Source organism: uncultured Streptomyces sp. (genome assembly GCF_947488945.1).
GTDB lineage: Bacteria > Actinomycetota > Actinomycetes > Streptomycetales > Streptomycetaceae > Streptomyces.
In genome coordinates this window covers 286,879-343,076 of record NZ_CANLBS010000008.1, presented here as the reverse complement: position 1 = coordinate 343,076, position 56,198 = coordinate 286,879, and the positions used below count along the sequence as shown (strand labels likewise).

56 protein-coding genes (2 of these 56 only partly in view) are annotated in these 56,198 nt (G+C 72.0%); 37 read left to right on the top strand and 19 right to left on the bottom strand.

The features are described from left to right. Nucleotides 1–1,921, top strand: partial view of a PQQ-dependent sugar dehydrogenase gene (locus Q0994_RS16040; protein WP_299534822.1) — the 3' portion only. Its footprint begins 1,325 nt before the window's first position; the window shows 1,921 of its 3,246 coding nt (coding positions 1,326–3,246); its start codon lies beyond the left edge, outside the window; its stop codon occupies nt 1,919–1,921. A gap of 135 nt (nt 1,922–2,056) precedes the next feature. On the opposite strand, the gene Q0994_RS16035 is transcribed toward Q0994_RS16040, so the two are convergent. Next, a complete protein-coding gene (locus tag Q0994_RS16035; RefSeq protein WP_299534820.1) occupies nt 2,057–3,316 on the bottom strand; it encodes an ROK family protein in 1,260 nt (419 codons plus the stop codon). Nucleotides 3,317–3,425: 109 nt separating this feature from the next. On the opposite strand from Q0994_RS16035, the gene Q0994_RS16030 reads away from it, so the two are divergent. After that, on the top strand, nt 3,426–4,397 hold the full coding sequence (locus Q0994_RS16030) for a phospholipid scramblase-related protein (protein WP_299534818.1): 972 nt from the start codon (nt 3,426–3,428) through the stop codon (nt 4,395–4,397). 161 nt (nt 4,398–4,558) lie between these two features. Here the strand turns inward: Q0994_RS16030 and Q0994_RS16025 are convergent, their stop codons facing one another. Then, nucleotides 4,559–5,407: a helix-turn-helix transcriptional regulator gene (locus tag Q0994_RS16025; protein ID WP_299534815.1), complete on the bottom strand. Its 849-nt coding sequence runs from the start codon at nt 5,405–5,407 to the stop codon at nt 4,559–4,561. Between the two features lie 129 nt (nt 5,408–5,536). On the opposite strand from Q0994_RS16025, the gene Q0994_RS16020 reads away from it, so the two are divergent. The 3 genes from Q0994_RS16020 (at nt 5,537) to Q0994_RS16010 (ending at nt 8,856) form a co-directional block, all read left to right on the top strand. Beyond that, a complete protein-coding gene (locus Q0994_RS16020; protein WP_299534813.1) occupies nt 5,537–6,532 on the top strand; it encodes an aldo/keto reductase in 996 nt (331 codons plus the stop codon). A 123-nt stretch (nt 6,533–6,655) separates the two neighbouring features. After that, on the top strand, nt 6,656–8,353 hold the full coding sequence (locus Q0994_RS16015; protein ID WP_299534811.1) for an FUSC family protein: 1,698 nt from the start codon (nt 6,656–6,658) through the stop codon (nt 8,351–8,353). Next, nucleotides 8,350–8,856, top strand: coding sequence for a MarR family winged helix-turn-helix transcriptional regulator (locus Q0994_RS16010; protein ID WP_299534809.1), 507 nt, complete (start codon nt 8,350–8,352; stop codon nt 8,854–8,856). Before Q0994_RS16015 ends, Q0994_RS16010 begins: the two co-directional genes overlap by 4 nt. A 120-nt stretch (nt 8,857–8,976) precedes the next feature. On the opposite strand, the gene Q0994_RS16005 is transcribed toward Q0994_RS16010, so the two are convergent. Then, nucleotides 8,977–9,741 carry an IclR family transcriptional regulator gene (locus Q0994_RS16005; RefSeq protein ID WP_299534807.1) on the bottom strand — a complete coding sequence of 255 codons (765 nt, stop codon included), beginning with the start codon at nt 9,739–9,741 and terminating at the stop codon, nt 8,977–8,979. 624 nt (nt 9,742–10,365) lie between these two features. On the opposite strand from Q0994_RS16005, the gene Q0994_RS16000 reads away from it, so the two are divergent. The 6 genes from Q0994_RS16000 (at nt 10,366) to Q0994_RS15975 (ending at nt 16,363) form a co-directional block, all read left to right on the top strand. Beyond that, a complete protein-coding gene (locus tag Q0994_RS16000) occupies nt 10,366–12,003 on the top strand; it encodes a sensor histidine kinase KdpD (protein ID WP_299534805.1) in 1,638 nt (545 codons plus the stop codon). Continuing rightward, nucleotides 12,000–12,407, top strand: coding sequence for a roadblock/LC7 domain-containing protein (locus Q0994_RS15995; protein WP_299534802.1), 408 nt, complete (start codon nt 12,000–12,002; stop codon nt 12,405–12,407). Before Q0994_RS16000 ends, Q0994_RS15995 begins: the two co-directional genes overlap by 4 nt. Then, complete coding sequence (locus Q0994_RS15990; protein ID WP_299534799.1) at nt 12,404–12,775, top strand: DUF742 domain-containing protein; 372 nt, start codon at nt 12,404–12,406, stop codon at nt 12,773–12,775. The genes Q0994_RS15995 and Q0994_RS15990 overlap by 4 nt, the downstream gene beginning before the upstream one ends. Continuing rightward, nucleotides 12,756–13,370: an ATP/GTP-binding protein gene (locus tag Q0994_RS15985; RefSeq protein ID WP_299534796.1), complete on the top strand. Its 615-nt coding sequence runs from the start codon at nt 12,756–12,758 to the stop codon at nt 13,368–13,370. Before Q0994_RS15990 ends, Q0994_RS15985 begins: the two co-directional genes overlap by 20 nt. A 62-nt stretch (nt 13,371–13,432) precedes the next feature. Beyond that, nucleotides 13,433–14,923, top strand: coding sequence for a cytochrome P450 (locus tag Q0994_RS15980; protein ID WP_299534793.1), 1,491 nt, complete (start codon nt 13,433–13,435; stop codon nt 14,921–14,923). 93 nt (nt 14,924–15,016) lie between these two features. Beyond that, nucleotides 15,017–16,363, top strand: a complete 1,347-nt coding sequence (locus tag Q0994_RS15975; RefSeq protein WP_299534791.1) for a 6-phospho-beta-glucosidase — start codon at nt 15,017–15,019, stop codon at nt 16,361–16,363. 10 nt (nt 16,364–16,373) lie between these two features. On the opposite strand, the gene Q0994_RS15970 is transcribed toward Q0994_RS15975, so the two are convergent. Both Q0994_RS15970 and Q0994_RS15965 read right to left on the bottom strand, forming a co-directional pair. Next, on the bottom strand, nt 16,374–16,808 hold the full coding sequence (locus Q0994_RS15970) for a hypothetical protein (RefSeq protein WP_299534789.1): 435 nt from the start codon (nt 16,806–16,808) through the stop codon (nt 16,374–16,376). Further along, nucleotides 16,802–17,260, bottom strand: a complete 459-nt coding sequence (locus tag Q0994_RS15965; protein WP_299534787.1) for an anti-sigma regulatory factor — start codon at nt 17,258–17,260, stop codon at nt 16,802–16,804. Before Q0994_RS15965 ends, Q0994_RS15970 begins: the two co-directional genes overlap by 7 nt. A gap of 206 nt (nt 17,261–17,466) precedes the next feature. Here Q0994_RS15965 and Q0994_RS15960 point away from each other — a divergent pair, with 206 nt between their 5' ends. The 3 genes from Q0994_RS15960 (at nt 17,467) to Q0994_RS15950 (ending at nt 19,467) form a co-directional block, all read left to right on the top strand. Further along, on the top strand, nt 17,467–18,327 hold the full coding sequence (locus tag Q0994_RS15960) for a helix-turn-helix transcriptional regulator (protein ID WP_299534785.1): 861 nt from the start codon (nt 17,467–17,469) through the stop codon (nt 18,325–18,327). Continuing rightward, a complete protein-coding gene (locus tag Q0994_RS15955; protein WP_299534783.1) occupies nt 18,327–18,563 on the top strand; it encodes a DUF397 domain-containing protein in 237 nt (78 codons plus the stop codon). Before Q0994_RS15960 ends, Q0994_RS15955 begins: the two co-directional genes overlap by 1 nt. Before the next feature lie 94 nt (nt 18,564–18,657). Then, a complete protein-coding gene (locus Q0994_RS15950; RefSeq protein ID WP_299534781.1) occupies nt 18,658–19,467 on the top strand; it encodes an SAM-dependent methyltransferase in 810 nt (269 codons plus the stop codon). A 28-nt stretch (nt 19,468–19,495) separates the two neighbouring features. Here the strand turns inward: Q0994_RS15950 and Q0994_RS15945 are convergent, their stop codons facing one another. Further along, nucleotides 19,496–20,983, bottom strand: a complete 1,488-nt coding sequence (locus Q0994_RS15945; protein ID WP_299534778.1) for a membrane-associated oxidoreductase — start codon at nt 20,981–20,983, stop codon at nt 19,496–19,498. Nucleotides 20,984–21,133: 150 nt separating this feature from the next. Here Q0994_RS15945 and Q0994_RS15940 point away from each other — a divergent pair, with 150 nt between their 5' ends. Continuing rightward, nucleotides 21,134–21,580, top strand: a complete 447-nt coding sequence (locus Q0994_RS15940) for a YchJ family protein (RefSeq protein ID WP_299534775.1) — start codon at nt 21,134–21,136, stop codon at nt 21,578–21,580. A gap of 43 nt (nt 21,581–21,623) precedes the next feature. Then, a complete protein-coding gene (locus Q0994_RS15935; RefSeq protein WP_299534773.1) occupies nt 21,624–22,259 on the top strand; it encodes a GNAT family N-acetyltransferase in 636 nt (211 codons plus the stop codon). A gap of 18 nt (nt 22,260–22,277) precedes the next feature. Here the strand turns inward: Q0994_RS15935 and Q0994_RS15930 are convergent, their stop codons facing one another. Continuing rightward, nucleotides 22,278–24,371 (bottom strand): MDR family MFS transporter, encoded by a 2,094-nt coding sequence (locus tag Q0994_RS15930; protein ID WP_299534771.1) that lies wholly within the window; start codon nt 24,369–24,371, stop codon nt 22,278–22,280. Nucleotides 24,372–24,426: 55 nt separating this feature from the next. Further along, nucleotides 24,427–25,260: a hypothetical protein gene (locus Q0994_RS15925; RefSeq protein WP_299534769.1), complete on the bottom strand. Its 834-nt coding sequence runs from the start codon at nt 25,258–25,260 to the stop codon at nt 24,427–24,429. Nucleotides 25,261–25,674: 414 nt separating this feature from the next. Between Q0994_RS15925 and Q0994_RS15920 the strand changes: the two genes are divergently transcribed. The 3 genes from Q0994_RS15920 to Q0994_RS15910 all read left to right on the top strand — a co-directional run bounded on the left by Q0994_RS15920 (nt 25,675) and on the right by Q0994_RS15910 (nt 27,934). Then, nucleotides 25,675–25,839: a hypothetical protein gene (locus Q0994_RS15920; RefSeq protein WP_299534767.1), complete on the top strand. Its 165-nt coding sequence runs from the start codon at nt 25,675–25,677 to the stop codon at nt 25,837–25,839. Nucleotides 25,840–26,440: 601 nt separating this feature from the next. Further along, a complete protein-coding gene (locus Q0994_RS15915) occupies nt 26,441–27,451 on the top strand; it encodes an aldo/keto reductase (RefSeq protein WP_299534765.1) in 1,011 nt (336 codons plus the stop codon). A 69-nt stretch (nt 27,452–27,520) separates the two neighbouring features. Beyond that, nucleotides 27,521–27,934, top strand: a complete 414-nt coding sequence (locus tag Q0994_RS15910) for an SRPBCC family protein (protein ID WP_299534762.1) — start codon at nt 27,521–27,523, stop codon at nt 27,932–27,934. Nucleotides 27,935–28,010: 76 nt separating this feature from the next. On the opposite strand, the gene Q0994_RS15905 is transcribed toward Q0994_RS15910, so the two are convergent. Beyond that, complete coding sequence (locus tag Q0994_RS15905) at nt 28,011–30,224, bottom strand: ATP-binding domain-containing protein (protein ID WP_299534875.1); 2,214 nt, start codon at nt 30,222–30,224, stop codon at nt 28,011–28,013. A gap of 209 nt (nt 30,225–30,433) precedes the next feature. On the opposite strand from Q0994_RS15905, the gene Q0994_RS15900 reads away from it, so the two are divergent. Then, nucleotides 30,434–31,294, top strand: a complete 861-nt coding sequence (locus Q0994_RS15900) for a DUF4097 family beta strand repeat-containing protein (protein WP_299534760.1) — start codon at nt 30,434–30,436, stop codon at nt 31,292–31,294. 127 nt (nt 31,295–31,421) lie between these two features. Further along, nucleotides 31,422–31,682 (top strand): hypothetical protein, encoded by a 261-nt coding sequence (locus Q0994_RS15895; RefSeq protein WP_299534757.1) that lies wholly within the window; start codon nt 31,422–31,424, stop codon nt 31,680–31,682. 364 nt (nt 31,683–32,046) lie between these two features. Here the strand turns inward: Q0994_RS15895 and Q0994_RS15890 are convergent, their stop codons facing one another. The 3 genes from Q0994_RS15890 to Q0994_RS15880 all read right to left on the bottom strand — a co-directional run bounded on the left by Q0994_RS15890 (nt 32,047) and on the right by Q0994_RS15880 (nt 33,312). Continuing rightward, nucleotides 32,047–32,361 carry a hypothetical protein gene (locus tag Q0994_RS15890; protein WP_299534754.1) on the bottom strand — a complete coding sequence of 105 codons (315 nt, stop codon included), beginning with the start codon at nt 32,359–32,361 and terminating at the stop codon, nt 32,047–32,049. 524 nt (nt 32,362–32,885) lie between these two features. Next, nucleotides 32,886–33,074: a hypothetical protein gene (locus Q0994_RS15885; protein ID WP_299534751.1), complete on the bottom strand. Its 189-nt coding sequence runs from the start codon at nt 33,072–33,074 to the stop codon at nt 32,886–32,888. A gap of 115 nt (nt 33,075–33,189) precedes the next feature. Further along, nucleotides 33,190–33,312 (bottom strand): hypothetical protein, encoded by a 123-nt coding sequence (locus Q0994_RS15880; protein ID WP_299534749.1) that lies wholly within the window; start codon nt 33,310–33,312, stop codon nt 33,190–33,192. A gap of 66 nt (nt 33,313–33,378) precedes the next feature. On the opposite strand from Q0994_RS15880, the gene Q0994_RS15875 reads away from it, so the two are divergent. From Q0994_RS15875 to Q0994_RS15865, 3 genes are all read left to right on the top strand, one after another. Continuing rightward, entirely contained in the window at nt 33,379–34,689 is a 1,311-nt protein-coding gene (locus Q0994_RS15875) for a hypothetical protein (RefSeq protein ID WP_299534747.1), read from the top strand. Nucleotides 34,690–34,878: 189 nt separating this feature from the next. Beyond that, nucleotides 34,879–35,196, top strand: coding sequence for a hypothetical protein (locus Q0994_RS15870; protein WP_299534745.1), 318 nt, complete (start codon nt 34,879–34,881; stop codon nt 35,194–35,196). 92 nt (nt 35,197–35,288) lie between these two features. Continuing rightward, on the top strand, nt 35,289–35,936 hold the full coding sequence (locus tag Q0994_RS15865) for an HAD family hydrolase (RefSeq protein WP_299534743.1): 648 nt from the start codon (nt 35,289–35,291) through the stop codon (nt 35,934–35,936). A gap of 280 nt (nt 35,937–36,216) precedes the next feature. On the opposite strand, the gene Q0994_RS15860 is transcribed toward Q0994_RS15865, so the two are convergent. The 5 genes from Q0994_RS15860 to Q0994_RS15840 form a co-directional block, all read right to left on the bottom strand. Continuing rightward, nucleotides 36,217–36,765, bottom strand: coding sequence for a flavoprotein (locus Q0994_RS15860; RefSeq protein ID WP_299534741.1), 549 nt, complete (start codon nt 36,763–36,765; stop codon nt 36,217–36,219). 136 nt (nt 36,766–36,901) lie between these two features. Then, nucleotides 36,902–38,128 (bottom strand): acyl-CoA dehydrogenase family protein, encoded by a 1,227-nt coding sequence (locus Q0994_RS15855; RefSeq protein WP_299534738.1) that lies wholly within the window; start codon nt 38,126–38,128, stop codon nt 36,902–36,904. A gap of 9 nt (nt 38,129–38,137) precedes the next feature. Next, the gene (locus Q0994_RS15850; RefSeq protein WP_299534736.1) at nt 38,138–38,611 is read right to left on the bottom strand and encodes an SCP2 sterol-binding domain-containing protein; all 474 of its coding nucleotides are present in this window, start codon (nt 38,609–38,611) and stop codon (nt 38,138–38,140) included. 110 nt (nt 38,612–38,721) lie between these two features. Continuing rightward, the gene (locus Q0994_RS15845) at nt 38,722–38,985 is read right to left on the bottom strand and encodes a hypothetical protein (RefSeq protein WP_299534733.1); all 264 of its coding nucleotides are present in this window, start codon (nt 38,983–38,985) and stop codon (nt 38,722–38,724) included. Between the two features lie 196 nt (nt 38,986–39,181). After that, on the bottom strand, nt 39,182–40,399 hold the full coding sequence (locus tag Q0994_RS15840; protein WP_299534730.1) for a helix-turn-helix domain-containing protein: 1,218 nt from the start codon (nt 40,397–40,399) through the stop codon (nt 39,182–39,184). 775 nt (nt 40,400–41,174) lie between these two features. On the opposite strand from Q0994_RS15840, the gene Q0994_RS15835 reads away from it, so the two are divergent. Further along, nucleotides 41,175–41,753 carry a hypothetical protein gene (locus Q0994_RS15835; RefSeq protein WP_299534728.1) on the top strand — a complete coding sequence of 193 codons (579 nt, stop codon included), beginning with the start codon at nt 41,175–41,177 and terminating at the stop codon, nt 41,751–41,753. 260 nt (nt 41,754–42,013) lie between these two features. Here the strand turns inward: Q0994_RS15835 and Q0994_RS15830 are convergent, their stop codons facing one another. Next, nucleotides 42,014–42,190 (bottom strand): hypothetical protein, encoded by a 177-nt coding sequence (locus tag Q0994_RS15830; RefSeq protein WP_299534726.1) that lies wholly within the window; start codon nt 42,188–42,190, stop codon nt 42,014–42,016. Between Q0994_RS15830 and Q0994_RS15825 the strand changes: the two genes are divergently transcribed. Beyond that, nucleotides 42,189–42,464, top strand: coding sequence for a hypothetical protein (locus Q0994_RS15825; RefSeq protein ID WP_299534724.1), 276 nt, complete (start codon nt 42,189–42,191; stop codon nt 42,462–42,464). The two genes, Q0994_RS15830 and Q0994_RS15825, sit on opposite strands and share 2 nt — an antisense overlap. Nucleotides 42,465–42,585: 121 nt before the next feature. After that, nucleotides 42,586–44,127 carry a hypothetical protein gene (locus Q0994_RS15820; protein WP_299534722.1) on the top strand — a complete coding sequence of 514 codons (1,542 nt, stop codon included), beginning with the start codon at nt 42,586–42,588 and terminating at the stop codon, nt 44,125–44,127. 214 nt (nt 44,128–44,341) lie between these two features. On the opposite strand, the gene Q0994_RS15815 is transcribed toward Q0994_RS15820, so the two are convergent. After that, nucleotides 44,342–45,274 (bottom strand): hypothetical protein, encoded by a 933-nt coding sequence (locus Q0994_RS15815; protein ID WP_299534720.1) that lies wholly within the window; start codon nt 45,272–45,274, stop codon nt 44,342–44,344. A 1,004-nt stretch (nt 45,275–46,278) separates the two neighbouring features. Here Q0994_RS15815 and Q0994_RS15810 point away from each other — a divergent pair. The 10 genes in view from Q0994_RS15810 to Q0994_RS15765 are tightly spaced (at most 3 nt apart) and all read left to right on the top strand, a layout consistent with a single transcriptional unit that may run on beyond the window. Beyond that, nucleotides 46,279–47,259 (top strand): ABC transporter ATP-binding protein, encoded by a 981-nt coding sequence (locus Q0994_RS15810; RefSeq protein WP_299534718.1) that lies wholly within the window; start codon nt 46,279–46,281, stop codon nt 47,257–47,259. Next, entirely contained in the window at nt 47,256–48,116 is an 861-nt protein-coding gene (locus Q0994_RS15805) for an ABC transporter permease (RefSeq protein WP_299534716.1), read from the top strand. The genes Q0994_RS15810 and Q0994_RS15805 overlap by 4 nt, the downstream gene beginning before the upstream one ends. Nucleotides 48,117–48,119: 3 nt before the next feature. After that, nucleotides 48,120–48,923, top strand: a complete 804-nt coding sequence (locus Q0994_RS15800) for an ABC transporter permease (protein ID WP_299534714.1) — start codon at nt 48,120–48,122, stop codon at nt 48,921–48,923. Next, nucleotides 48,923–50,263, top strand: a complete 1,341-nt coding sequence (locus Q0994_RS15795) for an MCE family protein (protein WP_299534712.1) — start codon at nt 48,923–48,925, stop codon at nt 50,261–50,263. The genes Q0994_RS15800 and Q0994_RS15795 overlap by 1 nt, the downstream gene beginning before the upstream one ends. After that, the gene (locus tag Q0994_RS15790) at nt 50,260–51,291 is read left to right on the top strand and encodes an MCE family protein (protein WP_299534709.1); all 1,032 of its coding nucleotides are present in this window, start codon (nt 50,260–50,262) and stop codon (nt 51,289–51,291) included. Before Q0994_RS15795 ends, Q0994_RS15790 begins: the two co-directional genes overlap by 4 nt. Further along, nucleotides 51,288–52,307: an MCE family protein gene (locus Q0994_RS15785; RefSeq protein ID WP_299534706.1), complete on the top strand. Its 1,020-nt coding sequence runs from the start codon at nt 51,288–51,290 to the stop codon at nt 52,305–52,307. Before Q0994_RS15790 ends, Q0994_RS15785 begins: the two co-directional genes overlap by 4 nt. A 1-nt stretch (nt 52,308) precedes the next feature. Further along, the gene (locus Q0994_RS15780) at nt 52,309–53,448 is read left to right on the top strand and encodes an MCE family protein (protein ID WP_299534703.1); all 1,140 of its coding nucleotides are present in this window, start codon (nt 52,309–52,311) and stop codon (nt 53,446–53,448) included. Beyond that, nucleotides 53,445–54,614 (top strand): MCE family protein, encoded by a 1,170-nt coding sequence (locus Q0994_RS15775; protein WP_299534701.1) that lies wholly within the window; start codon nt 53,445–53,447, stop codon nt 54,612–54,614. Before Q0994_RS15780 ends, Q0994_RS15775 begins: the two co-directional genes overlap by 4 nt. Beyond that, nucleotides 54,611–55,843 carry an MCE family protein gene (locus Q0994_RS15770; protein WP_299534699.1) on the top strand — a complete coding sequence of 411 codons (1,233 nt, stop codon included), beginning with the start codon at nt 54,611–54,613 and terminating at the stop codon, nt 55,841–55,843. Before Q0994_RS15775 ends, Q0994_RS15770 begins: the two co-directional genes overlap by 4 nt. Beyond that, nucleotides 55,840–56,198, top strand: partial view of a hypothetical protein gene (locus tag Q0994_RS15765; protein WP_299534697.1) — the 5' portion only. The gene runs 163 nt beyond the window's last position; only the first 359 of its 522 coding nucleotides appear in the window; it begins with the start codon at nt 55,840–55,842; its stop codon lies off the right edge, out of view. Before Q0994_RS15770 ends, Q0994_RS15765 begins: the two co-directional genes overlap by 4 nt.

Below are 56,198 nucleotides of genomic sequence, written 5' to 3'. Positions count from 1 at the left end.
GAACGTGCTGCCCAACAGCGAGCGGTCGGAGAACGGCATCCCGCCGTGGGACAACCCCATGGACATGGAGTTCGGCCCGGACGGCGCGCTCTACGTGCTCGACTACGGCGACGGCTTCTTCCGGCAGAACCCCGACGCGGGGCTCTACCGGATCGACTACGCCGAGGGCAACAAGGCCCCCACCGCCGTGATCAAGGCGTCGCCGTCCTCCGGTCAGTCCCCGCTCCGGGTCACCTTCGACGCCTCGGCCTCCACCGACCCGGAGGGCGGCGTCCTCACCTACCAGTGGGACCTCGACGGTGACGGGACCTTCGACGCCACCGGCCCCACCGCCACCCGCACCTACACCGACAACGGCCAGGTCCAGGCGCGGCTCAAGGTCACCGACCCCCAGGGCAAGTCAGGACTGACGGCCCGCCAGATCACCACCGGCAACACCGCGCCGACGGTCGAGATCACCTCCCCGCCCGACGGCGGGTTCTTCCAGTGGGGCGACGCGGTGCCGTTCGCCATCGACGTGGACGACCCCGAGGACGGCGGTGCCGTCGACTGCGCCAAGGCCGCCTGGACCTTCGGCCTCGGCCACAACCAGCACGGCCACCCGGTCAACAGCGGCACCGGCTGCACCGGCGCCGTCACCACCCCGGCCGACGCCGGACACGGCGACACCGAGAACGTCTTCGGCGTCCTCGGCATCACCTACACCGACAAGGGCGCCAACGGCGTGCCCGCCGCGACCGGCGACGCCCAGGTCGTCCTCAACCCCTCGCTCATGCAGGCCGAGCACTACGACCTCGCCGAGGGCGTCACCGTCACCGACGACGCCACCGCCTCCGGGCAGCGCTCCCTGACCTCCTTCGACGCCTCCGACTTCCTCGCCTACGACCCGGTGTCGTTCGCCGGCGTCACCGGGGTGCAGACCCGGGCGACCGGCGCGGGCACCCTGTCGCTGCGGTGGAACGCCGCCGATGCGGCGCCGTTCGCCACCGTCCAGGTACCGGCCGGTGAAGGCTGGCAGACGGTGACCACCTCGCTCGCCGGAGCGCCCCCGGGCACCGGCCGGCTCTACGTCACCTCGTCGGGCGGCGTGACGCTGGACGCCCTGACCTTCCAGGGCAAGGGCGTCGCCGACACCCAGGCCCCGAAGGCCACCGCGACCCTCAACCCGGCCCAGCCCACCGGCGGCAACGGCTGGTACACCGGGCCGGTCCAGCTCACCGTGTCGGCCACCGACAACGGAACGGTCAGCAGCCGCCAGTACTCCCTCGACGGCGGCACCACCTGGCTGTCGGCGAACACCGCGGTCACCCTGACGGCCGAGGGATTCACCACCGTCCGCTACCGGGCGACCGACAGCGGCGGCAACGTCTCCGCCGTCGGCTCGATCCCCGTACGCATCGACCGCACCGGGCCCGCGGTGACCGTCACCGGGCTCGACGACGGCGCGGAGTACGGCGACTCGGAGCGGCTGACCCCGGTGGTGAAGGCGACCGACACCGTCTCCGGCGGCGCCACCGCCACCACCACCCTGGACGGCGCACCGCTCACCACCAGCGTGCCGGTCGACCTGTGGCGGCTCCCGCTGGGCGGCCACGACCTCAAGGTCACCGCACGGGACGCGGCGGGCAACACCACCGTCCGGACGGTGCACTTCACCACCGGGACGTCGTTCGCCGAACTCGGTGAGCTGATCACCGTGCTGCGGGCGGACGGCGCGGTGTCGGCGCAGGGCGAGCAGCGGCTGAACGTGCGGCTGAAGCAGGCCCTCGACCACGCGGAGGCGGGACGCGCCAAGCAGGCGGGCGCGGTCCTCGACTCGTTCGCCGCGTACGCGGGCGACGCCGCCCTGGTGCCGGACGCGGCGGCCCGCACGGCGCTGGCCAGGGACGCGGCAGCGGTGAAGGGGGGACTCACCGGCTGACCCGGCCGGCACGCGGGGGAGGGGCCGGACCGTTGCGGCGGGCCGGCCCCGACGCCGTGTAGGCACCGCGCGGGCGGGAGTCGCGCACCGGTGCGGGGGCCGTGGCTCCGGCGTGCGGCCGGCCGGGGCGGGCGGTCAGCCGCGGACGGGCTCCGCGTACGCCGCCGGGTCGGCCAGTACGTCCCGGACCACCAGGGCCGCCGCCCCGCGGGCCGCGTCGCCGGCCACCGACGAGGCACGGAGCCGCCCGTCGCCACTGGTCCACAGGCCGGAGACCACCCGCGCGGTGAGCTCCGCGTCGGCGTGCGGAGCCAGCCAGGGCATCAGCCCCCGGTAGATCCCGCCCAGCACCACCGCGTCCGGGTCGACCAGGTTGACGGCCCCGGACAGTACCTGCCCCAGCATCCGGCCCGCCTCGGCGACGGCCGCCACCGCCCGTTTGTCCCCGGCCCGCACCAGGCGCTCCAGCTCGGCCACCCCCGTTCCGGCCGTCCCACCCGCTCCGTCCGGACCCAGCACCCCGGCCGCGCGCAGCAGCGCCGACTGCCCGGCGTACTGCTCCAGGCACCCGCGCGAACCGCACCGGCACTCCGGGCCGGCCGGATCCACCACCACGTGGCCGATCTCCCCGGCGAACCCGTGGGCGCCGCGCAGCAGTTCGCCGTCGATGACCAGGGCGCCGCCGACACCGATCTCACCGGTCAGGTAGAGGAAGCTGCGGACGTCGTCGAGCCCGCCGAACCAGAGTTCCGCCAGCGCGGCGAGATTGGCCTCGTTCTCCGAGCCCACCGGCAGCGGCCCCAGGTCCGGCGCCAGCGCACCGAGCGCATCGGCGAACACCTGCTCGACCGGGATCCGGTTCCAGCCCAGGTTGGGCGCCTGGCGCACCGACCCGCCCGAGACCAGACCGGGCAGGGCCAGCGCCGCGCCGACCGGGCGCAGTCCCTGCTCCCGTGCCGAGTCCAGGGTGCGGGCAGCGATCCGGGCGGCGCGGGCGAGCACCTCGTCCGGCGGGGCGCCGCGGTTGTCCAGGTGTTCGGTCTGGCGGACCCGGCCGGTGCCGGAGAGGTCCACCACGCACACCGACACGTAGTCGATGTTGACCTCCACGCCGATCCCGGCGGGTCCGGTGCGTGCCACCTTCAGCGCGGTGCCGGGGCGGCCGGCCTGGCCGCTGAAGGTCTTGCCGGACTCGGTCAGGAAGCCGCCTTCCAGCAACTGCTCGACCAGCGAGGAGACCGCGGCGCGGGTGAGGCCCACCCGCGAGGCCACCCCGGCGCGGGTCGCCTCACCGTTGCCCTCCTCGCTCACCGCGCGCAGGACCAGACTCAGGTTGTGGCGTCGCACGGAGTCCTTGTCGGCCTTCGGCCCGAGCGGCGTGGCGTTGCTCTTCATATCGACGTCGAGCCTATGTGATGAGCGGTCCGCACCACCCCCGTGAGGTGCGGACACCTCCCCCGTGAGAGGGATCCGTGCGCGGGGGAGGCCGGGATAGTGTGGGCCCGTGACGACGCAATCGAACATACCTGCGGGCTGGTTTCCCGACCCCCACGGCGCGGCCTCGCTGCTCCGCTACTGGGACGGTGCGCAGTGGACCGAGCACACGCACCCCGCCGCGGGAGCCCCCGCGCAGGGCACGCAGACCGCTCCGGCCCAGGCCGCCGCCCCGCAGCCGGCCGTGCCCCACCAGACCCACCCGCCGCAGCAGGCCGCGGGGCAGTCGTACGGGACGCAGCGGCAGCCCGCCGGAGAGTCGTACGGGACGCGGCCGCAGCAGGCTCCGCAGCAGTTCGCGCCTCAGTCGGCGCCGCAGGCCCCGGCCCAGCCGCAGTTCGCGCCGCAGCACGGCGGAGGTCAGCAAGGCCCCATGAGCGCCGGAACGCTCTTCGACCAGCAGGTCCTGGTGGTCAGTCAGAAGGCCAAACTGATCGAGGTCACCAACGAGTACCGCGTCTTCGACCAGCAGGGCGCCACCGTCGGATCGGTCGTCCAGGTCGGGCAGAGCGCGCTGCGCAAGGTGCTGCGCTTCGTCTCCAGCGTCGACCAGTACCTCACCCACCGGCTGGAGATCCGCGACGCGCACGGACGCCCGCAGCTCCTGCTGACCCGCCCCGCGAAGTTCATCAAGTCCCGCGTGATCGTGCAGCGCCCGGACGGACAGCCGGTGGGTGAGATCGTCCAGCAGAACGCCATCGGGAAGATCAACTTCGCGATCATGGCCGACGGCCGGCAGATCGGCGCGATCAAGGCCGAGAACTGGCGGGCCTGGAACTTCGCCATCGTCGACCACAACGACGCGGAGATCGCCCGGATCACCAAGAAGTGGGAGGGCCTGGCGAAGACGCTGTTCACCACCGCGGACAACTACGTCCTCCAGATCCACTACCAACTCCCCGAGCCCCTGCTGAGCCTGGTCGTCGCCACCGCCCTCACCGTCGACACCGCCCTCAAGCAGGACGCCCGCGGCCTCGGCTGACAGGCCGGGGCCGGTACCACGGGCCGCATCGGGCGGGGCGGGCCTGATTGCACGGCGGCAGGACCGGTTGCAGGGCGGAGCCGCGGACTGTGCGGCCCGGCCGCTCAGTGTCTCGCGCGGCCGTCCGGCACCCGCGCCGCCGCCGCCGCTCCGGCGGTCTCCTACGGGGACGGCTGCGGGGACAGTTCCTGCACGCCGATCACCCGCAGCAGCTCCAGCCGCTCGCGGGTTTCCGCGTCGGCCGGGGTGAGCACCAGCAGCAACTGTCCCTGGTCGGGGGTGACGAGGGTTTCGCAGTCCATCACCAGCGGGCCGACCCGCGGATGCACCAGGGTCTTGCGGTCCGCGCGCCGGACCGCCACCTCGTGCTCCGCCCAGAGCCCGCGGAACTCGGCGCTGGCCGTCCGCAGCCGCTCGACCAGCCCGGTCACCTCCGGGTCGCCGGCCCGCCGGCCGGCGGTGGCGCGCAGGTCCGCGACCAGTTGCCGGGTGCGCTGTTCGTCCTCCTCGGGAGACAGGGTGCCCCGGGCGCCGGCCTCGGTGAACCAGCGGTACACCAGGTAGCGCCGGTCGCCCGAGAACCGCTCGTGATCGCCCATCAGCAGCATCGAGGTCCGGTTCTGGGCCAGTACCTCACCCAGGTCGGACATCACCAGGGCGGGGGTGTCGCCGAGCAGGTCGAGCATCCGCACCAGTCCGGCGCGGGCGAGCCGGGCCACCTCCACGGCCGGCGGCGGAGCGTGGCCCGCCAGGTGGAACAGATGGGCGCGCTCGTCCTCGGACAACCGCAGCGCCCGGGACAGCGCACCGAGCATCTGGAGGGAGGGCCGGCTGCTGCGCCCCTGTTCCAGCCGCACGACGTAGTCCACCGACATGCCGGCGATCATCGCGACCTCCTCCCGGCGCAGACCGCGGGTGCGGCGGCGGGGGCCGTCGGTGATGCCGACCTCGGCCGGCCGGATCGCCTCGCGGCGGCCGCGCAGGAAATCGGCGAGCTCTTCACGTTCCATGGCTTCCATGGTCCTGCACGGCGCACGGGCGATCCAGGGAGCACCGCTCCCACGATGAACGCTCCGCTCCCGCTCACGGCGGTCCGGGCGCAGGGTGGTGGCAGAGCCCGACCGACGAAGGAGAACACCATGAGGACGCGAACCCTGGGCGCCACCGGACCCGCCGTCTCCCTGCTGGGCCTGGGGGCGATGGGAATGTCGGGGGCGTACGGCGCGGCCGACCGCACCGAGTCCATCGCCACCGTGCACGCCGCGCTGGACGCGGGGGTGACGCTGATCGACACCGGCGACTTCTACGCGATGGGCCACAACGAGCTGCTGCTCGCCGAGGCGCTGCGCGGCCGGGACCGGGACGGCTATCTGCTGAGCGTGAAGTTCGGCATGCTGGGCGCCCCCGGCGCCGCGTTCGGGGGGCCGGACTGCCGTCCGGAGGCGGTGAAGAACTTCCTGGCCCATTCACTGACCCGGCTCGGCGTCGACCACATCGACGTCTACCGCCCCGCCCGGCTGGACCCGGCGGTCCCCGTCGAGGAGACGGTGGGCGCGGTCAAGGAGATGATCGACGCCGGTTACGTCCGCCACCTCGGCCTCTCCGAGGTCGACGCCGCGACGGTCCGCCGGGCGCACGCCGTGCATCCGGTGGCCGATCTGCAGATCGAGTACTCGCTGATCTCCCGCGCCGTGGAGGCGGAGGTGCTGCCCACGCTCCGGGAGCTGGGCATCGGGATGACCGCGTACGGAGTCCTCGGCCGCGGGCTGATCTCCGGGCACTGGGCGCCCGGCCGCAGCGGCGGGGAGGGCGACCTGCGCGGCCACAGCCCGCGGTTCTCGGCCGGCAACGTGGAGCACAACCTGGCCTTCGTGGAGGCGCTGCGCAAGGTTGCCGCGGAGAAGGGCCGGACCGTCGCCCAGCTCGCCATCGCCTGGGTGGCCGCGCAGGGCGAGGACATCGTGCCGCTGGTGGGCGCGCGCACGCGGGAGCGGCTGGCCGAGGCGCTGCCCGCGGCGGAGACCGTGCTCACCGCGGACGACCTGGCGGCGATCGAGCGGGCGGTGCCGGCCGGCTCGGCGCGCGGCGACCGCTACCCGGCTGCGTTCATGGCGGGCCTCGGCGTCGGGAACTGAGCCTCTGAGCCCCGGTACCGGCCCACGCGGGCCGGGGCCGGAGCAGGGTCGGGGGACGGGCGGCGGCGGAGGACCGCTCGGCGAGAAGTCTTTCACGGGTGTAATACCTGTTAATCTATATCGGTGAGCGATACAACCACCCTTCCCTCCCCGTCCCGGCACCGCCCCGTCCGCAGACTCCCCCTGAAGGCGGCGCTGCGCCTCGGCCGCCCTTCCGACACCTGGTTCAAACCCGCCCTGAGCGTGGTCGTCGCCTCCCTCGTGCCCAACCTGATCCTGCTGTCCCTGGACCGGCTCGACCTCGTGATGTACACGATGGCCGGTTCGCTCTGCGCCCTGTACGGGCACCACCTGCCGTACGCCCGCCGCGCCGGGACCGTCGCCCGTGTGGTGCTCGGCATGCTCGCGGGCCTGGCGGTGGCACTGATCACCGCGTCGCTCACCGACTCGACGGCGATCCTCATCGCGGTCGGCGCCCTGCTGGCCGCCGCGCAGAAGGCGCTGGTCGACGCCTCCCGCGTCGGACCCCCGGCCCACGTCATCTTCACCTTCGTCACCTCCGCCGCCCTTTTCGCGCCGCAGCAGCTCGACCAGGTCCCCGGCCACCTGGCCCTCACCCTGGCGGTCGGCGCGTTCTCCTGGTGCGTCACCGTCGGACCGGCCCTGCTGCGCCGCGAGGGCCCCGAGCGCCGGGCCACCGCCCGCGCGCTGGACGCCGCGGCCGCCTACACCGCAGACCCCGACCCGCGCAGCCGGCACACCGCCGCGACCGCGGTGCACTCGGCCTGGCAGACGCTGCTCGCCGCCGGCCGGCCCAGCCCCGAGCGGCGTGCCCTGGAACGGCTGGTGGTGACCGCCGAGGCCGCGTTCGCCGGCCGCGGCGACGCCCCGGCCGCCGTCACCGACCCGGCGCGGCTGCGCGCCTGGGCCGCACGGACCCGCGCCCGCGGGCCGGTGCCCGTCGCACCCGACGTCCCCGGCGCCACCGCCGAACTCTTCGGCATCGACGCCGAACGCGCCGGCCGCTCCCGCCGGGACGCCCGCCGCACCATGCTGCGCGCCCTCGGCCCCGGCTCGCCCCTGCTGCCGATCGCCGTCCGCACCCTCATCGGCTGCGCGCTCGCAGGCTACGTCTGCATGGCGCTCGGCGTCGGCCGCCCCTACTGGGCGATCGTCACCGCCGCCTCGCTCTACCAGGCCAACGTCACCCTCACCTGGAACCGGGCGCTCCAGCGCACCCTGGGCAACCTCGTCGGCGTGCTGGTCTTCGCCGCCATCCTCCCGCTCAGCCGGATCGGCGGGCTCGCCCTGGTCCTGTGCTGCCTGTTCTTCAACTTCGCCGCCGAGGCGCTGATCACCCGCAACTACTGGCTCGGCTCCGTCGCGGTGACGCCCATGGCGCTGCTGGTGCTGGAGTTCGGCGGCGCCCACCCGGCGGGCGAACTCATCGGCGACCGGGTCCTGGACACCCTGGTCGGCGCCGCCGTCGGCTTCCTCGTCACCGTGGCGGTCACCAACAAGCGGGCCACCGGACGGGTCGAGCGGGCGCTGGCCGCCGTCGAAGCCGTCCGCGCCGACTCCGTACGGGTCCTCGCGCAGTCCGCTCCGGCCCCCGCCGCCCTCGACGCGTCCCGCCGCCGGCTGACCGCGGCCCTCGTCGAACTGCGCGAAGCCGGCGACACCGCGGCCGGCGAGTGGTGGCAGCGCGCCCTGCCCGAGGAGGAACTGCTCGCGGCCGAACGCGCGGCACACCGTACGCTCGCCGCTACAGCACGACGTCAGGGACTGATCTTTCCGACCCCGGAGAACGGAGCGGTGTGACCGACGACATCGTCGCCAGAGTGGTACGGCAGTGGCAGGCCGTCAGCCCCGGACTCGACACCGGCCCGATGGAGTTGATCGGCCGCATCAACCGCTGCGCCGCGCTGCTCCAGCAGGCCGAGGACGCCCCGCTGCGCACCGCGGGACTCAACCGGGCCGAGTTCGACCTGCTCGGAGCCGTACGGCGGACCGACCGCGAGCTCACCCCCGGCGAGCTGGCCCGGGAGACGTTCTCCTCCGGGGCCGCCGTCACCAAGCGGCTGCGGAGCCTCCAGGAGCGCGGGCTGGTCGAACGCCGCGGCGACGACCGCGACCGCAGGGTCGCGCACGTCCGGCTCACCGAGGACGGCCGGGCGCTGGTCGACCGGCTGCTGCCGGAGCAGCTCGCCTACGAGAACGCGGTGCTCTCCGGACTCGACGGGGCGACCCGCGAGCGGCTCAGCGGCCAGCTCGGCGAACTGCTCGTCCAGTTGGAGGGCAGGCTCGGCGCGGCCCGGCGCTGAACACGGCTCGGGCGCGGGCCCTCCCGGCCGGGGGAGGGCCCGCGCCCGCGTGCCGGGGCGGGTAGGCGTCCGGAGCTACCGCACGGACGCGGACCCGCCTTGGGTGGCTCAGGGGATGGCTCAAGGGGCGGGGCGCGGAGTGAGCAGGGCACCCGCCAGCCGCAGCCCGGCGGCCCGGTCGAGGAGCGCCGGCGGCGCGGCGCGGCCGGCGGGGGCGCAGGCCACCAGAGCGAGCGGATCGCGGCGGCCCGTGCCGGACAGCGGCACGGCGACGGAGTGCATGCCGGGCACCGACTCGCCCAGACCGACGGCGAGTCCGGCGGTGCGGACCGTCGCCAGCTCCGCGAGGAGCGCGGTGCGGGTGGGCAGCGTGTCGGGGGTGACCGGCGCCAGTTCCTCGTCCGGGAAGAGGGTGCGGACCTGGTCGTCGGTCATGGCGGACAGCAGCACCTTGCCGCCCGAGGTGGCGTACGCGGGGTACGTCCGGCCGCGCTCCAGCACCACCCGCACCGGGTGGTCCGACTCGCGTCCGTCGGTGACGAGGGCCTGGTCGCCGATCAGGGCCACGGTCTGCACGGTCTCGCCGGTGAGCCGCAGGGCCTCGTCCAGGACCGCGCCGAGCCGGGCCCGGACGTCCGGGGCGAACCCGGCGGGGCGTCCCAGGCGTACCAGCTCGGGGCCGGGGGCGTACCCCCGTCCCGAGGCGTCGCGGACCGCGAAGCCGCGCGCCTCCAGGGTGGTGAGCACCCGGTGCGCGGTGGACCGGCCGACGTCCAGCGCCTCGGCGGCCCCGGTCACGGTCAGGGTGTCGTGCGTCAGGAAGAGCTGGAGCACCCGCAGTCCGGTGTCCAGCGACTCGATGATGTAACCCCGTGCCGTCGTCATGGTGTCCCCGCTCCCGCCGCTTCCGTCCAGGGCCGACCCCCTCCGGGCCGCCCGCCGGTCCGTCCCGGCCCGACGATGATGACGTGCCGTGACCGGGTGCCCGGTCCCCGGGGCGGCCCTCCGCGGCGTCTGACGGGCGGACCGCGGGACCTCCGTCCGGGGCCGTCAGCATCGCTCCGCGCGCCATCACCCTCGCGCGGAGCGCGAATGTGTTCCTTTCGATCAGGTTCGCTCACATGTGCGCCTGTTCCCCAGGGTGGTACACACGCCCGAGGGAGCTGCTTCATCACAGCAGCTGCGCAGCGGCTGAGCAGCACATAAGGCCAAAAGGGCGGTCGGGGAAGAAGGCATCCGTCCCGCCCCGTGGGACGGATGGGGGGTGGAGTATGCCTCCGGACTGCTCCGTCACTCCCCGCGCACGCTCGGAAGCCGAGCGTGCAAAACAGGCGAGTGTATTACCCCGGACGTGCTCGCGCAGGGGGTTGGGTGAATATGCCGAAGCACTGATCTGATCTGGCTAAGCTCACGCGCAGTGAAGTCGAGTTACCGCCCGTTCGCGCACTTGTTCGCGGTTCTCCCCACACCTGCGCATACATCCCGGAATCAACCGCCAGAGGGTTTTAGATGGTCCGTGTCGAATCACCGCCGACCGAACGGAAGATCCCCGTGGTCCGCGTCCTCCTGCTGCCCCTCGTGCTGCTCGTCGGCACGACCGCAGCCGGCGTATCGCTGGTCACCCAGGCCGCGCGGATACCAGTCGCCGTGTCCGGTGCGCTCGCCACGATCGTGGTCTCCGTGCTCGCCGTCGCACTCCACCGCAAGGGACGCGAACTCCGCGTCCAGAGGGCCCGCTACGAACAGCGCGTCACCCACCTGGAACGGCGCATCGCCGCCCACGACGACGAGACGGTCCGACTCACCAGGGACCTGATGCCGACCGCGATCAGGACCCTGCGCTCCGGCAACTCGCCGGACGAGGTCATGCGCGACGTCGTGGACGCCGACCCGGCCTTCCGCAACCTGCCCAGGGCCCTGCGCCACCTCCTCCTCGTCGTCCTGAAGATCATCGACGACGAGGAAGCACGCCGTGACTCCGCGCAGCGCGCGTTCGTCAGCGTCGCCCGGCGCGTCCAGGCGATCGTGCACCGCCAGGCCAGCGAACTCCGCGAGATGGAGGACCACTACGGGCGCAACCCCGAGGTCTTCGACGACCTGCTGCGCATCGACCACGGCACCGCCCTGATCGGCCGCCTCGCCGACTCGATCGCCGTCCTCGGCGGCGCCAGGCCCAGCCGCCAGTGGCCCAAGCCCGTGCCGCTGTTCAGCGTGCTGCGCGGCGCGATGTCCCGCATCCTCGAATACCAGCGCGTCGACCTGCACTCGATCTCCAAGGTCGCCATCGTCGGCACCGCCGTCGAACCGCTCATCCACGCCTGCGCCGAGCTGCTCGACAACGCGACCCGCTACTCGCCGCCGCAGACCCGGGTGCACGTCACCGCGGTCGAGGTGCAGACCGGCATCGCCATCGAGATCGAGGACGGCGGCGTCAGCCTCAGCGAGGAGGCCCGCGCGCGGGCCGAGAACATGCTCGCCCAGGCCCAGGCCGGCATCAACATGAACGACCTCGGCGAGTCCCCCCGCCTCGGCATGGCCGTCGTCGGCCGGCTCGCCCGCATGTACCAGCTCCAGGTGTCGCTGCGTCAGTCGGCCTACGGCGGCGTCCGCGCCGTCCTCATCGTGCCCCGCGAGATGATCACCACCGGCCCCGCACCCGGCATCGCGCACGGCATCGGCGCCACCTCGCGGCCCACCAGCTCGCTGGACATGTCCCAGCTCCAGCACGTCGTGCCGCCGGCCGGCAAGCGCAAGGCCCGCACCGCGGCGACCGGACCGGTGCCCTCCGCCGTCACCGCACCCGCCGCCCGCCCCCCGGTGCCCGCCCCGGCGGCCATGGAGGACGAAGCACCGGTGGTCACCGAATGGACCGAGAACGGTCTGCCGCAACGCCGCAGCCGGGGCCGCGCCCCGCTCGGCTCGCACAACCTTCCCCAGCAGGCCCCGGCCCCGGCCGGAGCGGGCGGAGGCGGCACGCACCCGGGCGGCGGCGGCCAGGACGGCGGCCGGGCCACCGGCTCCTCCGGCGGGGAGAAGCCCCCCGGGCTGTGGCTCGAGGCCTTCACCAAGGCCGTCAACGGCGTGCCGCAGGACCGCAAGAACGGCGAAGACTCTGACGACGCGTGGGACAAGGGAGACCTGAAGTGATCCAGCAACGGGGAAACATGGACTGGATGCTCAAGGAACTGGCCGAGGACGTGCCGAGCATCCACCAGATCGTGGTGCTCTCCTCGGACGGGCTGCGCATCGCCATGCACGGCGGCGACCCCGACGTCGCCGACCGCCTCGCGGCGGCGTGCGCCGGGCTGCAGAGCCTGGCCGCCGCGGTCGCCACCGAGATCCCCTACAGCGACGGCCTGATGAAGCTCGTCGTCATCGAGGTCACCGGCGGATTCTTCTACCTGATGGCCGCCGGCACGGGCGCCTACCTCGCGGTGCTCGCCGGTGAGACCGTCGACGCCGGACTCGTCGGCGCCCGCATGCGGGACATGGTGGTCCGCATCGGCGCCCACCTGACCAGTCCGCCGCGACACGACGGGCAGGCCGGATGAACGCTCCCCGGAGGGAGCGCCGCTCTGCCGATCCCGCCCTGAACGACCCGGAACGGCTGTACGTGATCACCGGTGACCTGGAGGGCAGCGAGCGCGCGGCGCTCGACCTGGTCACCATGGTCGTGGCCCACGCGGAGCCCTCCCCGACCTTCCAGCCGGAACAGGCGGCAATCCTGAAGCTCTGTCAGGCGCCGTTGTCCGTGGCCGAGATCTCGGCGTACCTCGGCCTCCCCTTCAGCGTGGTCACCTCGCTGCTGACCGAATTACTCGCGTCCGACCTGATCGAGTCCCGGGCGCCCATCGTTCGCGCCACCCTGCCCGACCGGTCCCTTCTCGAAGCGGTGATGCATGGACTTCAGAAGCTCTGACACGATCTCCGGCCCCCGTACCGAGGACGTCCTGCCCACCACGGCCACCGCCGCGGTCAAGGTCGTGATCGTCGGCGGGTTCGGGGTCGGCAAGACGACGATGGTCGGTTCCGTCAGCGAGATCCGGCCGCTCACCACCGAAGAGACCATGACCCAGGCCGGCGTCGGCGTCGACGACAACGCCGGGGTGGAGAGCAAGACCGCCACCACCGTCGCCATGGACTTCGGCCGGATCAGCCTCAGCGACGAACTCATCCTCTACCTGTTCGGCACCCCGGGCCAGGAGCGCTTCTGGTTCCTGTGGAACGGGCTCTTCGAGGGCGCGCTCGGCGCGGTCGTGCTGATCGACACCCGCCGGCTCGAAGTCAGCTTCGACGTGATCGGCCGGCTGGAGGAGCGCGGCGTGCCGTTCGTCGTCGCCGTGAACACCTTCCCCGGTGCTCCCAAGCACCCGGTCGCCTCGCTGCGCGCCGCGCTCGACCTGCCCGACGAGGTCCCCATGATCGACTGCGACGCGCGGCTGCGGGCGTCCAGCCGCGACGTGCTGATGACCCTGATGCGGTACCTCCACAGCCTCGCCGTCCCCCTCGCCTGACGGGCGGCGCGCGCGGAAACCGCCGCGCCCACACCCCCGAGCCACCCATTCCTGGAGTCACAGTGACAACCCCCTTCCACGACGAACCCGGCACCGCGTCGGGCCCCGTCCCTCCGCCCGGGTGCCCCGCGCACGACCCCGGCATCGGGCCCGGAGGCGTACGCCGGTACTACGGCCCGGAGGCCGAGAAGGACCCCGCCGGTCTGTACGCCAAGCTGCGCGCCGAGCACGGCACCGTCGCCCCGGTCCTGCTGCACGGCGACGTCCCCGCCTGGCTGGTCCTCGGCCACAGCGAGAACCTGCACGTGACCCGCACGCCCTCGCAGTTCTCCCGCGACTCCCGCCGCTGGCGCGCCCTCCAGGACGGCACCGTCGCCCCGGACCACCCGCTCGCGCCGATCTTCACCTACCAGCCGGTCTGCGTCTTCGCCGACGGCGCGACCCACGAACGCCAGCGCGGCGCGGTCACCGACGCCATGGAGCGGATCGACACCCGCGGCGTCCGCCGGCACATCAACCGCTTCAGCAACCGGCTGGTCAACGACTTCTGCCTCAAGGGCACCGCCGACCTCGTCAGCCAGTTCGCCGACCACCTGCCGATGATGGTGATGTGCGCCGTCTTCGGCATGCCCGAGGAGTACGACGAGCGGCTGGTGCAGGCCGCCCGCGACATGACCCGCGGCACCGAGACCGCCGTGGCCAGCAACGCCTACGTCGTCGAGGTGCTCACCCGCCTGGTCGAGCGCCGCCGCGCCGCGCCCGAGCCCGACTTCGCCAGTCGGCTCATCGAGCACAGCGCCGCGCTGACCGACCTGGAGGTGGTCGAGCACCTGCGCCTGACGCTGATCGCCGCCTACGAGTCCACCGCCAACCTCATCGCCAACGTGCTCCGCATGGTGCTCACCGATCCCCGGTTCCGGGCGCGGCTCAGCGGCGGCCACATGACCATCCCCGAGGCGGTGGAGCAGACCCTCTGGGACGAACCGCCGTTCTCCCTGGTCTTCGGGCGCTGGGCGGTCGGCGACACCGAGCTCGGCGGCAAGCACATCAAGGAGGGGGACGCGCTGCTCATCGGCGTCGCCGCCGCCAACAGCGACCCGGCGGTCCGCCCCGACCTGAAGGCGAGCATGGAGGGCAACCGCGCCCACCTCGCCTTCAGTGGCGGCCCCCACGAGTGCCCCGGCCAGGACATCGGCCGCGCGATCGCGGACGTCGGCGTGGACGCGCTGCTGATGCGCCTGCCCGACCTGGAGCTGGCGGTACCGGAGGAGGAACTGAGCTGGATGGGCACCATCATGTCCCGCCACCTGATGGAGCTCCCCGTCCAGTTCGCCCCCAGCCCCCAGCAGGAGATCGACGACGAGCCGCAGCCCGCCTCGGCCCGCCCCCGGCCCCGCGCCGACTGGGTCGTCTCCTCCCCGGAGCCGGCCGCCCCCGCACCGGAATCCGCCGGGTCCGCCGAGGCCCCGGCCGCCACCGTGCCCCGGCAGCGCGTCCCCGGCGCCCCCGCCCGGCTCTGGCAGGCCGTCTCCCGCTGGTGGAGCGGCTACTGACCCCCCCCGGCCGGGTCCCGTGCACCGGGGGAGTCGCGGGCCCGTGCCCGCGGCTTCCCCGTCCCGCGCCCCGGGCCCGTACCATCGAGCAGCGTGAAGCTGACAATTCTTGGTGGCGGCGGGTTCCGGGTCCCTCTGGTCTACGGGGCGCTGCTCGGCGACCACGCCGAGGGCCGGGTGACCCGGGTGACGCTGTACGACACCGACGCCGACCGCCTCTCGGCCGTCGCGCGGGTGCTGGCCGAGCAGGCCGCGGGCGTGCCCGACGCGCCGGACGTCGTCGCCACGTCCGACCTGGACGAGGCGCTGCGCGGCGCGGACTTCGTCTTCTCCGCGATCAGGGTGGGCGGCCTCGCGGGCCGCGCCGCCGACGAGCGGATCGCGCTGGCCGAAGGGGTGCTGGGCCAGGAGACCGTCGGCGCGGGCGGCATCGCGTACGGGCTGCGCACCGTGCCCGTCGCGGTGGACCTCGCCCGGCGGATCGGCAGGCTCGCCCCGGACGCCTGGGTCATCAACTTCACCAACCCGGCCGGGATGGTCACCGAGGCGATGTCCCGGCATCTCGGCGACCGGGTCGTCGGCATCTGCGACACCCCGGTCGGTCTCGGCCGCCGGATCGCCCGGGTCCTCGGCGCCGACCCGGACCGCGCCTGGATCGACTACGCGGGCCTCAACCACCTCGGCTGGGTCCAGGGCCTGTACGTCGACGGGCGGGACGCGCTGCCCCGGCTGCTCGCCGACGACGGCCTGCTGGGCTCCTTCGAGGAGGGCAAGCTCTTCGGGACCGGCCTGCTGCGTTCGCTCGGCGCGATCCCCAACGAGTACCTGCACTACTACTACTACAACCGCGAGGCGGTCCGCGCCTACCAGGAGGCCGGACAGACCCGGGGCGCCTTCCTCAGCGAGCAGCAGCAGGGCTTCTACGCCCGGATGCGGGAGCCCGGCACCCCGGCGTTCGCCACCTGGGACCGCACCCGCGCCGAGCGGGAGGCGACCTACATGTCGGAGAACCGCGAGGTGTCCGGCGCGGGGGAGCGGGCCGCCGCCGACCTGGAGTCCGGCGGCTACGAACAGGTCGCGCTGGCCCTGATGCGGGCCGTCGCCCGCAACGAGCGCACCTCGCTGATCCTCAACGTCCGCAACCGCACCACCCTGCCGGGGCTGGACGCGGACGCCGTCGTCGAGGTGCCCTGCCTCGTCGACGCGAACGGCGCCCACCCGGTGACGGTCAGCCCGCTGCCCGCGCACGCCTCGGGCCTCGTCCACGCGGTGAAGGCCGTCGAGCGGTCCGTGCTGGAGGCGGCGGAGAGCGGCTCCCGGTCCGTGGCCGCCCGCGCGTTCGCGCTGCACCCGCTGGTCGACTCCGTCACCGTCGCGCGCCGGCTCGTCGACGCCTACACCGCGGCCCACCCGCAACTCGGCTACCTCGACCGCCCCTGAGGCCGCGCGGTCAGGACGCTCCGACCGGGCTCGACGCCGGTCCCCAGGTCGGCGACACCCCGGTGACCTGGCACACCATCAGGAACAGCGGGATGGGGGGCGTGTAGGGGGTGCGGCTTTCCGGAGCGTGGATCAGCCGCGGCCGCACGGCGGGCACCAGCGCCCCCGGGGCGTACCGGGCCTGCTCGGGCCAGACGAGGTCCTGGTCGGAGCCCGCCGGGACGATCCACCACCAGCGGTCCGCGTCGGCGAACACGCAGCCGGTGCGCGGCAGGTGCGACATCAGGTGGAACCCGTGCTCGGCGGGCACCCCCACCGCGTCGTACCCGAGGCTCGCGGACAGCTCGGGCGGGAGGGGGAGCTGGACCCGGGCGCCGGTGCCGTCGCAGGGCGGGGCGTCGGCGGGGCGGGCGCCGCGCAGGCGGGACAAGGCGTTCCTCAGCACGGCTGCCCCGCACCGTGCGGCAGTTCCGCCCAGACGATGCGGCCCCGGACCCCGTCGTCGTCGCCGTGCGACCCCCAGGCCTCCGACAGGGCGTCCACCAGCAGCAGTCCCCGCCCGTGCTCGTCGTCGGAGGTGTCCCGCAGGCGTGGTCCGGTCCGGTGGCCCTGGTCCTGCACGGCTATCCGCAGCAGCCGGTCCAGCCGCTGGAGCTCGCAGACGACCCGTGAGCTCGCGGTGTGCACCACCGCGTTGGTGACCAGTTCGGAGACGATCAGGGTCGCGGCGTCGCACACGTCGGCGCCCAGCTTCCACAGCGCCAGTCCGCTCCGGGTCAACTCGCGCGCGCCCGCCACCGAATCGGCCCGCGCGGGCAGCGCGAAGCAGAAGCGGAGTGCTTCCGTCCCGGGGCGGAGGTCCATGAGCCGGGGGATGAGCGCACTGCCAGGTGCCACGACCGAATCCTCACAGTGGGGCTGTGCCACGCGCCGCACCCACGACGGACAGGGAGAGGTGGTGACTGCACGAACAGGTTCTGTCACCAACTCTCCTCCCGTCACGAACACTTGGCAAGGGGCACTCTGAAATTTCCAGAGTGGACGTGTCCCCGCCGCCGTCCGCATGTCACACTGCTCGCAAACAGTCCATGGGGAGGTCCCAAGTGAGCGAACCGCGGTCCGCCCCCACCGTGGGCCAGGTCGTCCTCGGCAAGCGCCTCCAGGACCTGCGCGAACGCGTGGGCCTGGGCCGCGACGAGGCGGCGAAGGTGCTGCGGGTCGCGCCGGCGACCATACGCAGGATGGAGACGGCCGAGGTCGCCCTCAAAATCCCGTACGTCCAGCTCCTGTTGAAGGCCTACGGCGTCCCCGACGGCGAGGCGGACGCCTTCGTCGAACTCGCCGAGGAAGCCAACAAGCCCGGCTGGTGGCAGCGCTACCACGACGTCCTGCCCGACTGGTTCTCCATGTACGTCAGCCTGGAAGGCGCCGCCTCCCTGCTGCGCATGTACGAACCGCACTTCGTGCCCGGTCTGCTCCAGACCGAGGACTACGCCCGCTCCGTGCTGCGCACCGGAGCCGTCGGGCAGACCCGCCCGGCCGACATCGAGCGCCACGTCGACCTGCGGATGCAACGCCAGTCCCTGCTGGCCAAGCCCGACGCGCCGAAGCTGTGGGTCATCATGGACGAGACGGTCCTGCGCCGCCCCGTCGGCAGCCCCGACACGATGCGCGCCCAGATCGACAAGATGCTCGAAGCCACCGAGCTGTCCCACGTGACGCTCCAGATCGCGGAGTTCTCGACCGGACACCACCCCGGCACGTACGGCCCCTTCGTGCTCTTCCGCTTCGGCGTCCCCGAACTGCCGGACATGGTCTACAGCGAGTACCTGACCGGCGCCGTCTACTTCGACGCGCGCCCGGAGGTCGCCTCCTACCTGGAGGCCATGGACCGCATGGCGGCTCAGGCCGCGACTGCACCACGCACGAAGGACATTCTCCGGAACGTCCGCAAGGAGCTGTGATGAGCCACATATACAACGGCATGCCGGCCGCCGACCTCGGCTCCGAGGGCTGGTACAAGCCGTGGAGCGGCGGCAACGGCGGCAACTGCGTCGAGGCCATGAAGCTGGCCGACGGCCGGGTCGCCGTGCGCCAGTCGGCCGACCCCGACGGCCCCGCGCTCATCTACTCCCACGGCGAGATCGCCGCCTTCATCCAGGGTGCGAAGGCCGGCCAGGCCGATTTCCTCCTCACCTGAGCGCACCGCCGCGTATTCTCCAGCCACACCCCAGCCCCACGCCCAGCCCCACGCAGCCAACCCCCGCCACGACGGACGACCAACGGAGCGCGCCATGACCGGGCAGGAACCGCAGGCCATCGAGATCGACACCACCAAGCCGCATCCCGCGCGGATGTACGACTGGTTCCTCGGCGGCAAGGACAACTACCCGGTCGACGAGGAGATGGCCCGCCAACTGCTCGCCCTGGACGCCCGCGGCGGAGACATGGCCAAGGTCAACCGCGCCTTCATGCACCGCGCCACCCGGTGGCTGGCCTCGCGCGGCGTCCGCCAGTTCCTGGACATCGGCACCGGCATACCCACCGAGCCGAACCTGCACCAGATCGCCCAAGCGGCCGCGCCCGACGCCAGGGTCGTCTACTGCGACAACGACCCGATCGTGCTCGCCCACGCGGCGGCCCTGCTGCGCTCGACGCCCGAGGGCGCCACCGAGTACATCCAGGTCGACGCCCGGAAGCCGGGCACGATCCTCGAAGAGGCCGGCAAGGTGCTCGACTTCGACCAGCCGGTCGCCCTCTCGCTGCTGGCGCTGCTGCACTTCCTGGACGACGAGGACGGGGCCGCCGAGCTGGTCGACCGCCTGGTGGAGCGGCTGGCCCCCGGCAGCTATCTCGTCCTGTCCCAGACCACCGGCGACTTCAACCCGGAGGGCGCCGCCCAGGCACGGGCGATGTACAAGGAGCGCGGCATGACGTTCCGCCCGCGCACCCGTGACGAGGTCACCGCGTTCTTCCACGGCCTGGAACTGGTCGAGCCGGGCGTCTCCCTCTCCGCCGACTGGCACCCCGAGCTGGGCGAGGTCATCCCCGTCCCCGGCGACGAGCCGATCCCCGGCTACGCGGGCGTCGCCCGCAAGAACTGACGTCGCGTCGGTAAAAGCTGACGCCACGTCATTGACGGCTGACGGACCGGGTGATGCCCGCCGCGATGGTGGTCGCGAGCAGCCACCCGGTCACGATCAGCAGATACGACAGCCACTGGTATCCGCCCTGCGGGTCGAACGCCTTCTCCTGGCCGAAATCGACGATCGGCAGCAGCAGGTCCAGGGTGTAGAACACCGCGTTGAACGGCGGCGCCTCGTCGGGCTTCAGCGGCGACGGCGGGTGCGCGGCGAACAGTGCCGCCCCCGCCAGCAGCAGCGAGAACAGCCACCCCGCCGCCCGCACCGGCCGGAAGCCGTACCCGACGGTCACGTCCTGCAGCAGCCCCCAGAACTTCGCGTACGCGGGCAGCGTGGCACGGTACCCGCGTTCCTTGGCCAGCAGCACCGTGCGCGCCGCGTCCCCGTCCCCGATCCGCCGGTACGAGGCTGCCAACTGCTCGTACCCGTACGGCACATGGCCCTGGTCGTCGCGCTCCAGCAGCGCCAACCGCTGTACGGCGGGCAGGTGGGGGGTCAGCGAGGTGTACGTCAGGCCGTCGGTCTGGACCCGGACCGGCCAGACCGAGGGCTCGGCGTGCAGCAGCTCCGTCCGGGTGCGGCGCAGGTTCACCGTGCCCTCGATCGGCGCGGCCTCCCGCAGCCAGATCTCGCCCACCACCATGCCGCTGGCGCGCAGCGCCACCCCCTCGGGGTGGGAGAACCGCGCGTGAGCGAAGTTGAGCTGCCCCGGTATCCGGACCCCGCGCAGATTGACCCGCCCCCGCGCGACCAGCCGCATGGCGTGCAGGTCGCTGCCGACCGTCAGCGTCTCCGCGTCCAGCGCCGTCCCACCGGGATGGTGCAGCTCCGCGTCGTCCATCCTCACCTGGCCGGTGACGCTCGCGCCCACGAGCGTGAACCCGCCGTGCACCACCGCCCCGAGTGCCCAGACGTCGTCCCCGGTCACCGCGTGGCTCAGCACGAGCGCCGGACCGTCCAGCCGCTCCCCGACGCCGTCCGCCGGCACCCCGATCCTGGCCCGCTCCAGGAACACCGCCTGCTGGACCCGGCAACCGCCCAGCCGCACCGCGCCGGGAACCCGGCAGTCGGTGAGCCGCAGCGCCCCGTCGACCCGCAGGGTGTCCGCGTCCAGGCCGGGCAGCACCGAACGGCTCAGGTTGAGCTGCCGCAGCTGCGCCCCGTACAGGTTCGGCGTCCGCTCGAAGTGGCAGTCGGCCAGCACCACCGCGCAGTCGAAGACCGCGTACCGGACGTTCAGCTCGCCGGTGATCCGGGCGCCCCGCAGCCGCAGCGCGGCGATCTCGCCCTCCGCACGCGGACCGGCCAGCAGCAGGTGACGCAGCACGGCCGCGCGCACCGTCCGCTCCTCGCCCCACCCCGCGCCCGCCTCCGGATCGTCCGCCTCCGCGGCGCCGGTACGGAAGTCCACGACGTCCCCGGACGCGAACGCGTCCCGGACCCGGCGCTCGGCCTCGGTCAGCTCGGTGATCTCCACCGCCGGACTCTGTCCGCCGCCGGGCCGCGGTGTCAAGGTCGCCCGGCGACAACCGCGTTCGCTGCCCGCGCCGCGCCGCCCCGGCCCGTCCCGCACGCCGCCGGCCCGCCCCGATTCCGGCCCGTCCCGGCGGCGGGGGACAATGGAGCCATGTCCCCACGCGCCTCCCGATCGAAGCGACCCGCCGCCCCCGTCCGGGGCCCCGGGATCTCCCCGGAGTCCCCGTGCCCCTGCGGCCTGCCCGCCGCCTACGGCCTGTGCTGCGGCCGGTTCCACGCAGGAGAGGCCCACGCCGCCACCTGCGAACAGCTCATGCGCTCCCGGTACGCCGCCTTCGTCACCCAGGACGCCGACTACCTGCTGCGCACCTGGCTCCAGGAGACCCGGCCACCGTCGATCGCATTCGACCCGGCACTGCGCTGGCAGCGTCTGGAGATCCTGGACGCCACGGACGGCACCGCCTTCCACCGCACCGGCACGGTCACCTTCCGCGCCCACTTCACCGACGACGGCACCCCCGGCACCCTCCACGAGAAGTCCGCCTTCGTCCGCCACGAAGGCCCGTGGGTGTACGCACGGGGCGTCTTCATCGACTGAAAACCGTTGGCCGGGCACTGCCCGGCCGGGTAGTTTCCCGCGCATGATCCCCACGCCGACCGGGCACGGCCACGACGCCCCGCGGGACGCCGACGGCGAGCCCCACGACGCAGCCAGGGTGCCGTGCCGGCACGGCCGCAACATCTCCCTCGCCCCGCTGGAGCTCGAGGACGCCGAGCTCCTGCGGCGGTGGCGTTCCGACCCCGCGGCAGCGCTGGAGGTCGGGGCCTGGCCCAGTTCCCTGCACATGATGAGTGAGCGTGTCGAGCGGTACCTCGCCGACGACGACCGGGACGACTTCCTGGTCCTCCTTCCGGACGGCACCCCCGTCGGCCATGCCGCCCTCGTCGAAGAGAACCTCTCCGACGGCACCGCCGAGGCGTACCTGCTGCTCGACGCCGCGCACCGGGGCCGGGGCGTGGGCGCGTCCGCCCTCGACGCCCTGGTGGACCTGGCGTTCGGCGACCTGCCCCTGCACCGGGTCGAGGCCCTCACCCACACCGGCAACCGGCCCGCGCTCTCCGTGCTGGGCCGGTCGGGCTTCGTCCGCGAAGGGGTGCGCCGTTCGGCGTGCCTGCACCGGGGCCGACGGTACGACCAGGCGGTCCTCTCCCTGCTGAGGCCCGAATGGGAGGCCTTGGCGCGCCCCAGGTCCTGGGAGCACCCGCCGCCGAGCTGAGCCGGGACGGGCGTGGCGTCAGGCTACGGCGCCCACCCGCGTCGATCCGACCGGGCGGGCCGGCGCCGGGGACAGCTCGTGGGCGAGGTCCTCGGCCAGCAGGCGCTTGGCGATCACGTCCACCGCGGCGCGCAGCCGACGGTCGTCCGCCGGGGCGCCGTCCTCGGCCAGCCGGTCGTTGAGCCAGCGGCCCCAGGCGTCGGAGATGACGGCTGCCTCGCGGCTGCCCGCCGCCGTATGGGTGAACAGCCCGCCGTCACCGGTCAGGTACCCCTCGTCCGTCATCCGGGCGAAGACCGGGACCAGCACCTCCGGCGGGACGCGGTGGCGGGCCGCGATCAGGCCGAGGCCCGCGTGCCCGACCATCCGGGTGAAGAGGTCGACCTGCATCACCGCCCAGGCGCCGGCCATGTCGAGCCGGGTGTCCGACTCCGCGACGACCCGCCGCGCGGTGTCCGGGCCCGCGCCCCGCAGGATCTTCGCCACCGACAGCTCCAGCACCCGCGCCGAGTCCCCGGCCGACGGCTGTGCGAACCCCTCGCCCATGTCGGTGGAGCCGGCCCGCGCCGAGTCCCGCAGCTTCACCTGGCGCAGGAAGAGCGAGACGACGAAGCCGATGAGCGCCACCGGCACGGTCCAGAGGAAGACGGTGTGCAGGGTGTCCGCGTACGCCTGCACGATCGGCCCGGACTGGGCGGCCGGCAGCGCGTGCAGCGCCTGCGGGCTCTGCGACGCCTGGGCCATGGCCGCCGGATCGCCGCCGGCCCGTGCGGCGGCGGCCACCCCGTCGCGGAGGCGGGGGGTGAGCGCGTTGGCGTAGATCGTGCCGAACACCGCGGTGCCGAAGGAGCTGCCGAGCGTCCGGAAGAACGTCACCCCCGAGGTGGCGGTGCCCAGGTCGGAGTAGTCGACGGTGTTCTGCACGGCGATCGTCAGCACCTGCATCGCCAGCCCGATGCCCAGACCGAGCACCACCATGTACAGCGACTCCAGCCACACCCCGCTCTCCGGCCCCATCCGCGAGAGCAGGTAGAGCCCGACGGCCATCACCGCCGAGCCGACGATGGGGAAGATCCGGTAGTGGCCGGTCTTGCTGACCACGTTGCCGCTGAAGATCGACGCGACGAGCAGCCCGAGCACCATCGGCAGCGTCCGGACGCCCGAGACGGTCGCCGAGTCCCCGTCCACGTACTGGAGATACGTCGGCAGGAAGACCATCGCGCCGAGCATCGCGAAGCCCACGATGAAGCTCAGGATCGAGCAGACCGTGAAGACCGGGTTGCGGAACAGCCGCATCGGCAGCATCGGTTCCTTCGCCCGCGTCTCCACCACGCAGAACAGGGCCAGCGCCACCACCCCGCCGGCGAACAGACCGATGATCATGGGGGAGCCCCACGCGTACTCGTTGCCGCCCCAGCTCGTGGCGAGGATCAGCGCGCTCGCGCCCACGGCGACCAGCGCGATGCCCAGGTAGTCGATCACCGGCCGGCCCGCCGCCCGGACGGAGGGGATGTTGCGGGCCGCGGCGATCACCACGACGATCGCGATCGGCACGTTGACGTAGAACGCCCAGCGCCAGCTCAGGTGGTCGGTGAACAGGCCGCCCAGCAGCGGCCCGAGGACCGTCGCGATGCCGAACACCGCGCCGATCGCGCCCTGGTACTTGCCCCGCTCGCGCAGCGGGATCACGTCGGCGATCAGCGCCATCGACGTGACCATCAGCCCGCCCGCGCCGATGCCCTGCATGGCGCGCCAGAGGATCAGCAGCAGCATGTCGGAGGCGAGGCCGCACAGGAACGACCCGGTGATGAAGATGATCGCCGACACCTGGAAGACGAGCTTCCGGCCGAACAGGTCGCCGAACTTGCCGACCAGGACCGTCGCCACCGTCTCGGCCAGCAGATACGCGGTCACCACCCACGACATGTGCTCCGCGCCGCCCAGGTCCGAGACGATCGTCGGCAGGGCCGTGCCCACGATCGTCTGGTCCAGCGCGGCCAGCAGCATGCCCAGCACGATGGTGCCGAAGACGACGTTGCGGCGGCGCGGATCGAGGACGGGAGGGGCGGCTGCGCTCTGCGCGGCGGAGGGGGTTTCGCTGGCAGTGGTCACGCTTGCACCCTCACACCGGCCCAGGGGGGCCGCATGCGGGGCACCGCCGGACGTGTCAGCCCAGGACGCCCCGTACGGCGGCCGTCAGACGGGTGACGAACAGCTCCCGGACGTCCGCCGGGACGAGGTCCAGCGAGAGGTACGGGTTGAGGTCCTCCAACTCCACCAGCAGCAGCTCCCCGCCCGGCGCCCGGCACGCGTCGACGCGCTGGATGCCGTGCGACAGGGTGTTCCAGGCGACGAAGGACCGGGCGAACTCCAGGTCCGTCCCGGTGGCCTCGTACGGCTCCAGCACCCATCGCCGGTCCGGGTGCGGCGCGTACAGCGCGTAGCAGTAGTCCTGGTCCACGAAGTAGAAGGACACCTCGTAGGCGAAGTCGACGCGCGGTTGCACGAGCCAGGTGCCGTCCTCGGCCGGGTCCAGTTCCGGCCGCTCCACGAACCGCAGGCCTTCGGAGTCGGCCCCCAGCTTCGGCTTGACCGCGTACGAGGCGGCCGGCGGCAGGAGGTGCAGGTCGGCGGCGCGGTCCACGGTCGGTATGACGGGCAGTCCGGCCCGCGCCAGATCCACCAGGTACTGCTTGCCCGCCATGTCGCCCGACCCGTCGAGGGCGTTGTAGACCGGCGTCCCCAGCTCCCCGGCGCGGTCCCGGAACGCCGCGTACTCCCGCGGGTAGTGGAGGACCGGACCGCTGTTGCGCACCACCGTGGCGTCGAAGCGGCCGAGCAGCGCGGCGGCGTCACGCGGGTGGCACAGCGCCAGGTCGAACTCCGCGCGCAGGCGGGAGGTCAGGAAGATGTCCTCGTCGCAGTAGCGGCGGCCGCGGGCCTCGTAGGCGAGGTCCGTGACGAACAGGACGGAGGGCCGGCGGCCGGCGGCGGTGCTCACGAGGTACCCCAGGGTGGGAGCGGACGGGCAGGTCACCGGCCATTCTCGCGGGCCCCGCGCCGGGGAAGCCACCGGGTCCGTCCGGGCGGGCGGCGGCGCCCTCCCGGCGCGCGGGGGCGCGCCCCGACACGCGGCGGGAGGCCGGGAATCGGGCCGATCCGGAGGAAACCTCGGCCCGCACGGCAAATCGGTGCCATGGAAGCGCGGCGCAGACCTTACAGTTCTCCAGGCGGCCGTTGCCGGGTCGACGGGGAGAACGAACGGGCGGCAGCGCGGCCTGCGGGCGCGCACGGCCGTTCCGCGGCCCCCTCTACCGGACCGCAGGCCGCCCGCCGCCCGGAAGTCACGGGCCGCACCGAGCCCCGAAACCGTCCACCTTCTCGTGGGCGCGTACTACCGAACTGGAGTGTGACCATGCCTCTGCAGCCGCAGCCGGTCGAGCGCCGTGCCGAAGGCACCGCCGACATCCGCCCTGCCGCGCGCCTCGGCCTGGCCGGGGGGCACCTGGCCCCGCAGTACGCGGACCTCTTCCTGGAGCCGGACATCCCCGCCGCCCCGGACGACGCCGACGAGGTGTGACGACGAAGCCCGAGTCGCCGCCCCGGGCGAGCGCCCCCCGTCGCGGGACGGGGGCGCCGGCCACGACCGGACGGGGTGGCCCCCAACTACGGCTTCGGGCCGGGCGGTGACGGCCCCGAGCGTGGGTTCCGGCCGGGGGTCGGCGACGGTCCGAGCGTTCTTGTGTGTCGGCCCCGCGGGGTTCGCGCTCGGCGTGTGCGGGCGGTCGCCGCGGGCCGGAGGGCTGACGGAGCGCGGCTGCGGCCGGTCCTGGGGAGTGCGAACGATCGCGCTCCCTTTTTTGCATGCCCATCGTCTTGTGCCTGCCGCGTGCCTGCCGCCTGCCTGGCGGGTGCCGCGTGCCGCGTGCCCCCGCCCCCTGCTGCACGGATGGATTCCCCTTCAGCCCCTTCAGCGCCGCTGACCTTCCGCGCCCGCGGCACGGCCCCGCCCCGCTCTCACATCTGCGATGAGAGCCCATTACTTCCGTGCGCCGTTATAGTGCGTTTGCATTAGCCAGCGCATGCAAGTATTGTTCTGGCTTGTCAGCCCCACATGCACCCGTGCGACCCGCGCCCCACACCCGCGCGCCGCGCACCCGTACAGACAGAGGTACATCCCCATGAGCATCCGCGACCTGCTGCCCGGCCGCATCGGTTTCGGCACCGCCCCTCTCGGCAACATGTTCCGCGCCATCCCGGACGAGGAGGCCGCGGCCACCGTCCAGGCCGCCTGGGACCAGGGCATCCGCTACTTCGACACCGCCCCGCTGTACGGCGCGGGTCTCGCCGAGATCCGTCTCGGGGACGTACTGTCCGAGCAGCCCCGTGACGCGTACGTCCTGTCGACCAAGGTCGGCCGGGTCATCCTCGACGAGATCGAGGACCCCGCCGCCCGCGAACTGGGCGAGAAGGGCGCGCTGTTCGAGCACGGCCGCCCCAACAAGATCGTCAACGACTACGGCGCCGACGCCACCCTGCGCTCCGTCGAGGACAGCCTGAAGCGGCTCAGGACCGACCGGCTCGACATCGTCTGGGTCCACGACGTCGCCCAGGACTTCTACGGCGACGAGTGGGTCGGCGTCTACGAAAGCGCCCGCACCGGCGCGTTCCGCGCGCTCACCCGGCTGCGCGAGGAGGGCGTCATCAAGGCATGGGGCCTCGGCGTCAACAAGGTCGAGCCGCTGGAGATGACCCTCGACCTCGACGAGCCGCGCCCCGACGCCTTCCTGCTGGCGGGCCGCTACACCCTGCTCGACCACGCCCGCGCTCTCCAGCGCCTGCTGCCCGCCGCAGCCGCCGGTGGGGTCGACCTCGTGGTCGGGGGTCCGTACAGCTCCGGCATCCTCGCCGGCGGCAACCACTTCGAGTACGCCGAGGCGCCCGACGACATCGTCCGCACGGTCGGCGTCATCAAGGACCTCGCCCGCGAGCACGGCATCGGCATCAAGTCCGCCGCGCTCCAGTTCGCGCTGGCCCACCCGGCCGTCGCCGCCGTCATCCCCGGCGCCACCCGCCCCAGCCGCATAGCCGAGGACCTCGGCGCCCTCGACCAGGACGTCCCGGCGGCCTTCTGGGCCGCCCTGCGCGAGCGCGGGATCCTCTCCCACGACGCGCCCGTCCCTACCGTCTGAGCGCACCGGCCCGACCCCGGCCCCCGTACGTGGCCCCCGTACGTCCGAGAACTCCGAGGAGACACCCCCATGGCTTCCACCCTCGTCACCCGCGACCTGCCGCACTCCGCCGAACACGTCTGGCGGCTCGTCGGCGGCTTCGGCTCCCTGCCCGACTGGCTGCCCTACATCCCGCACAGCGAGACCAGCGAGGGGGGCCGGCTGCGTACCCTGACCGACGCGGACGGCTCCACCATCGTCGAGCGCCTCGAGACCTTCGACGAGAGCGCCCGCAGCTACTCCTACTCCATCGCGCGGGCGCCCTTCCCCGTCACCGGATACCGCTCCACCCTGCGCGTGGTCGACCGGGGAGCGGACGGCTCACGGGTCGAATGGTCCGGCTTCTTCACGCCCGACGGCGTGGGCGAGGCGGAGGCGACCGCGCTCTTCGACGGGATCTACCGCGCCGGCCTCGACGCCCTGGCCGAGACCCTCGGCGCCTGACGGCACTGCACGGCCCCGCCGCCCGCACGGATCGCGAAGGGCGGGGCGGCCGCCCGGTGCCGGGCGCCGAGCACGGTCAGAGCAGGGCGTCCGGCAGCGGCTCGCGGTGGACGATGCCCAGCCGCTGGGTGGCGCGGGTGAGCGCCACGTACAAATCGCTCGTGCCGAACAGGGCGGGCTCCACCACCAGCACGTGGTCGAACTCCAGCCCCTTGGCCTGGTGCGGATCGAGCAGCACCACCGGACGGGACAGGTCGGGGTCCTCCCCGGCCGTGATGCCCGCCGCCTCGGAGGCGACCTCCTCGTGCAGGGCTCGGGGAGCGATCACCGCCAGCCGCCCCTTTCCCGGCTTCAGCTCCTCGACCGCCCGCGCGACCGCGCCCGACAGGCCCTCCGCCCCGGCACGCCGCGTCCACGGCCTCTCGCCGGTCGACCGCACCGAACCGGGCGGCTCGAAGGACGGGTCCCCGGCCCGCACGACCTTCGCCGCCAGCTCCATGACCTCAGCCGGGGTGCGGTAGTTGACCTTCAGCCGCACATGCTCGAAGCGCCCGCCGACGTACGGTTCCAGCAGCGTCCGCCAGGACCCGGCGCCCGCCCCGGTCGAGGTCTGCGCCGGGTCGCCCACCAACGTCATCGAGCGGGTCGGCGAGCGGCGCATCAGCAGCCGCCACATCATCGGCGACAGCTCCTGCGCCTCGTCCACGATGATGTGCCCGAACGCCCAGGTCCGGTCGGCCGCCGCCCGCTCGGCCGCGCTGCGGTGGTCGTCCTCCTCCTGCCGGTCCGCCATCCGCTCGGCGTCGATGAGGTCGTGGGCGGCGAGCACCTCGGAGTCCTCCTCGTCCTCGAACTCGTACGTCTCCGAGCCCCGCGACAGATCCAGCACCCCCTGCGCGTAGGCGATCCGCTCCTGCCGCTCCGCCTCGGCGGCGGCGCGGGCGGCGCTGTCGTCCGCGCCGAGCAGCTCGGCCGCCTCGTCCAGCAACGGGACGTCGGCGACGGTCCATCCCTGCGCGTCCGGCGCCCGGCGCAGCGCGTGGGCGTCCTCGTCCGGTACGTAACGGGGGTCGGCGAGGTAGTCCGCGAGGAAGTCCTCCGGGGTGAGCAGTGGCCACAGCTCGTCGATCGCCGCGTGCACCTCCTCACTGACCGCGACGCCCTTGCCCAGTTGCGCGAGGTCGTCCGGGCCGAGGAAGTTGGGGCCGCCGTAGGGGTCGGCGCCGATGCGCTCGGCGAGCTGCGCGGTCAGCGCGTCGATGATCCGGAAGGCGAAGTGCGGGCGGGCCAGGTTGTGCGGCAACCGGGTCTCCCGGGCCGCCTGCCGCGCCTCGTAGGCGATCTCCCAGTCCAGCAGCAGATCACCGTCGTCGTGCCGGACGACCACCGGCGCACCGGGCTCGGGCAGCCGCTGCCGGTCCTGGACGGCCAGCGCCAGCGCCTCGGCCATCGCGGTCGAGCCCTTGACGCCGGCGACGTGCGGCGTGTCGACACCGGTGGCCCGCACCCCGGGGAAGAGGTCGGCCTGCGTCGCCAGCAGCACCCCGGTCTCACCGAGCGCGGGCAGCACCTCGCCGATGTACCGCAGGAAGGCGGGATCGGGACCGACGATCAGCACCGCCCGCTTGGCCAGCAACTCCCGCTGCTCGTACAGCAGATAGGCCGCGCGGTGCAGGGCGACCGCCGTCTTTCCGGTGCCGGGGCCGCCCTCGATGACCAGCACCCCGCCGTGCGGAGCGCGGATGAGGCGGTCCTGCTCCGCCTGGATGGTCCGCACGATGTCGCTCATACGACCGGTGCGCGCGGTGTTCAGGGCGGCGAGCAGCACCGTGTCGCCGTTCGGGTCCTCGAAACCGGTGTGGTCCTCGTCCAGGTCGAGGGTCTCGTCGTGCAGCGCGGTGACGGTGCGCCCCTCGGTGGTGATGTGGCGGCGACGGCGCAGCCCCATCGGCGTGTGACCGGTGGCGAGATAGAAAGGCCGCGCGACCGGTGCGCGCCAGTCGATGAGAAGAGGCGCCGAACCCGCCTCTTCCTCACGGATTCCGATGCGGCCGATATGGTGCGTCGCGCCGTCGGAAAGATCGATGCGGCCAAAACACAGCGAACCGTCGACGGCGTTGAGCGCGGCCAGCAGACCCGAGCGTTCCGCGACCAGCACCTCACGTTCGAGACGGGCCTGCCGCCCGGTCCCCACCGGCGCCAGCGCCTCCTCGACCCGCTGCGCGGCGGCCCCGCGCAGCACGTCGACACGGTCGTGGACCCGGTCGACGAATTCCTGCTCGCTCCGCAATTCCGCGCTTTCCCGATTTGACAAAACGGCTCCCTGCCGGATAACGTGTCTCTTGTCAGGCCCCCGGTGCGGGGCCTTTTTTCATGCATGCAGAACCACCGAATATACGCTCCGAATTCCATGCCGTGCAATTCTCGTGCGGGCCGTGACCGGCGCTCGGCGGAGCTGCCGGCGCCATGGCGGGGTCTTCCGGGGGCATACGGGCATCCATGACTACCTCGACGCCGTCCACTCCGGCCCACGGCCCCGCACGTCGCGTGGCCGCCGCCCTGCTCACGGTGGCCCCCCTCGTCCTCGTCTCCGCCTGCGGCGACGACCGGCCGGCCGGGGCGGAAGGGCCCCCGGCGCTGGACCGGGGCGCCCGTCTGGTGATCACGACCGAGAACGGGGTTCGGCTGCGTCCCGTCGAGGGCGACCGCGTCGCGGCGGACTCCGCGGTGCGCGGCGCGTGGTCCCACCGGGACGGCACCTGGGTGCTCGACCTGGCCTGCCGGGACCGCCGGGACGGACATGACGACGGTGGCGATGCGGACGGCTGCCCGCGCATGCCGACGGTCGGGGTCCCGGCCGGCGTCCCGGTCACGGTGACCGCCCGCAACGCGGGCATCGACGCGGTGGGCGTGGAAGCGGCGTTGGCCCTCACCACGGTCAACGGCGATGTGACGGTGACCCGTTCCGGCGGCGGGGACGCCGACGTCCGGCTGGTCACCCGCAACGGTTCGGTACGCGCGGAATCCCTCGCCGCGGGCCGACTGGAGGCCGAGACGGTGAACGGCGACGTCACGCTCGGCGGTGCCACCTCGCCGTCCCGCGTCACCGCCGCCACCACCAACGGCTCGGTCCGCGTCACGCTGCCGCACGACGCCCCCGCCTACGACGTCACGGCCGGCACCCGAAACGGCCGCACCTCGGTCCTCGTCCCGCAGACCCCCGGCTCCGGTGGCGACTCAGGGTCCGGCGACGGCTCCGGCGCGGGTGACGGGCCCGGGTCCGGTGGGGGCGACGCGGCCGACGGGCGGGCGATGAACCTGAGCACCGTCAACGGCGACGTCACCGCCGGCCTCGGCTGAGAGACGTCCCGACTCCTCAACCGGCCCACGCGGTGGGGGAGTCGGCCGGGTCCGACCGGCGGGTGACCCCGGTCCCGTACGACGCCCGATCGCGTTTCGCTTCGGGCGGACCGGGCAACCGGCGGTCATGGACAGAAACGAAGAGACGACGGACGTGATCGAGACCCAGGGAGACGAGCACCGCGTCATCCTGGCGGCGGACACCAACGGCGACGGCAAGGCCGACGTCTGGATCACCGACACCACCGGTGACGGCGTGGCCGACCTCTACCAGTTCGACACCAACGGCGACGGCGAGGTCGACGTGACCGTGGCCGAACTCGCCGACGGGCCGGGCGAGGAGCGCGTCGCGGTCGAGGGCGACGGCGGCCACCCGGTGGAGCCCTGAGCCTGACCGGGCGGAGGGGTACCCGAGACCGCCACCACTCAACGGGGCTGCCGGGAACCGGACGCCGGACCCCCGACGCGGGGCGCGGGACCGGGAGCCCCACCCGTAAGGAACGGAGCCCGTAGCCCGTCGCCGTCACCAGGAGACCGGAGCGTACGGGGGACGCCGCATCGGGGGGCCGAGCGCCTGCCGCAGCACGGCGGAGCGGCGATCTGGGCCCGTCAGAGCCCCGAGGGGTGACTGAAAAGCCAGTCGGTGTGCCGATCGCGCATCCGGTCACGCGCTTCGGGTGTGGTGGGGAAGACGTCGGCAGCACCGTCGTAGGAGCTGTGGAGGATTCCCGCCACTTCGTTGTCGGCGGTATCTAAGGCTGCTGGTTCGGCGGTGACGCGGCACGGGTGACCTGGGCGGTCCAGTTCCCGGGTTCCCGGGGAGGATCCCAGATCACGTCGACGCGCGCTTCATGGAAGTCGCGCGCGAGTCCTGCCACCATGGCCGCTGCGGCGGCTTGTGCCTCAGTCGGGTCGGCGTTGGCCGAAAGGCCGGCGAGGTGCCCGCAGAGCATCCCGCCGTCCACGGCGAGGACACTGTGGCGCCAACCCGCCGGCGTCGAGAGCAGGACGATGCCCTTCGGCATGCCGAAGGGAGGTTGCCCCTTCTTCTCGCGCTTCCTCACCATGGAACCATCCAACCGGATCGGCTACCCGACGTTTGAGGCGGTCGGGATTTCAGAGGTCCGGACCCGCCCCTGGAACTGGAGCGGGTGGTCAAGGGGTGCGTACCCGCTGAACACAGGCGGGGCCGCTCTGGCGACGGCGGCGTCCACGCACTTCCGGCGGGCATGCGCTGCGGTTCGCTCTACCTCGATCGCTGACCTGTTGGCGGTTCCGCGCCCCAGGAAAGAGGCACGGTCCTGGTCGACGTGGAGGAGGAAGTCGGCAACGGGCCCCGTCGGTGACACCCGGGTCAGGACGCTTTCGATGCGCTCGTAAGCGTCGTCGAACCGTTCGAACTCTTCGGCCTCCAGATGGTGTTGAGCTCGTCGAACCACGGTCTGACCCGGTCTCGGAGTCCGAGCGGCCCGCGATGTGCGGCCCGCTCCGGCGAGCCCGACACCCACGGCCGACCGCTTCGTCATGCCGGTGAGTTCGTCTTGAAGGAGTCAACGAGCCCACGACCTCGCCGCACGGGTTGCGGATCGCGCTAGCGGTACTGCTCCGCCCCGTCCTGCTCGGCCCGTATCACGACCGACCACTCCGTCAGCAGGCGTTCGTACTCCCGGTGGCCCTCCGGCGACAGATGTCCTCCGCTCCGCCGCCACAGCGCGCGGATGTCCGCGTTCACCTCGGCGAGCGAACGCGCGGGCGCGGCGGGTGAAGGATAAGTGTGCATGCCAACAGAGTACGTCCATCAACTGGCGGGCCGCCTCCACGCATTCGTGGATGCGGCGAAATCGGCTGGAAGCGTTCCCCGCCGGGGCTGGACCGGGACACGGACTGCCGCATCGTCATCCCCTGGGAGGGGTGACGATCAAGTCCTGGGCGGGCGCGCGTACCCCGGACAGGATGCCGCCCCAGTGCGCCCGGAAGCTCCGGTACTCGTCCTCGTGGTACCCATCCCATCCGAGCATCGCAACGGTCTGCCCTTCTCGTCGGATCACAGCCGTACTCTGTTGTCGCCGAACGAGGGGGAGACGATGATTGACTACCGCAAGGCGATCGTGCCGGTCTGGACACTGGCGACCGGGGACGTCCGGGTGCCCGTGCTGGACGGTGGCGGGCCGCTGACGCCTGAGCGTGTGGCGGAACTGCGTCATGTGCTGGCCGTCATGGCCGGCGAGCCCGTGGCCACGCTGGAGATGCACGCGCTGCCCGACACGCTCGACCGAGGCCGGGGCATCCCCCTCGACGCTGTGAGTCCTCTGGCTCAACACCTGTCCCAGCTCATCACCCAATCCGCGCGGAACTCGTCCGCGGCGGCGACTGCGGCAGCCGCCGGCGAAGGCTTGTACCGCATGGTCATCCCCGCGAAGGTCGCCGCCCAGTTCGGCCAGGGCCTCATTCGCCCGATGATGGCGAAGGGAATGAGCAACGGATTCCGGGGACCACTCATAGATTCAACCGGCACGATCGTCGCCGGTGCGAACTTCGTGCCGGTGGGCACGGCCACGGCAGCGAGCGCGGTCGGGGGCGCCGGGGCGACGGCCGGGGTTGCGGCCGCCGGCGGCGCTGCACTCACCGTGGCTGCACCGCTCGTGCTGATGGCCGTGGCGGTCGGGGTGAGCGCTCACGCCGATCAGAAACGTCAACAGGCCATCGAGCGCATTACGGAATTGCTGGAACAACTGCAGGAACAGAAAATCGAAGGTGAGCAGAGCGAGCTCGACGGGTGCCGTGACGCCATTGACAAGGCCACCGCCATCCTGCTGGACCAGGGCAAGCTCGGCGCCTCGCTCGGACTGGACTCGGCGGTGCACGCAATCAACACGGCGCTGGGCGCTGCCGACCGGCGGCTGCGGGGATGGCAGAAGGCTCTCGACGGGTTCCCCGAAGGCAAGCCCGTCGGGGTCGACGTACTGGCCAAGGCGTTCCCCGGGGTCGACGAGCAGGGCGGCACGTTTCGCGCGCACCTCGAACTCGCAGCCCTGGCGATCGCACTGAAGCAGCGGGTCGTCGTTCTGCAGGCCGTCGAGCACGCGCAGAGCGACTCGGGCAATCAGTTCGAGAACTTCGCGCGGGCGCTCAAGGCGGACCACCAGCGTCTCGCCGAACTGGAGTCGAGTATCGCCGGTGTCCTGGAACGCCTTTCGGCTCTGGAGCTGGCACGTCCCCAGAGTCTGCGGCCCGTTTTCACCAATGGCGAAGTCGACCGGCTGCTGCGGGCGGCCAACCTCATTCGCCGCCTTGGCGGCGGAGCCCCGAGTAAGTCCCCCGCGACGGATGTGGCGATCGAGATCGCCCGTGACAAGGACGGCTCGGTCGTGGTGTTCCCCGCATTGCCCGCGTGATCGATTCGGTGGACAGGGATCGGGCGTGTCCACGACGTTTCTGGGCGCGGCCGTCCCAAAACAGAAGGTGGGCAACGACCGGTTCGCGGGATCTCGCAGCGTCGCGCCGGGGCTGCGACCCCTCCCTCGGCGGACCTGAGGCGCTGACCTGGGATTTCTCCTTCCGCTCTTTCCGGGAGAGACTGTCGCATGCACTTCGACGATCTTCCTGACAACGTGATACCGCTCTTCGCGCCCGAACCCGCGACCGAGGAACGGCGGAAGGCGCCTGCCTCCGAGAGCGACAAGCAGCGGAAGATGGTCGAGACGTGGGAAGCGCTCTACCAGCACCACAAGCAGACGCTCACCCACCCGGAGACCGCGGCATCCCTGCGCGTCGCCATGGAGATGGTGGAAATGCTCCTCGACGGCGCGAAGAAGGCCGGTGTGATCGACAAGGAGCAGCGCAGCCAACTGCGCGGCATCGTGCGCACCGGACACGCGGCGGCCGAAGAACTCTCGCGCTGACCGACGGTCGTACTCCGGGCCGCCGCGCCGGCAGACCTCCGGGGGGTTGGAGCCGGGCACCCGCAGTCCGCACCCGCCCCTAGGCTCGACAGGTGATTGACACCATCGTCCTCGACGTCGGCGAAACCCTGGTCCGCGACGACCGCTACTGGGCCTCCTGGGCCGACTGGCTCGGCGTCCCACGGCACACGGTCAGCGCCCTCGTCGGCGCGGCCGTCGTCAACGGCCGGGACAATTCCGACGCCCTGCGCCTGGTGCGTCCCAGCATCGACATCGACACCGAGTACGCGGCCCGCGAAGCTGCGGGCCGGGGGGAAGAGCTGGGCGAGGCGGACCTGTACCCGGATGTGCGCCCCGCGCTGGCGGGGCTGCGCGTGCTCGGTGTCCGCGTCATCGTCGCAGGCAACCAGACGGAGAAAATGGGCCGCCTGCTGCGGGCCCTGGAGTTGCCCGCCGACCTCGTCGTCACCTCGGCGGAGTGGGGCGCGGCCAAGCCTGACCCGACGTTCTTCGCCCGTGTCCTCGACGTCTCCGGAGCTCCCGCCGACCGGACCCTGTACGTCGGCGACCACCCGGCGAACGACGTCCATCCGGCGAAAGCGGCCGGGCTCCGCGCCGCGCATCTGCGCCGTGGTCCCTGGGGGTACTGGTGGGCGGACGCCCCGGAGGTGACCGAGGCGGCGGACTGGTCGATCAGCACGCTCACCGACCTGATCAGCATCGTCACCAGCACCAGGTAGAAGAACAGCCCTGCCCGGAGCGCTGGTCGGACAGGACCATGCGCGCCAACGGCATGTCCGACGGTGCGGTTCGGGACGAACGCTCCGAGCCGAGCCACTATGCCACGCGTTGCGCCGGGCCGGTCAGGGCGTGTGGGCTGCTGGACGACCGCCTCTGCTCAGGCACTCCCGTCGCCCCTTCGCCCCCAGCTGCCCGTCGTGCGCTTGCAGCAGAGCGCGCAGGGCCGAGTTCACCACGGTCGGCGGGTGCGCGGCGTCGGGGGAGGGGCATGCGACCGGCTCACATGGCCGGACTGGCAAGATTGCTGATCGCGTCCAACGCCCGATGCCACGGAAACGACGCCGGATCCCCCTGCTTCGGCGGGTGCGACTGGTACCCATCAGGACCGTCGAGGACGAGTACCCCTTGCCCGCGCAAGTCCGCGAGACTCCGGGCCACGGCCGGCTGGGCTCCCTGGGCCTGGTTGAAGTACGGCATCACCGCGACCGGCACACCCATGTGCACGGCCTCCGACGGCAGCCCGATGGCCAGGGTGTCGGCGATCCCGTTGCCCCACTTGTTGAGCGTCGTGGACGAGATCGGCGCCACCAACATCACGTCCGCCTTCGGCAGGGCGTCCCGCTCGCCCGGCACCTTGTACTGCGACCGCACCCGGTGCCCGGTCAGCGCCTCCAATTCGCCCATCCGCGACTCCCACCAGCGCACCGCCGACGGTGTCAGCACCAGGCACACGTCCCAGCCGCGGGCCTGCGCCTGCCGCACCCCTTCGTCGATGTGCTCGGTCGGGCCGGCAGCGCAAGCGATCAGGTACAGAACTCGTCTCGTCATCCGGCCAGTGGGTGGATGCGCGGTGACACTACGGTCTGGCAAGCTCACCCGGACCTACCCGGATCGTGGATAATTGGCGAGACGAAGTCCCCCGCGAAGGCCCGAACAACACCACGCAACCGCGCCCTACGCCCCCTCAACGGATCTGCCGCCCCGTGATCGCGCGGGCGATGACCAGGCGTTGGATTTCGCTGGTGCCCTCGAAGATGGTGTAGATCTTGGCGTCCCGGTACATGCGCTCCACCGGGTGCTCGCGGCTGTAGCCCGCGCCGCCGAGGATCTGTACGGCCTTCTCGGTGGCGGTGACCGCGAGTTCGCCCGCGCGCAGTTTGGACATGGAGCCCTGGCCGGCGTCGAAGGTCTGTTCGTTGCGGGCCATCCAGGCGGCCTGCCAGATGAGCAGGCGTACCGCCTCGATCTCCGTGCGGATGTCGGCCAGGGCGAAGGCGATCGACTGGTTCTCCACGATGGGGCGTCCGAAGGCCTCGCGCTGACCGGCGTATTCGAGGGCGTACTCGTACGCGGCGCGGGCGATGCCCAGGGCCTGGGCGCCGACGGTGGGGCGGCTGACCTCGAACGTGGCCATCGCGGCCTGACCCCGGCCGCCGCCGCGGCCGGAGGCGCCCTCGCGGGCGCGGGCGAGGCGGGCGTCCAGCTTCTCCTTTCCGCCGAGCAGGCAGTGCCCCGGTACGCGTACGTCGTCGAGGAAGAGGTCGGCGGTGTGCGAGGCGCGCAGGCCCAGCTTCTTGATGGTCCGGCCGGCCTCCAGCCCACGGGTGCCGGGCGGGACGACGAAGGCGGCCTGGCCGCGGGCCCCCAGCTCCTGGTCGACCGAGGCCACCACCACGTGGACCTCGGCGATCCCGCCGTTGGTGATCCACGCCTTCTGCCCGGTGAGCACCCACTCGTCGGCGGCCTCGTCGTAGCGGGCGCGGGTGCGCATCGCCGAGACGTCGGAACCTGCCTGCGGCTCGGACACGCAGAAGGCGGCCACCTTCGGGTCGTCCTCGTCACCGAAGCACTGCGGCACCCATTCGGCGAGCTGGTCGGGCGTACCGGAGGCGAAGATCCCTGCGACGGCGAGGGAGGTGCCGAAGAGGGCCATGCCGATGCCGGCGTCGCCCCAGAACAGTTCCTCGTTGGCTATCTGGAGGGAGAGCCCCGTCGGGTCGCCGTACATGTCGGCCAGCGACTCGAAACCGTAGAGGCCGATCCGGGCGGCCTCCTGGATGACCGGCCAGGGGGTCTCCTCGCGGGCGTCCCACTCGGCGGCGGCCGGGCGCACCACGTCCGCGGCGAAGCCGTGCACCCAGTCCCGCAGGTCCCGCTGTTCCTCGGTCAGGGCGAGGGAGAAGAAGCTCATGGCCGCCCCTCAGGCCTTCGGTATGTCGAAGTAGCGGGTGAGCCCCGACGCCAGCCCGACGTCGCCGACGACCTTGAGCTTGCGCATCATGAACATCGTCACCGGGTTGCCGTTGCCGGAGACGAGCTTGAGGAAGTCGGGGTCGGCCATGACCAGGGTGGTACGCGGCTCCGCCTCGGAGCGGCCCCGGCGGATCTCGCACGCGCCGCCGGCGATGTCGGTCTCGAAGACCTCGTCGCTCTCACCGGTGATCTTCCAGCGGATGAGCGCCTTGAGCTGTCCGGCCGCCTCGGGCCGGAACTGCTGCTTCATCCGGTCGAAGACGGCGGTGAGCACCCGCAGGCGCAACTCCCCGTGCATGACCTCCGCGAGCTGCTTGGCGGAGAGCCCCTTGACGATCCGCGCGAACTCCTCGGGGGAGACGGCGGCGAAGTCGAGGGCGGCGAGTTCGTCGGTGAGGTTGCCGCTGCTGTGGTCGGCCACGCCAGTTCCTTACTCCGTAGTAAACTTACTTTTGAGTAAGGTAATCGCGCCGGAAGCGGCCGCGCAAGCGACGTGCGTCCGCAATGCCGGTCGGACGGAACCGGTGACGGTTACCAGGCGGCCCGGTGACGGACCGTCAGCCGGGGGTGGTGCGCGGCGAGCACCTTGTTGGCGCGGGCCAGGTCGGAGAGGGCCTGTTCCCGGTCCGCCTGGTCCTCGATGCCGAGGCGCGGCCCGCGGAACCGCAGGATCTCGCGCTCCGCACAGGCCGCGTCGACCTCCGCCCGCAGGATGTGCTCGGGCAGACAGGAGCCGATCAGCGCGGCGACGCTGTCCGGAATGGGCACGGGCACGAGGAGGTGGGGGGCGGTCATCGGTACTTCCTTCTCGGTGGATCGGCAGGCGGCGGTGCGATGCTCGGCCGCCGGGGCAGGCTGCCGACTCCTCCTGTCTACGGCACACGCTTCCGGGTTTCTCGCCGGAAACGTCTTGGTGCCGCAACCGTTTGGGACTGACCGCCTATGTCGCTTTACGCGGCGACGAATTGACTTCGGGTACGGGATGTGCTTCTCACTGCGGCCCGCCGGAGCCGCCGCGCGCCCGCAGTCGGAGCCCGCGTAACACCGCCTCGGTGGAGAACCTGCGCTCGGGGTCGATGAGCTGCCGGCCGAAGATGGACTCCAGGTTGCGCATCCGGTACCGGACCGTCTGCGGGTGCACGTCGAGGAGTGCTCCCATCTGGGCGGCGGTGCCGCGGGTGTCCAGCCAGATCCGCAGGGTCTCCACGAGCCGTTCGCGGCGGGTGGTGCTGATGTGGGCCACCGGGGCCAGTTCCCGCTGTGCCAACTGGTCGAGCAGGGCGGGGTCCGACATCAGCCACAGGGTGACGAGGTGGTCCTCGGCCAGGATCAGCGGCGCGTCGTCGACGACCCCGGTGTCGACCAGGTCGAGGACCCGGCGGGCCCAGCGGACCGAGTCGGAGGCGTGCGGGGCGGCCACGGTGAGTCCGACGACCGCCGGCACTCCGGGAAGGGCGAGTTCGAGCATCCGTCTTCGCGCGTCGTCGAACGGGCCCGGTATCAGCAGGTTCGGCTGGGGATCCGTGAGGTCGGCGAGCACGTCCCGGTCCAGCGCCAGCTGCCCCTGCTCGCCGGACGGGCGCAGCGCGACCATGGTCACCCGCTCCGGCATCGTCCAGCCGGTCTGCTCGCACAACTCCGCGATGGCGCTGCCGGGTGCGGGATGCCCGGCGAGGATCAGGTGCAGCAGACGCCGTCGCAGCGTCTCGGTGTGGTCGTCGGAGGCCGCGCGGACCTCCGAATACCCCTCGCGGGAGAGGGCTTCGAGCTCGTCGACGTAGGTGAACAGGGCGTCGGCGAAGGTGAGCATCATGGTGGGGGAGAGGTTGTAGCGCCGGCCGATCTTGCGGGCCCGGCGCAGCGCGACCCGCGCGCCCAGCCGGTAGGCACCTTGGAGCTGGTCGAGGGTGCGTCCCTCGTACGCCTCGAACCGGCCGAACCGGCGGCACATCTCGTCCCGGAGCGGGGACGGCGTCGCGGGGCGGGCCACCTGCTCGACGAAGACGGAGATGCTCTGCTCGACGCCCACCCGGATGCCCTCGCCGTACGGGCCCTCCAGGAGGCGGGCGTACTCCGGGTAGGCGCGGGTGACCTCCAGCCCGATCTCCTTGATCAGGCTGGGCAGTTCGGGGCGGACGATGGTGGCGAACTCCTGGGGCAGTGGTCCCAGCGGTTCCCCCAGGTCCGAGGGCTGTGAGACTGCCGGCATTCCAAGACCCCTTGCTCTCCGGTGCCCGACGGGGGCGGCCGGTGGGAGAGCGCTCCCCACGGGCCGTCAGGTGCATACCTAGTGGGAACCCGAACATAAGGCACCCGCGTCCCCGGGGACACCGTTGTGACAGCAGCAAATGCGTACGCCGTCTTTGACGGTGGCGAGTTTCGGCCACGGCGGGAAGAAGTGCGCCGTCGCGCGCCCCGAGGAAGGCAACCCTAAGAGGATCGTAAGACTCCGCCGACGGGCCGGCCGACGCCTTCCTCGTATTCCGTAGAGTCGGTGAATGGGTCCCGTTCAACGGTGCCCACGCATTTCCGGAGAATTCTCCGGGGCGGTGAATTCGGTGCGGTGGGCAGGGCGTCCGTGTCCGGCGGTGCGGGGACGGCCGGCTGCCGTCGGGGAGCGTCGAGCCACCGGCCATGCCCCCTCTGACATGGGGAGTCGTGGGCGCGCGGCGCGGTCCTGGGGGTCGTGCGGCGGGGGAGCGGCTTGTTCCGGGCCCCGGATTGCTCACTTCGCGACAAGAATCGCGCTCGCCCTGCTCGTAGTTCCACAAGAGTTCCCAAGAAAGGCGTTGAGGCGGAGATTCTTTGAACCGAGTATTGCGGAGCAACGTTACCCGCCCGTAGCGTCATCGCCGAACGCAAGCGGTCGCGCAGTCCGTCAGGGCGGACTGCCACGTCACACCCCTTGTCCCCACCGGATTCCCGCTGCTCGTGCGGCGGAGTATGTCCGGATCGGGATACTGCCTTCCGAAGGGAAACGAACCGTGAACACCCTTGCCCGCAGAGCCGCCTTCGTCTTCGCCGCCGCCTCCGCCGCCCTCGGCATGACCGTGTCGTCGGCCTCGGCCGGCGCCCAGGCCCCGTGGACGGTCACCCCGTCCGGCCCCTACACGGCCACGGCGCCCAACCCGTCGCTGAGCGTCCCGAACGCCACCCTCACCTGCACCTCCAGCACGGCGGCCGGGTCCCTGGCGTCGAGCACGACCAACCAGGTCGGCACGATCACCTCGATCACCTTCTCCGGCTGCAACGTCCTCGGCATCCCCTTCACCGTGGCGATGACCGTGACGCCGTGGAAGATCAACGCCACGTCCATCAGCGGTTCCACCGTGACCGGCAACGTCAGCGGCATCTCCGCCAAGATCACCGGCACCGGCTGCACCGCCACCTTCACGGGTACGGCCAACGGCAACTACGGCAACACCACCAAGAAGCTGAACCTCACGGGCGTCGGCACCGGTCTCAAGGCCACCTCGGCGAGCTGCCTCGGCCTGATCAACACCGGTGACGTGGCGAGCTTCGTCGCCTCGTACGCGGTGAGCAGCCAGCCGGTCATCTCCTGACCCACCCCGCAGCACCTGAACCGGGCCGACGGTGGGCAGACACTGCCACCGTCGGCCCGGGGCGTGGGGGCTCCGGTCTCCCGGGGCCCCACGTGAGGGCACCTTCCAGCTCGTGACGCCACCACGGAAAGGGCAGCCGTGCACGCTTCCACCCGCAGAGCCGTCGTCGCTTTCGCCGCGTCCGCCGCTCTCCTCGGCCTGACCACGCCGTCCGCCTCGGCGGGAGTTCAGGCACCGTGGACGGTCACCCCGTCAGGCCCCTACACTTCCACGGCGGCCGGCCCGTCGCTGAACGTGCCGAACGCCACTCTCACCTGTGCCGCCAACACGGTTTCCGGATCCCTGGCGTCGAGCACCACCAACCAGATCGGCACCACCGCCCTGTCCGGCGTCAGCGGCTGCAGCTTCCTGGGCATGGGGTTCACGCTCAGCACCATGAGTACTCCGTGGAAGGTCAACGCGACGTCGATCAGCGGCAGCATCGTGACCGCCAACGTCAGCGGCATCGCCGTGAAGATCACCGGCACGGGCTGCACCGCGACCATCGCCGGGACGGCCCACGGCACGTACAACAACAGCACCAAGCTGTTCCAATTCACCGGAAGCGGAACCGACTTGAAGGTCACGTCGGCGAACTGTCTCGGCCTCATCAACACCGGAGACGTGGCGCAGTACGTCGCGTCGTACCGGCTGGGTGTGGTGATCTCCTGACACACCCCCCGCACCCGGCCGGACCGACGGCAGGCAGAGCCTGTCACGTCGGTCCGCGTCGTGCGTGGCGCCCGGTCGCGGCCGGGGCATCGAACCATCGACATCGGAGGACAGGGCCAGCATGAGCGAGAAGACACCGGGAACTGCCGCGCGGCGGTCCGTGCGCCTGGCATCGGTGGCGGCCGTCGCCACCCTCGCCGGACTGCTGACCGGCCCCGGCTCGGCGGCCGACGAGCCGGACGCGGACGTATCGGTGACGTACGACTGCGAGACACCGTCGGGGTCCTTCCAGGTCCCGCTCCAGGTGCACGCGGAGTACCCGCTCGCCGGCGAGGTGGACGTCCCGATGACCCCGCTGAACGTGAGCCTGACCGCCGATCTGCCCGGTGCCGAGTTGGCTCCGCTCCTCCCGCAGGGCGCCACGGAGGTGCTCGGAACGGCCGGACTCGACGTGGAGGTGGCCCAGAACGACCAGACGGCGCAGGCGAGATGGGAGCAGTTCACCGCCCCGGCCACCCCGCTCGATCCCACGGCCGACGTCCGCCTCGTGCACACCGGCGAAGTCCCCTCGCTGACCGTGGGCGCGACGGGCGACGTCACGCTGACCGCGGGAGCGCTGACCCTCGAACTGACCGTCCCGCCCGCCGCGGAGGGGGAGACGGTGACGCCGGTGACCCTGGACTGCGCCCGGAGCGAGGGGGAGGCGGGCCTGCTGGCCACGATCGCCGTGCCGGAGGTCGGCGAGGAGACACCGTCGGAGCCGTCGGAGGGCGGCGGCGACCCGTCGGAAGGCGGTGAGGACGGGGGCGACCCCGGCGACGGAGACATCGAGGTGACACCCCCGGAGGAGCCGGGTCCGGCGGAGCCGGTGGAGTACTGCCCCGGGGAGGCCCCTCAGGGTGAGATGGACTTCAGCTTGGTGCCGCCGCCTCCCCCGGGATTCCCGCCGATCGTGAATGCGCTGCCGGGTACACCAGTGTGCGGCTATGCCGTGGGACTGGCCTCGCTGTCGAAGCTGGGAAGTGCCATGCTCGTCAACGACCCGGCCAAGACACCGGGGCTGCTGTCGGTGGCCGCAGTGCGTCGAGTCGTGGTCCGTCCCGCTCCGCTGCCGGGTGGGAAGTACTTTCAGGCGGACTCGCTCGCCACGCTCGAACTCCCGGACGCCGAGGCGGCGTTCCTCACCTTCGGATTCCAGCCGGTCTCCGCCAAGGTGCATTTCGAAAACACTCCGATCACGATCACCACCGCCGACACCGAGCCTGTGCTCGGAGGCCCCAGAACCCTCTTCGCCGTCGCCTCGTTCAAGCAGTCGCTGCGGATGTACGACGTGAAGATCAACGGTGTGCCGCTGGACGTGGGCGACACGTGCGGGACCCCCGCGTACGACGTGGCGCTCTACGGAGACTTCACCAAGGAGCCCGCCTACATCAACGTGCTGTCCGGGGGCCCGCTGAACGGGACGGTGGACATCCCCGCGTTCACCGGCTGCGGGGTGGGCGGCGAGAACCTGAACGCTCTGTTCACGGCGGCCGTCTCCGGGCCGGGGAACCCCATCGCGATGAACCAGGGGGCCGTGTGCATCCCCGACCCGGAGAACGGTGACGCCGGTTGCCCGGCCGTCGTGCCCCCGTTGCCGGGGCCGGCGGGCCGCACCGACTGACGGATGGCCGCTTCACGCGACTGACGGCCCGTACGCCCGGTTCCTCCGAGGGCGTACGGGCCGTCAGTCGCTACCGGGGGCCGGCACCCCCTCGGTGCCCCTCCCTCCCGCCCCCGGACGCCGACCGGGGCCGCCCCCTCGTGAGGGACGGCCCCGGGCCGGACGGTGGTGCGGTCGTGCGGGTGTATCACGCGCCCCGGGAGGGCGCCGGGGGCTACTTGACCGCCGAGTGCCAGTACTCGGAGAGCAGCTTGCCGGCGTTCGGCGCGGCGGCGCCCGGGTCCTGGATGGTGGCGACGTGGGTCTGTGCGTTGTTCAGCTGCACGAAGTTGGTGCCGGAGGCGGCAGGCAGCGCCGTCTTGAGGTTCACGGCCCAGTTGAGCAGCCCGAGTCCGCAGCCGGTGGCTCCCGGAACCGCGAAGGTGGTGTCGTGCTGGGTGGCGCCGATCAGGCTGATCCGGCCCAGGACGCCTTCGGGGTTGTCGGAGCCGTCACCGTTGAACTGGTTGGAGCTGACCGCCGGCAGGGTCTTGTTCTGCGGGCGCAGCAGGATCGGGTTGGAGGAGCTGCCGATGTAGCACTTGTCGCCCAGGAGCGGGTTATCCAGGTGGATGCGGACCGGGAGCTGGATGATCGGCGTGGTGGTGCCGAGACCGGCGAGCAGCTTGAAGTCCGAGGGGCTGTTGACCGACTCGATGGTCGCCGTCACCTTGTTGAGGCTGACGTCGGTGAGGGTGTTGCAGACCGCGGTGACGACCGGCACGCTGCTCGGGCACATCAGGCCCAGCAGCCCGCCGGGGATGTTCGCCGATGCGGCGATCAGCGCGCCGCCCGCCGGGGAGACGACGGTGGACTGGTTGTTGGGGTGGGTCACCACGCCGACCTGGAGGTCGCTCTTCCCGAACGGCACCGTCGTGTTGCCGAGCTTGATGGTGCCGCTCCCCGAGATGGAGGAGACGCAGACGGCGGTGTCGGTCCCGCCGTCGGCGGCGAGCATGGCGGGGGCGTCCACCGGACACCGGTTGAAGGGCGCCCAGTTGCCGTTGAGGTTGGTCGCGGCGGTGGCGGAACCCACGGAGGCGAAGGCTCCGAGGGCCGTGAAGCCGGCCACCAGCCCCAAGCGCGTCCGGTTCGAAGTGGCTCTCATGTCATCCCCTTTGATGTGGCAGCCGCCGGTGCGGCAGCGGTCGTGCGCGGAGTGGTTCGGGGTGGTTCCGAGGTCGTTCCGGGGTCGTTCGGAGGTACCCGGCCGGCCGCGCTCCCACGGGGCGCCGACGGCGGTACTGCTCGTCGCCCCGGAATTGTGGAATTGCGCGGGGCGTCGGGCGGTGCGAACACCGATGGAGAGACGGCGGTGAATCGGGAGTACGCCCGGAAGTCCGTTCCGTACGCCCTTTCTCTGCCTGCCGGGCCGTGACGTTACTGGCGGGAAACACCGCCGCACAATCCCGCCGTATGACATTCCTCGGTTACGGGCCAGTTCTCGTCGCGGGGTGAGTCGCGATTCGGCCAACCTTGTCAGCCGGTGCGCAACGGGGGTGGCGGATATGTGGAATTGACCGTGCCGCTTGTGTGTTCCCGCCGGTCCCGGCGGGGGCGGGGGCGCCGGGGGAGGTGCCGGGTGGCGGGGGGCGGTCGGTCGCCGTTGCTCCCGGAAACTGTCACTCCCGTGCAGGTTCTGAGGCGGGGATGCTCATTTCCCGCGCAGAAAAGCAGGGTCCAGCCCCTGGCCGGGAAAATGTGCGGAACGTGTATTGCGGCTCAGGTTACTCGGCCGTAACCTCGCCCCCGTAAGTAACCCGGCCCGTACGGCGGGAGCGTGCGGCCCCGCCGGAAGGCGGAGCCGTGGGCGCCGTCCACCGGGCCGGTCACCCGTTCCGGGGTCCGGCGGACGGCCGGCCGACCCTCCGCGGCGGACCGTCCTTCCGGGGCCACGGCCCCGGCCCCCTCCGGTTCATGGTCCCGGCCTGCGCCGTCGGCCGTACGTACGCAGTTCTTCACAAGCTGGGCACCAGGATTTGTCACCCGATGACAAGTGCGCCGTGGGTTGGCGCATTGGCTGTTCAAAGCCTTGTCCTGGCGATGTCGGTGAACTTAATGTGCGCCCCGCGGTGCACTTCTGTCACTTCGTGAGTGCATGCAGGAGGTGGGATGGGAATCGAAGTCGTCGTCGAGGGCCTTACCAAGTCTTTCGGCAGACAGAACATCTGGCAGGACGTGTCACTCACGCTCCCGGCCGGCGAGGTCAGCGTCATGCTGGGGCCTTCCGGCACGGGAAAGACCGTTTTCCTGAAATCCATCATCGGCCTGTTGAAGCCCGAGCAGGGCCGGGTGCTCATCAACGGCGTCGACATGGTCAACAGCCCCGAACGGGACATCTACGAAACGCGCAAGCTTTTCGGCCTGATGTTCCAGGACGGCGCCCTCTTCGGTTCGATGTCCCTCTTCGACAACATCGCCTTCCCGCTGCGCGAGCACACGCGCAAGAAGGAATCCGAGATCCGCCGCATCGTCATGGAGCGCATCGACATCGTCGGCCTGCTCGGCGCCGAGGGGAAGCTGCCGGGCGAGATCTCCGGCGGGATGCGCAAGCGGGCCGGCCTGGCCCGCGCCCTGGTCCTGGACCCGCAGATCATCCTGTGCGACGAGCCGGACTCCGGCCTCGACCCCGTGCGCACCGCGTACCTCTCCCAGCTCCTGATCGACCTCAACGCGCAGATCGACGCGACGATGCTGATCGTCACCCACAACCTGGACATCGCGGCGACCGTCCCGGACAACATGGGGATGCTGTTCTGCCGCAACCTCGTCACCTTCGGGCCGCGCGAGGTGCTGCTCACCAGCGACCTGCCCGTGGTCTCGCAGTTCCTCGCGGGGCGCCGCGAGGGGCCCATCGGCATGTCGGAGGAGAAGGACGCGGCCGAGCTCGCCGCCGAACGCTCCCTCGGACCGGCCCCGGCCGGCCCCCGCACGGTCGTCCCGCAGCTCGAACCGTCGCCCGGCCTGCCCGTCCGGCAGGGCGCGCTGCGCCGCCGCGAGCGGGTCCACGCGATGATGGGACAGCTGCCCGACGCCGCCCGCGCCGCCATCATGCGGAGCTACACCCCGACCGTCGGCGGTGCGCGCCCGTGACCGCGCAGCTACCGGTCCGGCCCCCCGGGCCGCCCGAGGACGCCGTCCCCGCGCCCGCGACGAAGGGGGTGCCCGAGCGGCGGCAGCCGTCACGGCTGCTGGCCCCGCTGCGGCAGACCGGGCAGCTCTTCGCGCTCGGACTGGCGGTGGCCCGCGCGATCTTCCGACGCCCCTTCCAGGCGCGGGAGTTCATCGAGCAGTTCTGGTTCATCGCGAGCGTCACCATCCTGCCCGCCGCGCTGGTGTCCATCCCGTTCGGCGCGGTCATCGCCCTCCAGGTCGGCTCGCTCACCCAGCAGTTGGGCGCCCAGTCGTTCACCGGCGGCGCCAGCGTCCTCGCCGTCATCCAGCAGGCCAGCCCGCTCATCGTCGCCCTGCTGATCGCCGGCGCCGGCGGCTCCGCCATCTGCGCCGACCTCGGCTCGCGCAAGATCCGCGAGGAGCTGGACGCGATGGAGGTCATGGGCGTCTCGCCCGTGCAGCGCCTCGTCGTCCCGCGCGTGCTGGCCACCATGTTCGTCGCCGTGCTGCTGAACGGCCTGGTGTCCGTCGTCGGCACCCTCGGCGGCTACTTCTTCAACGTGATCATGCAGGGCGGCACCCCCGGCGCGTACCTCGCCAGCTTCTCCGCGCTGGCCCAGCTCCCCGACCTGTACATCAGCGAATTCAAGGCGCTCATCTTCGGGTTCCTGGCCGGCATCGTCGCCGCCTACCGCGGCCTCAACCCGCGCGGCGGCCCCAAGGGCGTCGGCGACGCGGTCAACCAGTCCGTCGTGATCACCTTCATGCTGCTGTTCTTCGTCAACATGGTGATCACCGCGGTCTACCTCCAGATCGTCCCCGCGAAGGGGAGCTGACCGATGTCCATGCTCAGCTGGCTCGACCGCTCCGGCGACCACCTCACCTTCTACCTGCGGGCCCTGGTGTGGATCCCGCGCACCCTGCGCCGCTACCTCAAGGAGGTGCAGCGGCTGCTCGCCGAAGTCGCCTTCGGCAGCGGCGGACTCGGCGTCATCGGCGGCACCGTCGGCGTGATGATCGCGATGACCCTGTTCACCGGCACCGTCGTCGGCCTCCAGGGGTACGCGGCCCTCAACCAGATCGGCACCTCCGCCTTCACCGGCTTCATCTCCGCCTACTTCAACACCCGCGAGATCGCCCCCCTGGTGGCCGGACTCGCCCTCTCCGCCACCGTCGGCGCCGGCTTCACCGCCCAGCTCGGCGCGATGCGGATCAACGAGGAGATCGACGCCCTGGAAGCGATGGGCGTGCGCTCCATGCCCTACCTCGTCACCACCCGCATCATCGCCGGCGTGGTCGCGATCATCCCGCTGTACGCCATCGGGCTGCTCTCCTCGTACGTCGCCTCCCGGTACGTCACCGTCCTCTTCAACGGCCAGTCCGCGGGCACCTACGACCACTACTTCAACCTCTTCCTCTCCCCGGACGACGTGCTGCTGTCGGTCCTCAAGGTGCTGATCTTCAGCGTGATGGTGATCCTCGCCCACTGCTACTACGGCTTCCGCGCCGAGGGCGGGCCCGCCGGGGTCGGCGTCGCGGTGGGCCGCTCGGTGCGCAACGCGATCGTGCTCATCAGCGTCACCGACTTCTTCCTCTCGCTCGCCATCTGGGGCGCCACGACGACCGTGAAGGTGGCCGGATGATGAACGCTCCCACGGCCCGCCGCAGAGCTGCGGGCATCGCGTTCCTGCTGGTCCCCGCCGTACTGGTGTGGGTGTCGGTCTCCGTGTACGAGAAGGAGTTCACGGCGAGCGACACCGTCACCGTGCGCACGGGTTCGGTCGGCAACGAGATGCACGACAACGCCGACGTGAAGCTGCGCGGGGTCGTCATCGGCCAGGTCCGCTCGATCGCCGCCGACGGCGACGGGGCCCGGCTGACCCTCGCCATCGAGCCGGGCGAGCTGGACCGGGTCCCCTCCGACGTGACGGCCCAGATGCTGCCGACCACCCTGTTCGGGGAGCGGTTCGTCGCCCTGGTGCCGCCCGCCGTGCCGTCCGCGGAGCCCCTGCGGGCCGGTGCCGTCATCCCGCAGGACCGCTCCAGCAACGCCATCGAGCTGGAGCAGGTCCTCGACGACGTGCTGCCGCTGCTCACCTCGGTGAAGCCGGAGAAGCTGTCCGCGACGCTCACCGCGGTCTCCCAGGCGCTGGAGGGGCGCGGCGAGCGGCTCGGCGACACCCTCGTCACCCTCGACGCCCACCTGAAGAAGCTCAACCCGCACCTGCCCACCCTCAACCGGGACATCCAGGAGCTGGTCAAGGTCAGCTCCGTCTACGCGGACGCCGCCCCGGACGTGCTGGACGCCCTCACGGACTTCACCACCACCAGCTCGACCCTCGCCGACCAGCAGGCCGAACTCGCCGACCTGTACGGCTCGACGACCGCGGGCGCGAGGGACGTCAGCGCGTTCCTGCGGAAGAACAAGGACAACCTCATCCGGCTCTCCGCCTCCGGCCGCCCCACCCTGGAACTCCTGGGGGAGTACGCCGACGCATACCCCTGCACCCTGCGCACCATGGCCGGCATGGTCCCCGCCATGGACAAGGCGCTCGGCAAGGGCACCGACGAACCCGGCCTGCACGTGACACTCAAGACCGTGCCCTCCAAGGGGAAGTACGTGGCCGGCCGAGACACCCCCGTCTACTCCGCCACCGGCGGCCCGAACTGCTACACCGTCCCGTACGTCGGCGCCACTGCGCCCACCGCGGCCGCCCGCATCGCCGCCGGACCCGACAGCGGCGCGGACACGGGTGCGGCCGGCACCGGCGCCGACCCGCGGGACACCGGCGCCGGAACCGCCCAGGACACCACGGACACGGCGGATTCTGCGTCCCTGGGCCTGCCGAACTCCGCGCAGGAGAGCCTGCTCGTCAACGAACTCGTCGCCCCGTCACTGAAAGTCCAGCCGCAGGACCTGCCCGACTGGAGCAGCGTGCTCATCGGTCCGGCCTTCCGCGGCGCGGAGGTGAAGCTCAAGTGAAGCGCCGCTCCCTCGCGGGCCCCCTCGCGAAATCGATCGCCTTCATCCTGGTGACGGCCCTGGCCACCACCGTGCTGGCCCTGTCCATCGCCAACACCGGCGTCGGCGACACCACCTCGTACAAGGCCCGGTTCACCGACGCGACCGGACTCGTCGTGGGCGACAGCGTCCGCATCGCCGGCGTCAAGGTCGGCCAGGTCGAGTCGATCGACGTCGCCGACCGCAGGCTCGCCGAAGTCGGCTTCACCGTACGCAAGGGCCGGGCGCTCCCCGCCTCCGTCACCGCGTCGATCAAGTACCTCAACATGGTCGGCCAGCGCTACGTCGACCTGGACCGGGGCACCGGACCGGTCGGCCGCAGTTTCGCCGCCGGGGCCACCATCCCGCTCTCCCGCACCACCCCGGCCCTCGACCTGACCCAGCTCTTCAACGGCTTCCAGCCCCTGTTCGAAGGGCTCTCCCCGCCCGACGTCAACGAGCTGGCGGGCTCCATCGTCCAGGTGCTCCAGGGCGAGGGCGGAACCGTCGACAGCATCCTCCAGCACGTCGGCTCGCTGACCACGACGGTCGCGGCGAAGGACAAGGTGATCGGCGAGGTGATCAAGAACCTCAACGCGGTGCTGAAGACCGTCAACGACCGCGAGGCCGGTTTCGACGACCTGGTGGACACGCTCCAGCAGCTGGTCACCGGCTTCTCCGGCGACCGCGAGCCGCTCGGCGAGGCCGTCACCGCCATGGGCGCCCTCACCACCGTCACCGCCGACCTCTTCGAGGACGGACGCGCCCCGCTCAAGCAGGACATCCGGCAGCTCGGCCGGCTCTCCGGCCAACTCGTCGAAGGCACCCCGCAGATCGAGGACTTCCTGGCCAGGACCCCCGCCAAGATGGCGGCGATCACCCGCCTCACCTCGTACGGCTCCTGGATGAACCTCTACCTCTGCGAAGCGACCGTCTCCGGCGTCACCATGAGCGACGGCAGCGCCCCGCCCACCGGCATCAGCATCACCGAACCGAGGTGCGTGGCGTGAGCATCACACCGATACGGGAGCGCAACCCCGTCGGCGTCGCCCTGGCCGGACTCGTCGTCCTCGGCCTTGTCGGCACCGCCGCCTACCGCGCCGACTCCCTGCCGCTGGTCGGCGGCGGCACCACCTACACCGCGAACTTCAGCGAGTCGGCCGGACTGTCCGACGGCGACGAGGTGCGGATCGCCGGCGTCAAGGTCGGCGAGGTCACCGGGGTGTCGCTGGACGGCGCCGCGGTGAAGGTCTCCTTCCGGGTGAAGGACGCCTGGATCGGGAACTCCAGCACCGTCGGCATCGCCATCAAGACGCTGCTCGGCGACAAGTACCTGGCGGTCGACCCCCTCGGCACCACCGCCCAGGACCCCGACCACCGGATCGGACTCAGCCGCACCACCTCCCCCTACGACGTCACCCAGGCGTTCAACGGGCTGGGGGAGACCATCGGGGAGATCGACACCGACCGGCTCGCCGAGAGCTTCGACGCGATCTCCGACACCTTCAAGGACTCCCCGGCCAACGTCCGCAGCGCCGCCGACGGGCTGTCCGCCCTCTCCCGCACGGTCTCCGAACGCGACGCCGAACTCGCCACCCTGCTCAAGGCCGGCAAGCGGCTCACCAAGACGCTCGACGGCAAGAAGAGCAGCTTCGAGATCCTGCTGGAGGACGGCAACCTGCTGCTCGGCGAGATCCAGGCCCGCCGCGACTCCATCCACCTGCTGCTCACCGGCACCAAGAACCTCGGCATCCAGCTGGGCGGGCTCGTCGAGGACAACGAGAAGCAGCTCGGACCCACCCTGGACTCGCTCGGCCGGGTCACCGCCGTGCTGGTGAAGAACCAGAAGAGCCTCGACCAGGTGCTGTCGATGGCGGGGGACTACAACCGCCTCGTCGGCAACACCCTCGGCAACGGCCGCTGGTTCGACAACTACGTCTGCGGTGTCGTCCCCAAGAACTACCTGCCCGAGGGCACGCCCCCGGCGACCGGCTGCATGCCGCCCAAACAAGAAGGGGGCAGCTGACATGAGGCTCACCCGCGTCCTCGGCATCGGCGCCGGGATCGCCGTCGTGGCCGTCGCGGCCGGATCGGGGGTCTCGGCCCTCGAAGAGGGGGACACCACCGAGGTCATCGCCTACTTCGACCGGGCGACCGGTGTCTACGCCGGATCGGACCTGCGCGTCCTCGGCGTGAAGGTGGGCACCGTCGAGTCGGTGACCCCGCGCGGCGAGCAGGTGAAGGTCGTCCTGCGGGTGGACGAGGGCGTCCGGGTCCCCGAGGGGGCGCACGCGGTGCTCGTCGCCCCCAGCCTGGTCGCCGACCGGTACATCCAGCTCGCCCCCGCCTACACGAGCGGGGCCGTGCTGGCCGACGGAGCGGTCCTGCCGGCCGAGGGGAACGCCGCCCCCGTCGAGGTCGACCAGCTCTACGAGTCCATCACCGAGCTGTCCGAAGCACTCGGCCCCGAGGGCGCCAACGCGAACGGGGCGCTGTCCCGGCTGCTGGACACCGGAGCGGCCAACCTGGACGGCAACGGCAAGGCCATCGGCGACTCCATCGAGGAGTTCGGCAAGGCCACCAAGACCCTCGACAAGAGCAGCGGCGACCTCTTCGAGACCCTCTCCTACCTGCAGTCCTTCACCACCATGCTGAAGGACAACGACGGCGAGGTGCGGGCCGCCGAGACGCAGCTCAACACCGTCGCCGGCTTCCTCGCCGACGACAAGGAGAACCTCAGCGCGGCCCTCACCGAACTCGGCACCGCCCTCGGGCAGGTGAAGACCTTCATCGAGGACAACCGGGACTCCCTCAAGGAGAACGTCGACGCCCTGGTGCCGCTGACCCAGATCCTCGTCGACCAGCGGGCCTCGATCGCCGAGTCCCTGGACACCCTGCCGCTGACGGCGGGCAACCTCGTCAACGCCTACGACCCGACCAACCGCACCCTCGACGGGCGCACCAACCTCAACGAGCTGTCCATGGGCGGCCCGCTCACCGCGGCCCCGGCCGCCTCCACGCCATCCGGCTTCTCCGGGCTGGCGGCGGTCGACGACGCCCGGCAGGAGTCCCTGCCGGCCCTGCCGCTGCCGCCCGTCGGCACCGTCTACGGGACGCCCGACAAGACGGCCGGCAAGGCCACCGAGCCGAAGGAGGGGGACGAATGAGCCCGGCCCCGCGCGGACCAGGAGTCCGCGTCGCCACCGGCGCCGCCGTACTGGTCGCCGCAGGCGTCGCCCTGGCGGTCGTCGTCACCCAGACCGACGCACCGACCTTCACCGGCATCGAGCAGCTCCCGCTGCCCGGCGGCGCCGACCTCGGGGACCACCCCTACGAGGTCACCGCCGACTTCGCCGACGTGCTGAGCCTCGCCCCGCAGTCCTCGGTGAAGGTCAACGACGTGGCCGTCGGCCGGGTCAGCCGCATCGCCCTGAACCCGGACGGCTGGACCGCCCGGGTCACCCTCCGGGTCAACGGTGACGTGGCCCTGCCCCGCAACGCCCTCGCCCACCTGGAGCAGTCCAGCCTGCTCGGCGAGAAGTTCGTGCAGCTCTCCCCGCCGGCCGGCGGCAGGGCGCAGGGCACCCTCGCCGACGGGGACCGCATCCCGCTCGACCGCACCAACCGCAACCCCGAGGTCGAAGAGGTGCTCGGCGCGCTCTCGCTGCTCCTCAACGGCGGCGGCGTCAGCCAGCTCAAGACCATCACCGTCGAGCTGAACAAGGCGCTGGCCGGCCAGGAACCGCAGATCCGCTCGATGCTCAAGCGCGTCGACACCCTCGTCACGGACCTCGACAGCCACAAGGAGGACATCACCCAGGCGCTCGACGGCGTCAACCGGCTCGCCGCCACGCTCGCCACCCGCAAGCAGGACGTCTCCACCGTCCTCACCGGGCTCTCCCCGGGCCTCAAGGTGCTGGAGGAGCAGCGCGGGTCGCTGCTGACCATGCTGCGCTCCCTCGACACCCTCTCGACCGTCGCCGTCGACACGATCAACAAGAGCAAGGCCGACATGATCGCCGACCTGAAGGCCCTCGCGCCGACCCTCAAGGCGCTCGCCGACTCCGGCGACGCGCTCCCCGACTCCCTCCAGGTCCTCGCCACCTACCCGTTCACCGACGAGGTGCTGCGCGGGGTGAAGGGCGATTACCTCAACGTCTACCTGGACACGACGGCCGTACCGGGCACCCGGCTCATCCCCGCCTACGACCCGTTCGCCCCCGCCACCCCGACGCCCCCGTCCACCCCGGACCCGGCCGCGGCGAAGTCGAAGTCGCTGCCGCTGCCGCTCCCGTCCGTCGACCCCTCGACCACGGCGGGGAGCACCCGATGATCACCGCGTCCATCCGCCTCAAGAACGTCGCCTTCCTCCTCCTCTCGGTACTCGTGCTCGGCTACCTGGGCTTCCGGTACGCCGACCTCGGCCGCTACGTCGGCTTCCGCGACTACTACACGGTCACCGTGCAACTCCCGCAGACCGGCGGCCTGTTCACCCACTCCAACGTCACCTACCGGGGCGTGTCGGTGGGACGGGTCGGTCCGATCGAGCTGACGGACGACGGGGTGGAGGCACAACTGCGCATCGACAACGACTCCGCGCCCATCCCGGACAGCCTCACCGCGGTCGTCGCCAGCCTCTCGGCGGTCGGCGAGCAGTACGTGGACCTGCGTCCCACCCGCGCCACCGGCCCCTTCCTCGGCAACGGCTCGGTCATCGACCAGGCCGACACCACCATCCCCGCACCCCCCACCGACGTCCTGGTCAGCGTGGACCGACTGGCCTCCTCCGTCGACGTGGAGTCGCTGCGGACCGTCGTCGACGAGTTCGGCACGGCGTTCAACGGCCACGGCGAGGACCTCCAGGTCCTGCTGGACACCGGCAGCGAGTTCGTGGACGCCGCGGACGCCGCCCTGCCCGTCAACGTACGGCTGATGGACGACGCCGAGACGGTGCTGCGCACCCAGGCCGAACAGGGCGAGGCGCTCAAGGGGTTCGCCTCCGGCGCACAGGAACTGGCCGCCGAACTCAAGGGGTCCGACACCGACCTGCGCCGGCTGATCGCCACCGCGCCCGGAGCCACCCAGCAGCTCAGCGGGCTCATGCGGGACCTCGACCCGGCCTTCGGCGTCGTCGTCGCCAACCTGCTGACCACGTCCGAGGTGGCGGTCACCCGGCAGCGCGGCATCGAGGAACTCCTCGTGCGGCTCCCGCAGGTGGCCGCCGTGGGCGCCAGCGCGATCGACGGGGACGGCGCCCGGTTCGGGATGTCCGTCACCTTCTTCGAGCCGCTGCCGTGCACCGCCGGATACGGGGGCACGACCTACCGCAACGGCCTCGACACCTCCGAGGGACCGGCCGTCAACACCGGCGCGGGCTGCACCGCCTCGCCCGGTACCGGCGTCAACGTCCGGGGCTCGGCGAACGCGCCGAAGGGCGGCGCGGTGCCCGACCCGGTGAAGCCCCCCACCACCGCCTTCGGCGCCGTGGACGCGCCCGCCCTCCCCGGTGCCACCCGGACCGACGGCATGGCCGGACTGCTCGGTCTCGGCGGTGCCCGGTGAACGCCCGGCGCGGGGCCTTGCGGGGCTGGGCGTGCGTGGCCGCCGCCGCGCTGCTGTGCGGACTCGGCGGCTGGTCGTACGCGGACGCCCGCGCCGACGACACCCTCGCGATGGCCAAAAGCAGGGACACGGCGCTCGTCGAGGGCAAGGCACACCTGCGGCGGCTCAACAGCATGGACGCCAAGGACGCCGCCCACGTGGACGCCGGTCTGGCGGGCTGGCTCGACGCCACCACCGGCCCCCTCCACGACCAGCTCGCCGGCACCCGGGCCGAGGACGCCGCGGCGCTGAAGAAGGCGGGCAGCAGCGCCCGCGGCACCGTCACCGAGGCGGCGCTCACCGCACTCGACGAACG

Excerpts from the sequence above, each read along its gene's own strand:
- Q0994_RS15845 (WP_299534733.1), bottom strand. The coding sequence starts at position 38,985 with ATGACCGCCCCCCACCTCCTCGTGCCCGTGCCCATTCCGGACAGCGTC.
- Q0994_RS16000 (WP_299534805.1), top strand. The coding sequence starts at position 10,366 with ATGGTCCGTGTCGAATCACCGCCGACCGAACGGAAGATCCCCGTGGTC.
- Q0994_RS15870 (WP_299534745.1), top strand. The coding sequence starts at position 34,879 with ATGCACTTCGACGATCTTCCTGACAACGTGATACCGCTCTTCGCGCCC.
- Q0994_RS15920 (WP_299534767.1), top strand. The coding sequence starts at position 25,675 with ATGCCTCTGCAGCCGCAGCCGGTCGAGCGCCGTGCCGAAGGCACCGCC.
- Q0994_RS15770 (WP_299534699.1), top strand. The coding sequence starts at position 54,611 with ATGATCACCGCGTCCATCCGCCTCAAGAACGTCGCCTTCCTCCTCCTC.
- Q0994_RS16020 (WP_299534813.1), top strand. The coding sequence starts at position 5,537 with ATGAGGACGCGAACCCTGGGCGCCACCGGACCCGCCGTCTCCCTGCTG.
- Q0994_RS15820 (WP_299534722.1), top strand. The coding sequence starts at position 42,586 with ATGAGCGAGAAGACACCGGGAACTGCCGCGCGGCGGTCCGTGCGCCTG.
- Q0994_RS15985 (WP_299534796.1), top strand. The coding sequence starts at position 12,756 with ATGGACTTCAGAAGCTCTGACACGATCTCCGGCCCCCGTACCGAGGAC.
- Q0994_RS15900 (WP_299534760.1), top strand. The coding sequence starts at position 30,434 with ATGACTACCTCGACGCCGTCCACTCCGGCCCACGGCCCCGCACGTCGC.
- Q0994_RS15800 (WP_299534714.1), top strand. The coding sequence starts at position 48,120 with ATGTCCATGCTCAGCTGGCTCGACCGCTCCGGCGACCACCTCACCTTC.
- Q0994_RS15880 (WP_299534749.1), bottom strand. The coding sequence starts at position 33,312 with ATGCTCGGATGGGATGGGTACCACGAGGACGAGTACCGGAGCTTCCGG.
- Q0994_RS15940 (WP_299534775.1), top strand. The coding sequence starts at position 21,134 with ATGTCCCCACGCGCCTCCCGATCGAAGCGACCCGCCGCCCCCGTCCGG.
- Q0994_RS15825 (WP_299534724.1), top strand. The coding sequence starts at position 42,189 with ATGAGTACTCCGTGGAAGGTCAACGCGACGTCGATCAGCGGCAGCATC.
- Q0994_RS15840 (WP_299534730.1), bottom strand. The coding sequence starts at position 40,399 with ATGCCGGCAGTCTCACAGCCCTCGGACCTGGGGGAACCGCTGGGACCA.
- Q0994_RS15780 (WP_299534703.1), top strand. The coding sequence starts at position 52,309 with ATGAGGCTCACCCGCGTCCTCGGCATCGGCGCCGGGATCGCCGTCGTG.
- Q0994_RS15895 (WP_299534757.1), top strand. The coding sequence starts at position 31,422 with ATGGACAGAAACGAAGAGACGACGGACGTGATCGAGACCCAGGGAGAC.
- Q0994_RS15935 (WP_299534773.1), top strand. The coding sequence starts at position 21,624 with ATGATCCCCACGCCGACCGGGCACGGCCACGACGCCCCGCGGGACGCC.
- Q0994_RS15950 (WP_299534781.1), top strand. The coding sequence starts at position 18,658 with ATGACCGGGCAGGAACCGCAGGCCATCGAGATCGACACCACCAAGCCG.
- Q0994_RS15910 (WP_299534762.1), top strand. The coding sequence starts at position 27,521 with ATGGCTTCCACCCTCGTCACCCGCGACCTGCCGCACTCCGCCGAACAC.
- Q0994_RS15990 (WP_299534799.1), top strand. The coding sequence starts at position 12,404 with ATGAACGCTCCCCGGAGGGAGCGCCGCTCTGCCGATCCCGCCCTGAAC.
- Q0994_RS15810 (WP_299534718.1), top strand. The coding sequence starts at position 46,279 with ATGGGAATCGAAGTCGTCGTCGAGGGCCTTACCAAGTCTTTCGGCAGA.
- Q0994_RS16025 (WP_299534815.1), bottom strand. The coding sequence starts at position 5,407 with ATGGAACGTGAAGAGCTCGCCGATTTCCTGCGCGGCCGCCGCGAGGCG.
- Q0994_RS15830 (WP_299534726.1), bottom strand. The coding sequence starts at position 42,190 with ATGGTGCTGAGCGTGAACCCCATGCCCAGGAAGCTGCAGCCGCTGACG.
- Q0994_RS15775 (WP_299534701.1), top strand. The coding sequence starts at position 53,445 with ATGAGCCCGGCCCCGCGCGGACCAGGAGTCCGCGTCGCCACCGGCGCC.
- Q0994_RS15795 (WP_299534712.1), top strand. The coding sequence starts at position 48,923 with ATGAACGCTCCCACGGCCCGCCGCAGAGCTGCGGGCATCGCGTTCCTG.
- Q0994_RS15875 (WP_299534747.1), top strand. The coding sequence starts at position 33,379 with ATGATTGACTACCGCAAGGCGATCGTGCCGGTCTGGACACTGGCGACC.
- Q0994_RS15855 (WP_299534738.1), bottom strand. The coding sequence starts at position 38,128 with ATGAGCTTCTTCTCCCTCGCCCTGACCGAGGAACAGCGGGACCTGCGG.
- Q0994_RS16035 (WP_299534820.1), bottom strand. The coding sequence starts at position 3,316 with ATGAAGAGCAACGCCACGCCGCTCGGGCCGAAGGCCGACAAGGACTCC.
- Q0994_RS15860 (WP_299534741.1), bottom strand. The coding sequence starts at position 36,765 with ATGACGAGACGAGTTCTGTACCTGATCGCTTGCGCTGCCGGCCCGACC.
- Q0994_RS16005 (WP_299534807.1), bottom strand. The coding sequence starts at position 9,741 with ATGACGACGGCACGGGGTTACATCATCGAGTCGCTGGACACCGGACTG.
- Q0994_RS15955 (WP_299534783.1), top strand. The coding sequence starts at position 18,327 with ATGAGCCACATATACAACGGCATGCCGGCCGCCGACCTCGGCTCCGAG.
- Q0994_RS15890 (WP_299534754.1), bottom strand. The coding sequence starts at position 32,361 with ATGGTGAGGAAGCGCGAGAAGAAGGGGCAACCTCCCTTCGGCATGCCG.
- Q0994_RS15915 (WP_299534765.1), top strand. The coding sequence starts at position 26,441 with ATGAGCATCCGCGACCTGCTGCCCGGCCGCATCGGTTTCGGCACCGCC.
- Q0994_RS15815 (WP_299534720.1), bottom strand. The coding sequence starts at position 45,274 with ATGAGAGCCACTTCGAACCGGACGCGCTTGGGGCTGGTGGCCGGCTTC.
- Q0994_RS15885 (WP_299534751.1), bottom strand. The coding sequence starts at position 33,074 with ATGCACACTTATCCTTCACCCGCCGCGCCCGCGCGTTCGCTCGCCGAG.